Origin of the sequence: Arthrobacter rhizophilus (assembly GCF_026241105.1) — a bacterium.
In the GTDB taxonomy this organism is placed as follows: domain Bacteria; phylum Actinomycetota; class Actinomycetes; order Actinomycetales; family Micrococcaceae; genus Arthrobacter.
Map to the genome: position 1 here is coordinate 1 of NZ_JAPFFT010000005.1, position 56,931 is coordinate 56,931.

Here is a 56,931-nt window from a genome sequence, read left to right on the forward strand (position 1 = left end):
AAAACAACCAATTCAATAAAAAATAAACCGGTATCAACAAACTTGGCACACTATTGAGTTCTCAAACAACAGACACAATCCGAATACTTCTCGGAACAAATTCAACTGAATTTCGATGTTCCGCATTTCTTCGCTGCGATGTTTCTACTGTATTTCATTCATTTTCACTTTGCAAATCCAGGATTTCTCCCGAAATTCATCCAAAGTGAATCGAATATCCCCAAAGGGTCGATAAATTATCCGATTTACAGACTTTCGTCCAAACCGGATCATTCACAATTCAATGGGATTTTGTCGCAATTTGTCCGCATCAGCGGCAGCAACTCAGAAAACGATACACGCTCCCCCGGAGCCGCGCAAGTCGGCTGCGGAGGAGCGTGCAATAGTCAGCGTCGGCGCGCCTGCACCACGGCACAGAGCGGAACAAACCCGCCCCCACTGTGGAGTCTAGGGAACCGTCAGACCGTCACTTCGACGGTGGCCAGATTCTTCTTCCCGCGGCGCAACAACAGGTACCGGCCGTGAAGAAGTTCCGCCTGGTCGATCACGGCGTCGGGGTCGGTCACCTTGCTGTTGTTCACGTAGGCGCCGCCCTCCCCCACTGTGCGACGAGCAGCGGACTTGCTCTCGGACAGTCCCGAAGCGACCAAGAGGTCAACGATACCCAGGCCATCCGCGCCGATCGAGGCTGACGGCAGCTCGGCCGTGGCGGACGCCAAGGTAGCTTCATCCAGAACCGAGAGATCGCCATTGCCGAAAAGCGCGGCGGAAGCAGCGATCACTTTCTCCGTTGCGTCGACTCCGTGCACCAGCGACGTAACTTCATAGGCGAGCCTGCGCTGGCCCTCGCGCGCGAACGGGCGCTCGGCAACAGCGGCTCCAAGTTCCTCAATCTCGGAACGGCTAAGGAAAGTGAAGATCTTAAGGCGATCAACGACGTCGGCGTCTGCGGTGTTGAGCCAGAACTGGTAGAAGGCATACGGGCTGCACATGTGGGCGTCCAACCAAATGGCGTTGCCCTCGCTCTTGCCGAATTTGGTGCCGTCCGAATTGGTAATGAGGGGCGTGCCCAGGGCGTGGACAACCTTGCCGTCAACCTTACGGATCAGCTCCGTGCCACTCGTGAGGTTGCCCCACTGGTCCGAGCCGCCGGTTTGCAATACGCAGCCGTAATCGCGGTTGAGCTGGAGGTAGTCCATGCCCTGCAGGATCTGGTAGCTGAACTCGGTGTAGCTGATGCCTTCGTCGGAACTGAGACGGGAGGCGACGGCATCCTTGCGAAGCATGGTGCCCACCCGGAAATGCTTCCCGATTTCACGTAGGAAATCGATGGCACTCAGGGGCGCGGTCCAGTCAAGGTTGTTCACCATGCGTGCGGCGTTGTCGCCCTCGAAGCTGAGGAAGCGGCGGACCTGGACCTGAAGGTAGCCAACCCACTCCGAAACTGTGTCCTTCGTGTTCAAGGTGCGTTCCGCCGTCGGGCGCGGGTCGCCGATCAGTCCGGTGGAGCCGCCCACGAGGCCGAGCGGCTTGTGACCGGCCAGCTGGAGGCGACGCATGAGCAAAAGCTGGACCAAGTTGCCGAGGTGCAGGGACGGTGCCGTGGGGTCGAAGCCACAGTAATACGTGATCGGGTCCCCGGCGAGCAGCTTTTCCAATTCCGTTTCATCAGTGGAAACGTGGATAAGGCCGCGCCATTTGAGCTCTTGCCAGATATTGGCAAAGCCCGGGTCGTTGTGCTGGGACTCGAGATTGTTTACGTGTGACACGAGTTCTAAGTTAGCAGGATTGCCATTCAGCTTGCTTGTTTCCCTCAGCGCTCGATACCCGCGGGCAGCGGCGCGGCGGTAATGAGCCGGAGTCGCTGCGTCGGACGGGTCATGGCGACGTAGAGATCGCCCACCTTGCCGTGCTCGTGATTGAGCATGGCAGCGGGTTCCAGAACCACGACGCCGTCGAACTCGAGGCCCTTGGCTTCCTTCGGGCTGATGACCACGATGTCCTGGGAGTAGCTCCCCGCTCCGGTGCCCACGCGGTGGCCGTAGACGCCACGTAGGGCAGCTGCAGCGCGCGGCAGGAGGGCGCCGTCGGCGATCACGGCGAGGAGTCCGCCGTCGATCGCTTCCAGTTCCCCAGGAAGGATCGCGACGAGGCGGTCCACCATGTCCGCCTTGTCCACGCGGTCCACGATGGGCGACCATTTGCCTTCGCGGACGGCCTTGGGAGCCGAAACAACCAGGCCTGCACGGTTCGCCATGCGGACCGCCGCTTCGGCGATCTGCGAGGGGGTGCGGTAGTTGACGGTGAGTTCTTCGAGTTGCCAGCGGTCCCCGAACGACGGCGCGAGGGCACTCTGCCAGGAATTCGCACCGGCAGAGGAACTCGTCTGGGCGATATCGCCGACGATCGTGAAGGACTTCAACGGGCAGCGGCGGACCAAAAGCCGCCACTGCATGGGCGAGAGCTCCTGGGCTTCGTCCACCACGATGTGTCCGAACGCCCACGAACGATCGGTCGTGGCACGTTCTGCCGCCGTCAGGCGCGTCTCGCGCTCCTGGTTCTGATCGGCGAGTTCCTCGGCCGTCATCAGTACGTCGACGCCCATGGCCTCCATGTTGACCAAGGTCTGCTTGGCGTTGGCGATGTCGCGGGCACGATCGTGCTCTTGCTGCGCCAGTCCCCTGCCGGCGGCAGGATCCAGCTCTCCCAGAAGCTCAGCAGCCTCGTCGAGCAACGGAACATCGGCTTCCGTCCACGGGGCATCCGCAGGCCGCAGCAGCAACGCGCGCTGCGCCGGTGTGAGGTGCGGTGTGCAGGCTTCCAGGATGGAGGGCTTGCTGAAGAGCTCGGACACAAGTTTCTCGGGCGTCATGGGCATCCAGCACAGGTTCAAGACGATCCTGACGTCGCGTGCCGAGCGGACGTCTTCGGCGAGGTAGGAACGATCGGCGTTGTTGCCGATGTTCGACTCCTCGACGATCTCGGTCAGCTGCTCCGTGAGCTCGCGCAGCAGGATCTTAACAAACGTCACGCGTGCTTCGTTGTGGGGCTTGCCCGTGGCGCGCGCCCTGTCGCGGGCGCGGCGTACCTGCCGGACAGACAGCGTGAGCTTGCGGGAATCTACCTCGAGGATGCGGTCCTCCGCGGGAGTCCGCTGCCGGTTGGCCACGGCATTGGCGATGACACCCGCCATGTCCAGCTTGCCCTTGAGTGCTGCGACATCGGGATCCTGTTCAGGCACGGCATGGATCCCGGGCATGAGGCGTCCAAGGCTGGCCATGACGACGCCGGTCTCGCCGAGGGAAGGCAGGACCCGCTCGATGTAGTGCATGAACGACGACGACGGGCCAACGAGCAGCACTCCCGCGGACTTCAGGCGGTCACGGTGGGTGTACAGCAGGTAGGCGGCGCGGTGGAGCGCGACGGCCGTCTTGCCAGTACCGGGACCACCCTGGACAACCAAGGCACCCGAGATGGACGAACGGATAATGCGGTCCTGCTCGGACTGGATGGTGCCCACAATGTCCGACATACGCCCGGTGCGCTTGGAGTTCAGGGCCGCAAGCAGCGCGCCCTCGCCCTGAAGGGAGGCGTTGTCCGCCAGCATGCTGGCATCCAGGACATCGTCTTCGATTGCCTTGACCTCGCGGCCTTGCAGTATCAGGTGACGACGACGGCGGACGCCTTGCCGGTCGAAGGCCGTCGCCTGGTAGAAATGGCCGGCTTCCGGGGCGCGCCAGTCGACCATAAGCCGCTGGAGATCCGCCGTGGAGAGGCCGATGCGGCCAATGTACTGCGCCTCTCCGGTGTCCAGGTCAAGGCGCCCGAACACGAGACGGTCGTCAACGGCGTCGAGTTGGGCGAGGCGGTCCTCGTAAAGCGCCGCGAAGGCGTCGCGTTCGGAAACGTTTTGCATGGTGCCTACCGCACCGGCGCGCCGGACTTGCGCTAGCTGCTGGCGCTTTTCCTCCCGCAACTCATCCAGTCGCGAGTAAAGACCGGCCACGTACTCCCGTTCGTGGAGCAAATCAGCGTCGTGCATCGAAACGTTCCCCTATCGAAAAAGACGGACCGTCCATTCTACAGCGGTTTTGCTTGACGTGTGTGAAACAGCCCGCACGCCGGTACGTCACGCAATGTTCACTCAGAGCTAACCTGCAGAGCTTTTCTGTCCCTACCCGGTGGTGCTTAAATGCTGCAATGCAGCACGACGTTGCCCTGACCCGACACGGCATCAGCCTGGTTCCGCTCTCCCCCGCCCATGCCGGCCCACTGTTTGACTTCGTGGACTCCGGGATGTGGTCCGGCATGGCCGCCGAACAGCCTTTGAGCGCCGCGGAACTGGCCGAACTCTTCTCGGCCCGGCTCGAAGATCCCGCAACCATTCCGTTCGCCGTCGTCGAGCAGCGGACAGGAGCCCTGCTTGGAACCACCTCCCTGTGCGATTACAGTCCCCGACAGCAGCGCCTGGAGATCGGCGGGACCTTTTACGGGCGCCCCTTTTGGGGCAGCCACGTCAATCCGGCGGCGAAACAGCTGCTTCTGGCCTACTCCTTCGAAGTGCTGGACGTCCACCGGGTCGGGTTCCGCTGCGACGCGCGCAATACGCGCAGCGCCTCGGCCATTCAGCGGCTCGGCGCCAGCTACGAGGGCACGCTGCGCGGGCACCGCTTCGCTCCAGACGGCAGCCGCTGCGACACGGCCGTGTTCTCGATCCTGCAGGAGGAATGGCCCCAGGTGCGCGAGTCATTGCTTGGTCGCCTGGCGCCCTTCGAACTGCCAGACAACCACTGCGCGTATGTGGCCGAACCAACCCGGACCGAACACGCCGCTTGAGGGATACCTCCGGAGCTTCTAGACGGCGCGGCTGCGGCCCGGCTTGTAGCGGGACACCGTGGGGTCCCCGGAGAGCCAAAACCGCCAGGGGTAGTCGGCGGAACCGCCGTCGCCTGATACTCCCACCCGGAGACCGCTCGCAACTGCTGATCGCGCGGCCGGGGTAACCGGAAGTTCGAGGCCGAACGGCTCAGCCAAGGCATCGCGGCCGCTATCTGCTGTGGTCAGCCCCAAAGCGGAGGCAAGTCGGGCGGGTCCGCTGGCGAGGTCGGTCAGGGATCTCGACGCTGGACGGCGGGACTGTGCCAGGGCGTGCCCGGCCACCACCTCCCCTGCGCGCAACAGCAGCGCGGACGCAACGCCGTCGGGACCGCAGACAATGTTGGCGCAATAGTGCATGCCATACGTGAAGTACACGTAGAGATGGCCGGCCGGACCAAACATGGGCGCGTTCCGGACCGTGGGGCCGCCAAAGGTGTGGGATCCAGGATCGGGTTGGGCCGAGTCCCGCGGACCCAGATAGGCCTCGACCTCACTGATCCGGACGGATACCGTGCCCTCAGGAGTCTGGTGGCTCAGCACAGCGCCAAGGAGCAAAGGCGCTACATCCCGCGGATCTCCGGAAAGGATGGTCCTGATGGCTTCCGGAGCTGCACCCTGCGTTGTCATGCCCAGACCCTAGCAAGAATCCGCGAACTGCATCCGCCGCCGGCAATGTCCGATTTCCGCTAGAACGGGCCTTCCGATGCTGCGAGGATGGAGCAATGGACTTTTGGCAACGCTACCGTGCCATCGATGCGCGGGATCCCCGGTTCGATGGCCAGTTCTTCACCGCCGTCCGGTCGACGGGCATCTACTGCCGGCCGTCGTGCCCGGCCCGGACGCCGAAGGCCGAGAACGTGACGTTCTACGAAACCTCTGCCGCGGCGCACGAGGCCGGGTACAGGGCGTGCAAACGCTGCCTTCCGGAGGCCGTTCCGGGCACGCCCGCGTGGAACCTGCGCTCGGACGTCGCCGGCCGGGCAATGCGGCTCATCAACGATGGCGCGATCTCCCGGATGGGCGTCGAAGGACTCGCCACCAGGCTGGGCTACTCTTCCCGTCAGCTCAGCAGGATCCTCAGCCATGAGCTCGGTGCCGGTCCGCTGTCCCTGGCACGGGCCAGCCGGGCGCAGACGGCCAGGACACTCCTCGTGTCCACCTCGATGAAGCTCGCAGACGTGGCGTTCGCCGCCGGATTCAACAGCGTCCGCCAATTCAACGACACCATCAATGAAGTCTTTGCCCTGACCCCGACAGCGCTGCGGGCCACCGCGAAGCCTCTTGGCCAACAGGGCAGGCAGGCCGGGACTACTTCGCTGGCTCTCAACCTCCCGTTCCGGGAGCCTTTCGACACCGGGATTTTCGATTTCCTCGCCGCCCGCGCGGTTCCCGGCATCGAGCTGGCGAGTCCAACTACCTACGCGCGAGCCGTCCGCCTGCCGCGCGGCAATGCCTCGTTTACTGTGGAGTACGACGCCGGGGCGCGCGGCGGTGCGCTGACCCTCGCCGTCAGTGCCTTGGACCTTCACGATCTTCCAGTCCTTCTGAGCCGCGTGCGACGGTTGTTCGATCTCGACGCCGATCCCCTAGCCGTGGACGAGGCGCTGGCGGCCGATGCCCGGCTCTGCCCATCAGTGCGTGAGATCCCCGGGATCAGGGTCCCGGGCGCCGTGGACCCCCAGGAGCTGCTCATCCGGGCGATGATCGGCCAGCAAATCACGGTGGCGGCCGCGCGCACGGCTCTGACCCAGCTGTCCGACGCCGGAACCCGCCTGCCGGAAGGGCATGCCGGACATGCACTTGGCCTGGTTCGTTTGTTCCCCACGGCGGAGGAAATCGCCCGCTCAGGCCGGGAACTGCTGAGGGGCCCACAGCGCCGCATTGCTTCGGTGCTGTCCGCGGCGGAGGCGATGGCCAGCGGGGAACTCGACTTCGACTATGGCGACGGCCCCCAAACCCTCGCCGACAAGCTGCTGCCGCTGCCCGGCGTCGGACCCTGGACCGTCGGCTATGTGGCGATGCGGGTGATCGGCGATCCGGACGTTTTCCTGGCCAACGACGCCGCGGTCCGAAACGGACTCAAGAACCTGGCGGCCGCGGAGGGACTGCCGGCTGACTTCCGCAATGTGAGCCCGTGGCGTTCCTACGCCACGATGCACCTCTGGAGGGCAGCCGCCAGGAAACGCGGGAGCGCTAGTGCACCGCTGGAACGCTCGATGGCCACGGCAGCAACTCCGGCAAATCAACACCGTCCGCGTCGGCAGAAGCCCGCAGGCTCCCCAGGGTAGGCGTGCGGCCGGCGAGCCACGCCGCGATATCCGTGATCATGCCGTTGATAGCGACCGCCTGGCGCCCCGAGCCGATGACGAGTTGCGGAAGCCCCAAGGGTTGAAGCACGAATTTCTGGTCTGTCGGGACGCGGGCCGAGAGGAAATCGAAGAGGTGCTCACAAAACTGCGCGCTCCAGGTCTCCGGTCCGCGACCCATTCCCAGATCCGTGGCGTGGATGACCAGTTCGCGCCAAAGCGCCAAACCGCCGTCGAGCACTGTTCCGTTCCGGAAGCTGATCCGGGTGTTCCAGCCGGACTCCACGAGTCCGTCGAAGGCCCTCAGTGCCCGGGCGAGTGCGGTCTCCGTGGCGGTACGGTGTTCGGCGAGGCTGTGGCTGGCTGCGAGCTCAATGGCCTTCGTACGGCCCTCGTAACCGCCGTCGTAGATGTCGATGGTCTCGCCGCGGGCGGCGTATTCCAGCTGCCGGGCCATGGCGTTGGAGATGCCGGCAATATGCGCCAGCACGTGGCCGCGGGTCCATCCGGGCAGTTGGGAGGGAGCTTTGACATCGGCGTCGTTGAGCTTGGAGACGACTTCGGTGACAGTGCCGGCTGCTTTGTGGAGCTCGGCAAGAAGCGCTGAGGTAGTGATCTCGGTCATAGCGCCATAGTATCCGACAGAGTTAACCGCGCTGTTAACGAGGATTAACTGACAACGCCCCCTCAGCTTGGCATGAAAATCACCGGCGCTCCTGCACTTGCTGAAGGAGCGTTGGCCGAAACCATGCCAAAGCTGAGGGAGCGTCCGGGACGCTAGCCTGCGTACTCGCGCACGCGGTCGAGTTCAGCCTTGAGCGCCGTCATTTGGCGTTCGACGGCGGCCGGTGCCGTGCCGCCCTGCGAGTTGCGGCTGTTGAGCGAACCTTCGGTGCTGAGCACGGAGCGGACCGCCGGGGTCAGGTGCTCCGAAATGCTCGCGTACTCCTCGTCGGTCAGGTCCCAGAGCTCAACGCTGCGTCCCTCAGCCAGCTTCACCGCGGAACCGGAGAGCTCGTGGGCCTCCCGGAACGGCACGCCCTGGCGGACAAGCCACTCGGCGATGTCCGTGGCAAGTGCGAAGCCCTGCGGTGCCAGGGAAGCCATGCGCTCAGTGTTGAATGTGAGCGTCGCGATCATGCCGGAGACCGCAGGGAGCAGCACCTCCAAGGTGTCCGCGGCGTCGAAGACCGGTTCCTTGTCTTCCTGCAGATCGCGGTTGTAGGCGAGCGGCAGGCCCTTGAGCGTCGCCAACAGGCCGGCCAGGTTGCCGATGAGGCGCCCTGCCTTGCCGCGGGCGAGTTCGGCGACGTCCGGGTTCTTCTTCTGCGGCATGATCGAAGACCCCGTGGAGTACGAATCGTGAAGCGTCACGAAGGAGAACTCCTTGGTGGCCCACAGAATGACTTCCTCGGAGACCCGCGACAAGTCGATGCCGATCATCGAGCAGATCCACGCGAACTCGGCGAAGACATCGCGGGAGGCGGTGCCGTCGATCGAGTTGTGCACCGCCGAGAAGAAGCCGAGGTCCGCAGCGACGGCCTCGGGATCCAGGCCCAGCGAGGAACCCGCCAAGGCACCGGAACCGTACGGTGAAATGCCGGCCCTCTTGTCCCAATCCTGGAACCGCTGCACATCGCGCAGCAGGGCCCAGGCGTGGGCCAGCAGGTGGTGACTCAGCAGGACGGGCTGGGCGTGCTGCAGGTGGGTCCGGCCAGGCATGGCAACGCCCTGGTGGGCCTTGGCCTGCTCCACGAGGGCATCAATCGTGGCGAGCACGCCGCGGGCAATGATGCGGGCGTGGTCGCGCAGGAACATGCGGCCCAACGTGGCCACCTGGTCGTTGCGCGAACGCCCTGCCCGGAGCTTGCCGCCCAAGTGGGTTCCAGCCCGCTCGATGAGTCCGCGTTCCAGGGAACCATGGACGTCCTCATCGCTCTCGGCAGGCTGGTAGGCGCCGCTCGCGACGTCGTCATCCAGCTGGGTGAGCGCTGCGAGCATGCCTTCGAGTTCGCCGTCGTCCAGCAGCCCCGCTTTGTGCAGCACGCGCGCATGTGCCTTGGAACCGGCGATGTCGTAGCGGGCCAGCCGCCAGTCAAAATGCGTGGACTTGCTCAGCGCAGCAAGGGCATCTGCGGGGCCGCCCGCGAACCGGCCACCCCACAGAGCGCCTTCATTTGTTGCCGACGTCATTATTGGCCTGACACGCGCAGGTCGCGGCCTGCGGCAACCTTGGAGGACATGCCCCACAGCTCGATGAAGCCCTTGGCCTGCGACTGGTCGAAAGTGTCGCCGGTGTCGTAGGTGGCGAGGTCGAAGTCGTAGAGCGAGGTTTCCGAGCGGCGGCCGTTGACGATGGCCTGTCCACCGTGCAGGACCATGCGGATGTCCCCGGAAACGTATCGCTGGGTGTCTTCGATGAAGGCGTCCAGGGAACGCTTGAGCGGGGAGAACCACTGGCCGTCGTAGACCAGTTCGGACCAACGCTGGCCGACAGTGGCCTTGAAGCGGGCCTGCTCGCGCTCGATGGTGACGTCTTCGAGGTGCTTGTGCGCGGTGATAAGGGCCATTGCACCCGGAGCTTCGTAGATTTCGCGGGACTTGATGCCAACAAGGCGATCCTCGACGACGTCGATGCGGCCGACGCCCTGGGCACCGGCGCGGCGGTTCAGTTCCTGGATGACCTGGAGCGGAGTGCGCTTGACGCCGTCGACAGCAACGGGCACGCCCGCTTCGAAGGTGATGGTGACCTCGTCCGGTGCCGGCGGGAACTCCGGGGTGGCCGTGTAGTCGTAGATGTCCTTGGTGGGAGCGTTCCAGATGTCCTCGAGGTAGCCGGTCTCGACGGCGCGTCCCCAGACGTTCTGGTCGATCGAGTAAGGGTTCTTCTTGGTGGTCTCGATCGGCAGTCCCTTTTCCTCGGCGAAGGCAATGGCCTTGTCGCGGGTAAGGGCGAGGTCGCGGACGGGGGCGATGCACTTCAAGTCCGGGCCGAGGGTCTGGATGCCCACTTCGAAGCGGACCTGGTCGTTGCCCTTGCCGGTGCAGCCGTGCGCCACCGTGGTGGCACCGAATTCACGGGCGGCCTTGACCAGGTGCTTGACGATCACCGGGCGGGAGATGGCCGAGACCAGCGGGTAGTGGCCCTGGTAGAGGGCGTTGGCCTTCAGCGTGGGCATGGCGTATTCGTTCGCGAACTCGTCGCGGGCGTCGGCCACGTAGGCCTCGACTGCGCCGCAGCCGAGGGCACGCTGGCGGATGGTCTCCAGCGACTCGCCACCCTGTCCGACGTCGACCGCCACGGCGATGACCTCGGCACCGGTGGCTTCACCGATCCAGCCGATGGCTACGGAAGTATCAAGGCCACCGGAGTAGGCCAGAACAATGCGCTCAGTCACGAGAGTGCTCCTTTGTTGTTGCTTGGTTCTTTTGAGTCAAGTGCTTGGGACCGGCCCGAAGGCCGGAATGGTTCAGTTACCGGACCGGGCTAGTTTCCCGGTCCGGCTTCCTGGGCCAGTTGGAGGAATCGGGCTGCCAATTCGGCCCCGCCGCCGGGATCCCTGGCAACCAAAAGCAAGGTGTCGTCGCCTGCGATCGTACCCAATACAGACGGCATCACCGAGTGGTCGATGGCCAGGGCCAGGAAGTTGGCGGCACCCGGCGGCGTCCGCAGCACCACGATATTGCCCGAAGCCTCCGCGGTGACCAGCAGCTCCCCGCAAAGCCGGGACAAGCGCGCGTCCAGGATTTCCTGGGTGACACCGCTCTTGGCATTGCGGTCACCACCCTCGCCGGGCACCGCGTAGACCAGTGCACCGTCCTTGCCGCGCACGCGCACCGCCCCCAGTTCCACCAGGTCCCTGGAGAGGGTCGCCTGGGTGACCTGGACGCCGTCGTCCGCCAGAAGGGCTGCGAGCTCTGCCTGCGAGCGCACGGACTCACCCGTCAGGATCGCGGTGATCCGCGCCTGCCGGGCAGTCTTGGTGGCGGGGCTGGCGCCATGCGACGCCGGATGGGTGGACACTAGAACGTGCTCTCCGCAGCGCCTCTTCCAGGAGAAACAGCGCCTTCAACGGGGGAAAGCCCGTCGACGAATGCGAGTCCCGATCTGTGCATGAGCCAGGCCATGAGCGCCTTCTGGGCGTGCAAGCGGTTCTCGGCTTCGTCCCAGACGATGGACTGTGGTCCATCGATAACGCCTGCGGAGATTTCGTAGCCGCGGTAGGCGGGCAGGCAATGAAGCACGACGGCGTCCGGTGAGGCTAGCTCCATGGCGGCCTCGTTCACGGAGTACTCGCGGAAGAGCTGCATCCGGGCTTCCTTTTCGGCTTCCTGCCCCATGGACACCCACGTGTCTGTGGCGACGACGTCGGCCCCCCGAAGGGCTTCTGCGGCGTCAGTAGTGATGAGCACGGAACCACCGGTCTCTGCGGCCCGTTCCTCGGCTGCAGCCACGATGTCAGCGGCCGGCAGATAGCCCTCCGGCCCTGAGATCCTGACGTGCATCCCCGCCGTGACGCCCGCCAGGAGGTACGAGTTCGCCATGTTGTTCGCGGCGTCGCCGAGGTAGGCCATGGTGAGTCCGGCAAGTTCGCCCTTGTGCTCCTTGACCGCCAGGAGGTCTGCCAGGAGCTGGCACGGGTGGTAATCGTCGCAGAGAGCGTTGATGACGGGAACCTTGGAGTTCTCGGCCATCGCCACGAGGCCGGAGTGGGCGCCGGTGCGCCAGACGATGGTCGAAACCATGCGTTCGAGTACCTTCGCGGTGTCCTCAACGGACTCCTTGTGGCCGATCTGAGCCTCGCCCGGATTGATGATGAGCGCGTTGCCGCCCATGTCCGCGATGCCGGTGGCAAAGGAGACCCGGGTTCGGGTGGAGGTCTTGTCGAAGATGACAGCGACGGTCTTGCGTCCGTTGCCGTCCGCTGCGAACGGTTGGACGCTGTACGGTGCGGCCTTCATCCGGACGGCGAGTTCCAGCACTTCGGCTTGCTCGGCCGGTGTGAGGTCCGTGTCTTTGAGGAAGTGGCGGGTGGTGTTCACTGGGCGTCCTTCGCGGTCAGGGGTGCAGCGGTCTGGGGTGCAGTGGTCTGGGGTGCAGTGGTCTGGGCGGCTGCCGCCCGGATGATGCCCGGCAGCGCCTCGAGGAAACGGTCGGCTTGTTCCGTCGTCAGGATGAGTGGCGGAGCCAGCCGGATGGTGCGCGGGCCGGGGCTGTTGATGATGAAACCAGCGTCGAGCGCGGCGATCACCATGGCAGGCGCGATCTCGGCGTCGAGATCGAAACCGATCAGGAGGCCTTCCCCGCGGACTTCCGTGACGCCGTCGACGTCGGACAGGCCGGCGCGCAGCAGCGCGCCGACGGTGAGCACGTTTTCCAGTACGCCCTGGCTTTCGATGGCATGCAAGGTGGCGAGGGCGGCGGCCGTGGCCACCGGGTTCCCGCCGAACGTGGTGCCGTGCTGGCCCGCTGTCAGGAGCGACGACGTCGGCTCTCCGAAGGTGATGAGCGCGCCAACCGGGAAGCCTCCGCCCAGGCCCTTGGCGAGGGTCACGGCGTCGGGGACGATTCCGGCATCTTCGCTGGCCAGCCACTTGCCGGTGCGCCCGATGCCGGTCTGGACCTCGTCCAGGATCAGCAGCGCGCCGGCAGCGGTGGTGGCTTCGCGTGCCGCGAGAAGGTATTCGACGCTGAGCGGGCGGACGCCCGCCTCGCCCTGGATGGGCTCGAGGAACACGGCCGCGGTCGTTTCGTCGACGGCGGCGCGGAGGGCTTCGATGTCGCCGAAGGGGATGTGGACCACGCCGCCGGGCAACGGTTCGAAGGGCGCCCGGTAGGCTTCCTTGGCGGTCAGGGCCAAGGCGCCCATCGTGCGGCCGTGGAAGGCGCCTTCTAGGGCGATGATCTTGGTGCGCTTGGCTGATTTTGCACCGGCCGGCGCTTCACTGTTGCGCCTGGCCAGCTTGAACGCGGCCTCATTGGCTTCGGTCCCGGAGTTGGCGAAAAATACCTTGGAACCCGCGGGCGCGTTGGTGATGGACAGGAGCTTCTCAGCCAGCGCGATCTGCGTGGGGCTCGTGAAGAAGTTGGAGACGTGCCCCAGCGTGGCGAGCTGGCTGGAGATGACCGACGTGACGAAGGGGTGGGCGTGGCCCAGCGCGTTGACGGCAATGCCGCCCAGGAGGTCGAGGTATTCCTTGCCGTCGGCGTCCCACACAAGGGCCCCTGCACCGCGGACCAAAACACGCTGTGGGGTGCCGAACACGCCCATAAGTGACGAAGAGTAGCGGGCCAGCCAGTCGCTTCCCGTGCTGTGCCCGGCTATAGCGTCTGCGGGCGTTTCGACCAGTTCTGCTTCGTTGGCGTTCATGAGTTCACTTCCTCGTCGGGGACAACCTGGGTTCCGATGCCCGCGGCCGTAAAGGTTTCCAGGAGCATGGAGTGCGGCAAGCGGCCATCCACGATGTGCGCACGCTCCACGCCTTCATCAATGGCTTTCAGGCAGGCCGCCATTTTGGGGATCATGCCGGACTCCAGCTGCGGCAACATCTCCCGCAATTCCGTGGCCGTCAGCGAAGAGATGAGCGAGGACTTGTCCGGCCAGTTGGCATAGAGTCCCTCGACGTCGGTCAGGATGACGAGCTTTGACGCGCCCAGCGCAGCGGCGACCGCAGCTGCAGCCGTGTCCGCGTTGACGTTGAGGACCTGGCCGGTGGTGGAGCCTGTGCCGTCCCCTTCGTCAATGATCTCGGGGGCAACCGTGGAAATCACCGGGATGCGGCCGGCGCCGAGGATGTCCTCAATACCCGTGGGATCAACGCCCACTACCTCGCCCACCAGGCCGAGGTCTATTTCCTCGCCATCCACGACGGTGCCTGTGCGCACGGCGCGCAGCAGGCCGCCGTCTTCACCGGACATGCCGACTGCATAGGGTCCGTGGGAGTTGATAAGACCAACGAGTTCGCGTCCCACTTGTCCGGTGAGCACCATGCGGACCACGTCCATGGCCTCGGGGGTAGTGACGCGCAGGCCGCCCTTGAATTCGGATTCAATGCCGAGCCTGCCGAGCATCGAATTGATTTGCGGGCCGCCACCGTGCACCACGACGGGGTGGATACCCACGTGGTGCAGGAAGACGATGTCCTCGGCGAAGGCGCGGCGGAGTTCCTCGTTGACCATGGCGTTTCCGCCGTACTTGATCACCATGGTGGTGCCAGCGAAGCGCTGGATCCAGGGCAACGCCTCAATCAGGGTCGCCGCCTTGTCCTGGGCATCACGCATGGACGTGTTTTCGCGGGTGTGCGCAGTCATGGTCATCCCCGTCTAGCTCGAGTAGGCGCTGTTCTCGTGCACGTAGTCGTGCGTGAGGTCGTTGGTCCAGATAGTGGCCTCCGCGTCGCCTGCCTGCAGGTCGATTTCCACAAGTACCTCGCGGGGCTCAAGATCCACGAGGTTGCGGTCCTCGCCGATGCCGCCGTTACGGCAGATCTGGATGCCGTTCATGGAGACGTTGAGCTGGTCCGGTTCGAAGACGGCGTCCGTGGTGCCCACCGAGGACAGGACCCGGCCCCAGTTCGGGTCCTTGCCGAAGATGGCGGTCTTGAAGAGGTTGGAGCGGGCCACGGAACGGCTGACGATTTCGGCGTCACGTTCGCTGGCCGCGTTGAACGTACGGATGGCAATGTCGTGGCTGGCGCCTTCGGCGTCGCCGATCAGCTTGCGGGCAAGTTCGGCGCACACCTGGGTGATGCCGGAACCAAGCTGTTCCGCGGACGGGATGGCCTCGGAGGCCCCGGAGGCCAGCAAGACGACGGTGTCGTTGGTGGACATGCAGCCGTCCGAGTCCGTCCGGTCGAAGGTGACGCGCGTGGCGTCGCGGAGCACGACGTCGAGCTCTTCCGCCGGGACCTGTGCATCCGTGGTGAGCACCACCAGCATTGTTGCAAGGCCCGGCGCGAGCATGCCGGCACCCTTCGCGATGCCCCCGACAGTGAAGGTCTTGCCTTCGGCGTCGGTGCCGGTGAAGACAGCTTCCTTGGCAACGCTGTCCGTGGTCATGATCGCCGTAGCGGCGGCCAGGCCGCCGTCGTCGGAAAGCTCCGCAAAAGCTGCGTCAATGCCGGGGATGATCTTGTCCATGGGGAGCTGCTCACCGATGAGGCCGGTGGAGCAGACCACGACGTCGGAGGCGGAGATCCCGAGGACAGCCGCCACTTTTTCTGCGGTTGAGTGCGTATTTTGGAATCCCAGTGGCCCCGTGCAGGCGTTTGCCCCGCCGGAATTCAGCACCACTGCATCCACGCGCCCGTCGGAGACCACTTGGCGGGACCAATGCACGGGGGCCGCGGCCACGCGGTTGGAGGTGAAAACGGCTGCTGCCGCTTTGAGGGGGCCGTCGTTGACGACCAAGGCGAGGTCAGGATTGCCCGACGCCTTGATGCCTGCTTTGACGCCGGCGGCCCGGAATCCCTGGGGGGCGGTGATGGTCACGGTGCAACTCCTTGGACGTTGAGGCCGGCGGATTCGTCCAGGCCGAGGGCGATATTCATGGACTGCACAGCGCCGCCGGCGGTCCCCTTGGTCAGATTGTCGATGGCGCACGTGACAATCACGCGGCCGGAGTGTTCGTCGAAAGCCAACTGCATGACTGCATGGTTGGAGCCCTGCACCGACTTGGTGGTGGGCCACTGGCCTTCAGGAAGCAGGTGGACGAAGGGTTCGTCGTCGTAGGCTTCGGCCCAGGCACTGCGGAGTTCGGCTGCGGTGACGCCTTCCTTGACCTTGGCCGTTGCCGTGCTCAGGATGCCGCGGCTCATGGGAGCAAGGGTGGGAGTGAAGGACACGGTGACTTGTTCACCGGCGGCATTGGAAAGCCCTTGCTCGATCTCGGGGGTGTGGCGGTGGCCGCCGCCCACACCGTAGGGGCTCATGGAGCCCATGACTTCGGAGCCGATGAGGTTGACCTTGGCTGCCTTGCCGGCACCCGAGGTGCCGGAGGCCGAAACAATCACGACGTCGTCCGGTTGGAGGAGCTTGTTGGCGAAGCCGGGCGTGAGGGCGAGAAGGGCCGACGTCGGGTAGCACCCGGGTACCGCAATGCGCTTGGCGCCTTTGAGGGCTTCACGCTGGCCTGGGAGTTCCGGCAGCCCATAGGGCCAGGTGCCCGCGTGGGCCGAGCCGTAGAACTTTTCCCACGCCAGGGGGTCTTCGAGCCGGTGGTCCGCGCCGGCGTCGATCACCAGCGTGCCTTCCGGCAGCTGCGCGGCGATCTCGGCGGAGGCTCCGTGCGGGAGCGCCAGGAACACGACGTCGTGGCCGGCGAGGTTCTCCACGCTGGTGTCTTCGAGAATCCGGCTGGCCAAACCATGGAGATGCGGCTGCAACTCCCCTAGTCTGGAACCGGCATTGCTGTGCGCGGTGATGGCACCGATGGTGACATCCGGATGGCCTGCCAGGAGGCGCAACACCTCACCACCGGCGTAGCCGCTGGCACCGGAGACGGCAACAGAAATAGTCATGGCAAAACTATACAGCAAAAATATTCATGGTTGCCGATATTTATGCATGACATTTTGAAGCCCTCGTCGAGGGCAGGTCCCGACGCAGCTCACTTGGAGGCGTATGCTGAATAGAGGGTGATCTAGACCGTGCAGCCGATCGTCGGTTGCATCGTTGCCCGCTATCGTTACGGGGCAAACTGCATATGTCACCGACCTCCACCACGGAACGTCCTACTAGGAGCGTCCGGCAGCCAAACGCCGTCGTGCTCAGCTATTCCGAACTCCTCAAGACCGTCCGCGCGGAAGGGCTTTTGAAGCGCCGCGTTGGCTTCTACGTCAGCACTTTTGCGGCCCTGGTCCTCTTGCTGACCGGCACCTGGTTTGGCTTCGCGCTGATCGGCCCCAGCTGGTACCAACTCCTCATCGCCGCAGCCCTGGGCATCCTCTGCACCCAGTTGAGCTTCCTGGCCCATGAGGCCGGTCACCGCCAGATTTTTGCCTCCCGCAGGGCCAATGACTGGTCCGCCCGCATCCTGGCCACTTCGGTTGCCGGCATCAGTTACTCCTGGTGGGAGCAGAAGCACGGCGCACACCACAACAACCCCAACGTGATTTCCAAAGACCCGGACATCAAGACCGGAGCCTTGGCTTTCCACGTTGAAGCCGCTGCCGGCAGGCAAGGACGCTTCGCGTTCCTCACCCGCAGGCAAGGCTGGTTCTTCTTCCCGCTCCTCATGTTGCTGGGCATCAGCCTGCAGTGGGAGTCCTTGATGTACATCCTCCGGCCCGGAGCCATCAAGCACCGCTGGGTGGAGACCCCCATCCTTCTGGCACGGCTCCTCGCACTCCCGGCCCTCGCCTTCACCTTCCTCCCAATGGGCATAGCCTTCGCCTTCCTGGCCGTCCAGATCATGGTGTACGGCTTCTACATGGGCGCTTCCTTCGCTCCCAACCACAAGGGCATGCCGGTCCTGCCTGCCGACTCCCGCGTCGATTTCCTGCGTCGCCAGATCCTGACTGCCAGGAACATCTCCGGCGGACCATTCATGAACATCCTGCTGGGCGGCCTCAACCACCAAGCAGAACACCATCTGTTCCCGGACATGGCACGCCCCCACCTGCGCCGCGCCGCGGAGATCGTTCGAAGCTACTGCGAAGAGCACTCCATTCCCTATACCGAAACCACGCTGATGCAGTCATACGGAATCATCGTGCGCTACCTCAATGAGGTGGGACTCGCCGCTGGCCGCGGCTTTGAGTGCCCGATGGCTTCCGCACACGGCAGAGGCTGACACTCCGAGGACCACAGGGGCACATTACGGCGAAACACGGGCCTGTGCCCCTGGGTGGACACTCGACGGACTCCGCTCCCTAGGATGGTTGTGTGAATACGGGCGCGAAAGTGCCTCGACGGAGAAGGAGACCCATGACGCATGCGATCATCGCCCGGCAAGCCGGAGGACCCGAAGTCCTCGAACTCACCGAAGCAGAGGTTCCGGCCCCGGGCCCACGTCAGTTGCTCGTCAAGGTCGCAGCCGCCGGCGTGAACTTCATTGACACCTATCAGCGTGGCGGCATCTACAAAGTTGAATACCCGTTCACTCCCGGCTCTGAGTCGGCGGGCACCGTTGAGGCCATCGGCTCGGACGTCGCGGACTTCGCCGTTGGGGACAGGGTCGCCACCGCTGAAGGATCGTGCAGCTACGCCGGGTACACCCTCGTAGACGCCGACAAGGCGCTTCCGGTGCCGGACGGCGTCGACGACCACACAGCGGCCGCCCTTCCGCTGCAGGGAATGACCGCGCACTACCTGATCAACTCTTCCTTCCGCGTGGAACCGGGCCACACCGTCCTGACCCATGCAGGTGCCGGCGGCGTGGGGCTCATCCTGACGCAACTGCTCAAGGCCCGCGGCGCCCGTGTCATCACCACAGTCTCCTCGGACGAGAAGGAAGTCCTTGCCCGGGAAGCCGGCGCAGACGAGGTCCTGCGTTACGCCGGATTTGCGGACAAGGTCCGTGAGCTCACGGACGGCGAAGGGGTCAACGTGGTGTACGACGGCGTCGGCAAGGATACTTTTGACGGTTCCCTTGCGAGCCTGCGAATCCGCGGCTCGCTTGTCCTGTTCGGGGCAGCTTCCGGGCCGGTGCCTCCCTTTGATCCCCAGCGGCTGAACGCGGGCGGATCGTTGTCCCTGACACGCCCGACACTTGGCCACTTCCTCCAGAACCCGCAGGAACGGCGATGGCGCTCGGCCGAGGTCTTCGGCGCAGCCGCCAGCGGCGAGCTCAAAGTCCGGATCGGCGGGACGTACCCTCTCGCCGAAGCGGCCCAGGCGCACCGCGACTTGGAAGCCCGCAAGACCACGGGCAAGCTACTTTTGATCCCATAATCAAAGGAACGGCACACCGTCTTTTTAATTAACCTTGTCTGTTCAATTAAGATTGGGCTAAGCCAAAGCGACCGCTGACACTTTTTGTTCACCTCAATCCGAGAAGCTTCGAACGTGACCCAGGAACATGAAATCCCGGCAGATCGCCTGGAACTCCATGCCGTGCACCTGCCCCAGTTGCAAGGCGCAGGAGCCGCGCCGCCTACGCGCACGCTCATCGAAATCATCGATGACACGGCCCGAACGTTTCCGGAAGCGTCGGCCCTCGATGACGGGCGCAAGTCGCTAAGCTACTCCGAACTCATGGCGCAAGTGCGCGGTTTTGCCGCCGCGCTCAGTGCAGCTGGACTAGGCCCCGGAGACAAGATCGGCGTCCGGATCCCGTCCGGCACGAATGATCTCTACATTGCCATCCTGGCGATCCTCTCGATTGCGGCTGCCTATGTGCCGGTGGATGCCGACGATCCCGAGGAACGCGCGCGGCTGGTTTTCGGAGAAGCCAAAGTGTCCGCCGTTGTCACAAAGAGCCGAAGGATCGACGTCTCCGGGGAGCGGCCAACACCGCACCCGGCTCCGCGCGCACCGGGCCTGGATGACGATTCCTGGGTCATCTTCACCTCAGGCTCCACCGGCACCCCCAAGGGCGTGGCGGTGCGGCACCGTTCGTCCGCGGCCTTTGTTGACGCCGAAGCCCGGCTTTTCCTCCAGCAAGATCCCATCGGGCCGCAGGACCGGGTCCTCGCGGGTCTTTCCGTGGCGTTTGACGCTTCGTGCGAAGAGATGTGGCTGGCGTGGCGGCACGGTGCCTGCCTGGTCCCGGCTCCGCGTGCCCTCGTGCGTTCCGGTATGGATCTTGGCCCGTGGCTCATCAACCATGGAATCACGGTGGTGTCCACCGTTCCCACGCTCGCAGCGCTATGGCCCGCGGAAGCCCTCGAGAACGTGCGCCTGCTCATTTTCGGCGGCGAAGCGTGCCCACCCGAACTCGCCGAACGGCTTGCAGTGGACGGCCGCGAAGTGTGGAACACCTACGGCCCCACGGAAGCAACCGTCGTGGCCTGCGCAGCTCCACTCGGTGGCACCGGTCCCGTCCGGATCGGATTGCCGCTGGACGGTTGGGACCTCGCCGTCGTCGACGCCGCAGGGATTCCCGTCGAGGAGGGCGAGACGGGTGAGCTGATCATTGGCGGCGTAGGCCTGGCGCGCTACCTCGATCCCGCGAAGGACGCAGAGAAGTATGCGCCGATGCCGTCCCTGGGGTGGGAACGCGCGTACCGATCCGGCGACCTCGTCCGCTATGAAGAAGCCGGCCTCATTTTCCAAGGCCGCGCGGACGAACAAGTCAAACTTGGTGGCCGGCGGATCGAACTCGGCGAGATCGACGCCGCACTTCAGGCCCTGCCCGGCGTTGCCGGAGCAGCCGCTGCCGTTCGTACGACGGCGGCCGGCAACCAGATACTTGTCGGCTACCTGGCTCCCGCGGGACCCGAGGACATCGACCTCGCAGCTTCCCGGGAGTTGCTCACCGAAAGCCTTCCGGCTGCGCTGATCCCACTGCTGACGGTGGTGGATTCCCTTCCGACGAAGACCAGTGGCAAAGTGGACAGGCATTCACTCCCCTGGCCGCTGGCGGGCGCGGGAGCTGCCGATGCGGACAAGGCACCACTCAACCTTCCCGAGGATGCCCAATGGGTGGCCGAGCAGTGGGAAAGCGTCCTGGGCTCCCGGGTCACATCGCTCGACGCCGATTTCTTCGCCTACGGTGGCGGTTCCCTCGCCGCGGCCCAACTCGTCTCGGCCCTGCGGGTGCGTTACCCCACCATTACGGTGGCTGAGATCTATGCGACCCCCCGAGTGGGTGCCCTGATCGACGCCGCGCGGCAGTCACTTCCGGAAGGCGGCATCCAGGGGCCGGCAGCCGAACGCACGGTTCGCCCGACCTCCCGGAAATCGCAGATCTTCCAGACCTTGATGGGCATTTTCCTCAACATCCTGGTGGGCATGCGCTGGCTCACGTACCTCATGGCCGCCAACCATTTGCTGGCCGACTTCGCCGGTTTCTCAGCCGCCCCTGTGGTGTCATGGTGGTGGATCCTGGCGTCCTGGCTGGTGTTCGTCAGTCCGCCTGGACGCATGGCCATTTCGATTCTGGCTGCGAGGACCCTCCTCCGTGGCCTCCAGCCCGGAACCTACCCGCGCTCGGGCAAAGTTCACTTGAAGTTGTGGCTTGCGGAGCAGATCCAGGACCTCTCGGGCGCCATCAGCCTCGCCAGCGCGCCGTGGGTTCCTTACTACGCCAGGGCGCTGGGGGCGAAGATCGGCAACAACGTCCATTTGCATTCATTGCCTCCGGTCACCGGATTGCTTTCCCTGGGCAGCGGCTGCAACATCGAACCCGAGGTGGATCTCTCAGCCTGGTGGATCGACGGTGACTATGTCCACATCGGCGCCATCCATGTAGGTGCCGGCGCAACCGTGGGCTCCCGCAGCACGCTCATGCCGGGAACCAGCATTGGCGCCGGCGCGCGCGTGGAACCCGGCTCCGCAGTCTTGGGCAAGGTCAAGGCCGGACACCTCGTTGCCGGCTCCCCTGCGGAACGCCGTGGCAAAGCCAAGAATGGATGGCCGGAGACTCCGTCGTCGCACCATCTGATCGGCCGGCTTTGGTTCGCGGCGTTCGCCGCAGCTTCCGCGCTGCTCGCCCTGATCCCCTACATCTCGGCGTTCGCCGGTGCCTGCGTGGTTCTGGGCTTCATCCAAGGCAGGAGTTCCCTCCAGGATGCCTTCCCGGAGCTCTTGCTTGCCATCCCCTTGGCCGCACTGGCCTGGTTCCTCTGCAATCTCCTGCTGATCCTGGCGACCACCCGGATGCTCGGTATCGGTCTCGCCGAGGGGTACTACCGCGTTCGCAGCCGGGTTGGCTGGCAGGTTTGGGCCACTGAACGCGTGCTGGACATGGCGCGGGATCTGCTTTTCCCGATCTACGCCAGCCTCTTCACCCCCGTGTGGCTGCGCCTGCTGGGCGCCAAAGTAGGCCGGAATGTGGAGGCCTCCACGGTGCTTCTGCTGCCGCGCATGACGACCATCGGTGAAGGTGCATTCCTCGCGGACGACACCATGGTGGCCTCCTACGAGCTTGGCGGCGGCTGGATGAAGATTGGACCGGCCAAAATCGGCAAACGCTCGTTCCTCGGCAATTCCGGCATGACCGCCGCGGGCCGCAGCGTGCCCAAGAATTCCTTGGTCGCAGTGCTGTCGGCTACGCCGGCCAAGGCAAAATCGGGCACCTCCTGGCTGGGCAGCCCGCCGGTCAGGCTGCGCCGGACCGCCGTCAATGCCGATCAGAGCCTCACCTTCAATCCCCCTCTTGCACTCAAGACCAAACGGGCCCTATGGGAACTGTGCCGCCTGGTGCCGGTCATCCTGACAGTGGCAATCGCCGTCGGCATCATGCTGGTCCTCGACTGGATCGCTTCGGAGTCCTCTTACTGGCTGGCGGCCCTATTGTGCGGCGTCGTGGTCCTCGCCGCAGGTGCCGTGGCCGCAGCAAGTTCGGTTGCGGCGAAATGGATTCTGGTGGGCCGGATCAAGGAGGGTGAGCATCCCCTCTGGAGCTCGTTCATCTGGCGGAACGAAGTGGTTGACGCCTTTATCGAGATGGTCAGTGCTCCATGGTTCGCGCGTTCGGCATCCGGCACGCCGGCGCTGGTGTGGTGGCTCAGGGCCCTCGGTGCGAAAATCGGCCGGGGCACCTGGTGCGAAAGCTACTGGTTGCCCGAGGCCGACCTTGTCACGCTCGGCGAAAGTTCCACGGTCAATCGCGGCTGCGTGGTCCAGACACATCTCTTCCACGACCGCATCATGAGCATCGATACGGTGGTTCTCGGAGACGGCGCCACGATGGGCCCGCACGGGGTCATCCTGCCGCGCGCCAGCATCGGGGCGGGCGGAACGGTTGGACCGGCGTCGCTCGTCATGCGCGGCGAAACTGTTCCTGCGGGCACCTACTGGATGGGCAACCCCGTCAGCCCATGGTCCGGTCCGTAGCGTAGATTGGCAAGACGACCCGTGAGAACCACCAGCCCATGACAACAGCAGCACAGCAAGCTACACGGAGGCAGCCAGCGCACATGAGCCGCAGCGAACCAGGAACAACCAGAACTGCTGCCGATCCCTATACCCTGCACCACGGGAGTACGGCATTCCGGGTGTTGCGGTATGAGTTGGATCTGGACTACAGCTTGGGCAGCAACAGGCTCAACGGCCGCGCGACGCTTCGTTGCATGGCGCTCGAAGACACAGACTCCGTAGTCCTGGATCTGGTGGGGTTGAAAGCTTCCAAGATCATCGTGGACGGCAAGAAGGTGCCGAAGTTCAGCCCTCGCGGCGAGCACCTTGTTGTCACCGTAAAGGACCGGTTGCGTGCTGGCCAGGCCTTCACTGTCGAGCTCCGCTACGACGGCAATCCGAAGCCGCGCCGGGGCTTGTGGGGCGAAGTCGGTTGGGAGGAGCTCGACGACGGCGTCTTGGTTGCGGGCCAGCCGAACGGTGCCGCTTCGTGGTTCCCGTGCAACGACCATCCACGGCACAAGTCCAGCTACTTGATCAGCATCACAACCGACGACAACTACCGCGCCATCTGCAACGGCCGCCTCGTCTCGCACAGCCGGAAGTCAAGCCGTGAGACCTGGGTTTATGAACAGAGCGAACCGATGGCCAGCTATCTCGCCACGGTTCAGATCGGCCGCTACCGGCTCCACCAGCTGAGCCCCTCACTCAACAGGGCCGACGCCGGAACGGCCCACCATACCGAGGGCGCGCGGCACACTCCAGTGCCCCAGTTTGTTGCCGTCTCCTCCGGCTTGTTGTCCGAGGCCAAGGCAGGCCTGGCAAGGCAAACCGACATGATGCGCACGTTTGTGGAGTGTTTCGGTCCATATCCCTTTGCGGAATACACGGCCGTGGTCACCGACGATGAACTCGAAATCCCCCTTGAGGCACAGACGCTCTCCATCTTCGGCCGCAACCACATGGAGCAATCGTGGGAGGCGCAGCGCCTGATCGCCCACGAGCTGTCCCACCAATGGTTCGGCAACTCGCTCACCGCGAGCAGTTGGAGGGATATCTGGCTGCACGAGGGCTTCGCCTGCTACGCCGAATGGATCTGGTCCGAAGAAGCCGGCGTCATGTCCCTCGCCAACCGAACAAGGGCTGCGTGGCGAAAGCTCGACGCCGGCGCCCAGGATCTGGTGATCGGCGACCCCGGGCCGGAGCGAATGTTCGATGACCGCGTCTACAAGCGCGGAGCCCTGGCTCTCCATGCCATTCGTCGTGCATGCGGCGACACGGCGTTCTTCGGTTTGTTGCGGCATTGGACTGAGACCAAGCGCCATGGCTCGGTCTCCACGGCGGAATTCATCGTCACAGCCAACGCCTACGTTCCGGGGCTCGACGCCGCCAGCGTGCTGGAGCCCTGGCTGTACCAGGCAAGACTTCCCGCTTTCAGCTGATGCACCGGTCCGGCTAAGGGACTGTCAGGGCGACGGCAGCAGCCAGCCCGGCCGGAAGATCCTGGCTGTCAGCGCTGGCCGGGAGCTCGACGTCCCATAGCCCTGGCCTTTCCAGTACGTCGAGGGAATTCGGTTCCACCCTGAGCCCAACACTCGTCATCTTCAACCAGGCTTCCTTGCGAGCCCATAGTCGCGCCCGTTCCAGCGCACGGTGGCTGGCGTCCAGGGCATCGAGGTGGTGACGCTCGTGCGCAGTCAGCGCGACGTGGTCGAAGCCGGCGAACTCCGTGCCTGCCGCGCTTTCCAGATCGGCTCCCAGCCGGAGCCCGGGTTCGGGATGTACGACGGCGGCAAACAGCACCCAGCCGGACGCCCGCGAGGCGCTCAGCACCAGGGGTGCGGGGCCGCCGTCGAGCAGGTATCCGGGCCGGCCATGCGCAATGTCCGGACCGGCCCCGCATTCCGGGCAGTCATAGGCCGCCTGGAGTTTCGAGGCCGGGACACCCAGGAGCGCGGCAGCAAAGTTCTGCTGAGCCACCCTGGACGCCAGGAATTCCAGTCGCACTTCCAGGGCCATGGCGTTTCCGCGAAGGATCTCGGCCGGAGACAGCAAATCCGCCGCTATCTGCGAGATGGCGGCGGACTGCGCGGGTCCGAGGGGCTGGATGTGAACAGCCAGCCCCTCGATACCGGCGTTGATGCGGGTCAGCGCTGGACTGCTCCGAACCGCTCTGCGGCGACGGCGACGGCGGCCTCACGGGCCTCCGATGCCTCATCGGCCGTCAGCGTGCGGTCGGTGGCGCGGAACCGCAACCCGAAGGCGAGCGACTTCTTGCCGTCCTCGATGCCCTGGCCAGCGTAGACATCGAACAAGGCGACGTCTTCGAGGAGTTCTCCGGCGCCTTCGCGGAGGGCAGCCAAGACGGCGTCCGCAGGAACGTCCCGCGGTACCACGAGGGCAACATCCTGCGTGGCCACCGGGAACCCGGAAATGTACTTGGCAACAATCACGTCCGGAGCGGCGTCGAAGATCGCGTCCGCGTTGAGCTCGAGCGCCACGGAGCGGGCCGGCATGTCATGGGCAGCGAGCAGCTTCGGGTGTAGTTCGCCCGCGTAGCCCACGACGTCGCCGGAGCGGAGCGCCAACTGGGCGGCACGTCCCGGATGGAACGCCTGATGGCTGCCTTGGCTGACCACGAGCTCCACGCCGAGGACGTCGCCGATGAGCCGGGCGACATCGAGGGCGTCTGCCCAGTCCCATGCACGCGGCGCGTGGGCCGCGGCAGCGGGGGAATCATGGCCGGTCAAAACAGCGGCGATGTGCAGCGGCTGGTCCGGGACGCCGTCGTACAGTCCGTCAAGTACTTCCTCGGACGGCTTGACGCCCAGCGGAGGGATGGACGCCGTGCCCAGCTGCCCGTCGGGAAGGAACACCGAGCCGGCCTCGAAGAGCGCCAGGTCGCGGAACCCACGGGAGTGGTTGCGGCGGGCAACCTCGATCAGGCCCGGAAGAACGGAGGTACGCAGGTAGCCGTGTTCCTCGCTGATCGGGTTGGCCAGTTTGAGGGCGGTGCGTGCCGCGCCTTCCTCAGCGACACCAAAGGTGTCATTGGACGACTTGGAGACGAACGGGTACGAGAGGACCTCTGTCAGGCCGGAATCTGCGAGGGCCTGGACCATCCGGCGCTTTTGCTGCTGGGACCGGGTCAAGCCGCGGCCCGGAGGGGCCACGGGCAGGGTGGCCGGGATGTTGTCATAGCCCACCAGCCTTGCGATTTCCTCGGAGAGGTCTTCCTTGGTTTCCAGGTCATTGCGCCAGCTCGGTGCCGTGACCACATAGGAGCCGCTCACCTCGCCGTTCAGGACGATGGCGCCCAGGTCCCTGAGGGAACCAGTGATCTGTTCTTCCGTGAAGTCAATGCCAATCCGGGAGGCCGCGTAGCCAGCCGGCAACTCGATGGTCACCGCGTCGGGAGCGGTCCCGACGTCGGTCCCGACCTCGTCAGCGGTGCCGCCTGCCAGTTCCACGAGGAGGTCAACGACGCGTTGGGCGGCAATGTTGGCAACCTGCCAGTCCACGCCGCGCTCGAAGCGCTTGGACGCCTCTGACGGCAGCTTGTGCCCACGGCGCGACCGCCCGATCGAGACCTCGTCGAAGTGCGCAGCTTCGACCAGGATGTTGGTGGTTGAATCGGAAACCTCGGTGTTGGCTCCGCCCATGACGCCAGCGATCCCGATTGCCCCGGAGCGGTCGGTGATCAGGAGGTCCTCGACGTCGAGCGCGCGCACTTTGCCGTCAAGGGTGGTGATCTTCTCCCCTGCCACGGCGCGGCGCACCACGATGTCACCGGAGAGCTTGTCGAGGTCGTAGCAGTGGTTCGGCTGGCCGAGCTCGAGCATCACGTAGTTGGAAATGTCCACGGGCAGCGAAATGGAGCGGATGCCGGCCAAACGCAGCCGGGAAACCATCCACGGCGGGGTGGGGCGGGTGGCGTCGACTCCTCGAACCGTGCGGGCCACGAAGCGGTCGCAACCGGGCTTGCCGTAAATCGGAGCGTCGTCGTTGAGCTTGACGCCGTAGCCGCCGGAGAGTGCCGCAGGGGCATTGACCTTGGCGGCCGGATCCGTGAAGACAGTTCCGGTGGCGTGGGCATATTCGCGGGCGACCCCACGAATCGAGAACGCATAGCCGCGGTCCGGGGTGACGTTGATTTCGGCGGCTTCGTCGTAGAGGCCCAGCAACGTCATAGCGTCAGTGCCGACCTCGGGGTCCAGGCCGATGCGGGAGAGCACCAAGATGCCGTCGTGGTCCTCGCCGATGCCGAGTTCGCGTACCGAGGCGATCATGCCCGCGGACAGGTGCCCGTAGGTCTTGCGTGCGGAAATGTGGAAGTCCCCCGGCAGTACGGCGCCCGGAAGGGTGACAACTACCTTGTCTCCCTCGACGAAGTTGTGGGCACCGCAAATGATGCCCTGCACGCCGGAGGGGTCGATGCCCTCACCGGTGAGGGTCTGCTCCTGCCCCTCGGGGACCACGCGGACCTGGCACCAATTGATGGTCTTGCCGTTGCTCTGCGGTTCCTTGACCAGGCTCAGGACCCGACCCACCACGATGGGACCTTTGAGTTCATCCGTGGGACGGTGGACGGCTTCTTCTTCAAAACCAACCTTGACGAGTTCCGCCATGACGTCTTCGGCCGTGGCGTCGGCCGGAACCTGCGCGAATTCACGCAGCCAGGAAAGTGGGATACGCACTGTTAGATCTCCATCCCGAAGTGCTCGCTGAAACGTACGTCGCCTTCGATCATGTCGCGCATGTCGCCGACCTCGTTGCGGAACATGAGCGTGCGCTCGATGCCCATGCCGAAGGCAAAACCTGAATACTCGTCCGGGTCGATGCCCGCAGCGCGCAGGACGTTGGGATTGACCATGCCGCAGCCGCCCCATTCGATCCAACGGGGGCCGCCCTTGGCGCCGGGGTGCCAAATGTCCAGCTCCGCCGACGGCTCCGTGAACGGGAAATAGTTGGGACGCAGGCGAATTTGCGCCTCGTCACCGAACATCTGCCGTGCGAAGTGCTCCAAAGTGCCGCGGAGGTCCGCCATGCTCAGTTTCTTGTCGATGGCCAGGCCCTCGAACTGATGGAACACGGGCGTGTGGGTGGCATCGAGTTCGTCGGTGCGGAATACCTTGCCGGGGCACAGCACGTAGATGGGCACGTCGCGCTCCAGCATGGAACGGACTTGCACCGGGGAGGTGTGCGTGCGCATGAGCAGGTGCGCCTCGGGAGGTTCCACGAAGAACGTGTCCTGCATTTCACGGGCGGGGTGGTCCGGCTTGAAGTTGAGGGCGTCGAAGTTGAACCACTCGGATTCGACTTCCGGGCCCTCTGCGATTTCCCAGCCCATGCCAACGAAGATGTCCGCCACGCGATCCTGCAGCGTGGATAGCGGGTGGCGGGCACCGGCGCGGCGTCGCCGCGGTGCTGCCGTGACGTCGACGGTTTCCTCCACGAGGATACGGGCGTCGTTTTCGGCTTCGAGCACAGCGGTCCGTGCTGCGAGCGCCTGGTTGACGCGGCCCCGCGAGGAGCCCATGAGCTTGCCGGCAGCGGCCTTCTGCTCCTTGGCCAGGCCACCGATTTCACGGTTGGCAAGGCTCAAGGGCGACTTCTCGCCGGTGTGTGCCAAGCGGACGGCCTTGAGTTCTTCGAGGGAGGATGCAGCGGCAATCGCGGCGACTGCTTCCTCAACGGCAGCGGTGATGGCGGCTTCATCCAGAGGGTTCGGGATGGCAGCGCCCGGCAAAGTGTCAGTCATCTACTGTTCTTAGCTACGAGTCGGAAATGGTCTTCACCAGGCGGGGCCGTGGCAAAGGCAGGAGCAGTGCTCGCCAGACGCGGCCGGCGGGCACTAACCCCCAGTCTAGTTGAAGGCTTCGGCCCGGATTTAACCCGTGACGCCGGGGCATCGTTCGCTGGCGGCGCAGCTAGCATGGCCTCATGACACCGGTCCGCACCATTACTATCACCGGGGAGGGAACAGCCGAAGCCGTTCCCGACCTTCTCACGCTGACACTCGCCGTCGAGGTCAGGCGTGATGCCGCCGGAGCGGCCTACGACGACGCCGGACAGGTGGCCTCGGCGGTCACTGATGCCTTGCGCGGGCACGGGGTGGCTGAGCGTGACCTGCGGACCAGCGGCCTCAATCTGCGGGCGGAGCTCGTCTGGGCCGAAAACCAGGGGCAAAAGGTCACTGGATATGTCGCGTCAACCACCTTGGTTGCCCGGGTCAGCCCGCCGTCTGCGGCCCCCGTCGCCATATCTGCGGCCGTCGCTGCAGGTGGCGACAGCCTGCGCATCAATGGGATCGAACAAGGATTCACGGATTCTTCGGCCGTTGCATCCCAGGCGCAGGAGGCCGCGTGGCGGGAAGCCGAGGCGAAAGCCGCCCGGTTTGCGGCACTCGCCGGCGCCCGGCTAGGCCAGGTCTTGTCCATCGATCAGGGGCCGGAGCGTGGGTTGCCCGTGCCAATGATGGGTGACATGAAGCGCGCCGTTGCCGCCCAGGGCGTGGCCATCGAAACAGGATCCGTGGCAGTTTCGGCGAGCGTGGTGGTGCAGTGGGAGCTGGAGTCTCCGGGGCGCAGCGCCGGCTGATCCGGCTCTCCTAGTGGGCGGCGCCAGCCTAGTGAACAGCCCCCGCGGACAGCTTCGCGTCCACGGGAGTCTCGAGAGCGGTACGCACGACGACGGCGATCCCCTCGCCCATGTCCCGCGCCGCCATGGACGGTGCGGCACTCCCCCGAGGCAGTTGGGTTTCGTCGTAGGGAACGTGGATGAAGCCGCCGCGGGCATGTGCCGCGATTCCAGCACCTGAGAGTTCGTGCATCAGGGCATAGAACACGTGGTTGCACACATAGGTTCCAGCCGTTTGTGAGACCTCCGCGCGGATTCCCGCGATCTGCAACGCTCGGAGCGCGGACTTCACCGGCAGGGTGCTGAAGTACGCCGCAGGACCTGCCGGAATGACAGGTTCGTCGATGGGCTGGTTTCCCGCATTGTCCGGGATTCTGGCGTCATCGCAGTTGATGGCCACCCTCTCCAAAGAGAGTCGATCCCGGCCGCCGGCAAGCCCGGCGCAGATGACCAGCTCCGGCCGCAACCGCGCGTTGGCCTCCCGCAGAACGGCAGCGGATTCACCGAAAACGCAGGGTAGCTCGAGCGCCTCCACCTCATGCCCCTCAGCGCGCAAAATTTCCCGCGCCACGAGGACGGCGGTCCACGAAGGATTGCTGGAGTCGCCGCCGAAAGGTTCGAATCCTGTCAGCAGAATCATGAACCCACCCTAGCAACAGCTGACCCGGCGTCCAGGTCTCAGCCCCAATCATTCGGCAGGCCTTGACAATCGTTCGAACATATATTCGAATTGAGGCTATGAGATGGGACGCACAGGCACTTTCACCACAACGTGGTCCGGCACCCGGAGACAACAGCAACAGCGTCCTGTCCGGAGCCGCCCCAGCTCCGGACGCCCTGCTGCCGCTGGCCGGGCTTGTGCGTTCCGTCTCAACCCCAGAATTCTCCGGAGTCACCTTTCATGAGGTCACCGCCAAATCGGTGCTCAACAAGGTGGCGTTCGGCTCCCAAATGCCCTTCGAATGGACCGTCAACCCTTACCGCGGATGCAGCCATGCCTGCGTCTACTGCTTCGCCCGCAAGAGCCACACCTATCTGGAGTTCGACGCCGGACACGATTTCGATTCCCAGGTGATAGTGAAGATCAACGCGGCAGAAGTCTTGCGCAAGGAACTCTCCAAGCCGTCTTGGGGACGCCATCATGTCGCCCTGGGCACCAACACGGATCCATACCAGCGAGCCGAGGGCCGTTACCAACTGATGCCTGGAATCATCCGCGCCTTGGCTGATTCCGGCACGCCGTTCTCCATCCTCACCAAGGGAACCCTGCTGGGCCGCGACATCCCCCTGCTCAAGCACGCCTCCAGCCAGGTACCCGTGGATTTGGGCATCTCCTTGGCCATGACAGACGAAACACTCGCCTCGGCTGTTGAACCGGGTACCCCGGCGCCCCGCGCCCGGCTCAAACTCATCCGCCGGCTGCGCAGGGCAGGCCTGCCCTGCGGAGTCATGGCCATGCCCATCCTGCCTTGGCTGACGGACAGCGATGACGCCTTGGAGTCGCTCTTCGCGGCCCTGTCCGGCGCTGGTGCCACAGGAGTCACCGCCGGGGCGTTGTACCTGAAGCCGGGCACCCGCGAATGGTTCATGCAGTGGCTGGCGGCCAACCACGCCGGCCTCGTCGGGAAGTACCGGCGTCTCTACGGCCAAGGCTCGTATGCCCCGAAGGAATACAGGACCTGGCTAAGCGGCCGCATCAACTACTTCAAGGCCCGCCACGGCTTTTCAGGGAGCAACGGTTTCAGCCACAGGAACGCGGCCGCAGGCAAGGAAGCGGCTGCTTCCCTCCCACCGGCTGGCCAGTCAACGCTCTTCTAGCCAAGCAGCCCTGAATCCGCCCGCTCCAGCAGGGCCCGGACAATCGGCAGGTCAGCGGGAATCCAGGGCAACGCGAACGCCTCGTCGCCGCTACCAAGCGGGACCCAGCGAAGTTCATCGTGGTCCTGGAGCGGACGCGGTTCGCCGTCGAGCAGTTCGGCGGACCACACCCTCATGACGGCACGCTCGTTCAAAGGCCAACCGGCCTCGTCGTCCGCCACCACTTCGGCCCCGAGCCGGACTCTGATCCCGAGTTCTTCGATCAATTCCCGGTGCAGCGCGTCCTCGAAGGACTCTCCGGCTTCGAGTTTGCCGCCCGGGAACTCCCACATTCCGGCGAATTGCGGTGGAGCGCTGCGCCTGGCGACCAGCAACCGGCTCGGGTTTTCAAGGGAATCGACGACGGCGGCGCCCGCCACACTTATCAGTCCAGTCACCGCAACAGTCTATTGGCCGCGAGTCGAGGGATCCTGCCTATGGTGGTTGTCACATGCAGGGACATTCGCCGGAGTCGCCCACTAAGCTTGAAAGTCGGATTTAATCCCGTTCATGCGGCCTCCCGCTCACCCCAGAAACAGGACAATGACCACCACTGCAGTCAGCAAGACCTCCAAAAAGACCGGAAGCCGCCACGTGGCCCTGGCCATCTTTGCCCTCGCCATGGGTGGATTCGCCATAGGGACCACGGAATTCACCATGATGGGCTTGCTGAAGGAGATCGAGCAGGGACTCAACATCAGCACTCCGGAGGCCGGGAACCTGATTTCCGCCTACGCCCTGGGTGTAGTGGTGGGTGCACCGATCTTCGCGGCGCTGGGCGCCCGGCTCCCCCGCAAGCAACTTGCCTTGGGACTCATGCTGTTCCTGTCCATAGCGAACCTGACGTCCTTCGTTGCACCGGACTATGGAACCATGGTGATCACGAGGTTTGCCTCCGGACTGCCCCATGGTGCCTTCTTCGGGATCGCTGCCGTCATCGCAGCGAGCCTGGTTGCCCCCACCAAGCGTGGCTGGGCAATTTCGATGGTCATGGGCGGGCTCACTGTCGCCAACGTTATCGGCGTTCCCGCTGCTACCTGGCTTGGTCAGACCTTCGGTTGGCGCTTGCTCTTCGTGGTGGTGGGCATCATCGGCCTAGCCACCAGTGTGCTGCTGTGGAAGTTCGTCCCCTTTGAGCCCGCACACCCCGAGGCGAGCATTCGCCGGGAACTTGGCGCCCTCAAACGCATCCAGGTGTGGTTGGCACTGCTGATCGGAATCATCGGGTTTGGCGGCTTCTTCGCCACCTATACGTACATCGCCCACACGATGACTTCCGTGGCCGGCATCCCCCAGTCGCTGATACCCCTGGTGGTGGCCCTCTACGGACTCGGTATGGTGGCGGGAAACATCCTGGGCGGCCGGATCGCCGACAAATCCGTCATGGGAACCATCTACCGGGTCCTTCCGGCAATCGCATTGGCCTTGGTGGTCTACGCCATCGCGGCCCACTGGGCGTGGTCGGCATTCATCATGGTGTTCATCGTGGGCGGCATCGGCTCCATGCTCATTCCGCCTTTGCAGACCCGGCTCCTCGACGCTTCGCCCGACGCGCCGTCTCTGGCTTCTTCGCTCAACCATTCCGCTCTCAACATCGCGAACGCCCTTGGCGCGTTCCTCGGCGGCGTGGTCATCGCATGGGGTTGGGGCTACGTGGCCCCGGCCCTCGTTGGCGCTGTCCTGGCAGTCCTGGGCCTCGGCGTCGCCGGCATCAGCGGTTGGTTGGAACGCAAGAAGCCGCTAGCTGGGTAGGCCGTGGAACTGCTTAGACCTGGACCCGCTCCACGTCCGGTTCAAGGTAGATGACCCGGGCAATCGGCACCGCGGTGCGGATCCTGAGTTCGGCGTCGTCAATCGCCTTGGCAATAGCCTGGCCGGTATCCGCTGCGCCCACACTGATCTTCGCCGCAACCAACAACTCTTCCGGGCCCAGGTGCATGGTCTTGAGGTGGATGATGCGGGTGCCATCGGACTCAATGGCTTCCGTGATGAGTGCGTTGTCCTCTTTGGTGGCGGATTCACCGAGCAGCAAGGACTTGGTTTCCACTGCGAGCACCACGGCGATTGCCACAAGAAGCAGGCCGATCATCCCCGTGCCCGCAGCATCCCACAAGCCGTTGCCCGTGATGAGGGTCAGGCTGACTCCGAACAGCGCGAAGACGAGGCCCAGGAGAGCTCCGAAATCCTCCAGGAGGATTACGGGCAATTCCGGTTGCTTGGCATTGCGGATGAACTTGATCCAGCTCTGGTTGCCACGCAAAGGATTGGACTCGTGGATTGCGGTGCGGAAAGAGAACGACTCCGCCACGATCGCACCGAGCAGCACAGCCAGCGGCACCCACCAGAAATCGCCTTCAATGGCATGCGGGTGCTGGAACTTCTCCCAGGATTCGTAGAGCGCAAAAAGGCCGCCAACGCTGAACAGCACGATCGAAACGATGAAGGCGTATATGTAACGCTCACGTCCATAGCCAAACGGGTGTTCGGGACTCGCCGCCCGTTGTGCCCGCTTCCCGCCAAGCAGCAGGAGCAACTGGTTGCCGGAGTCGGCCACGGAGTGGATCGCCTCGGCCAACATGGACGATGACATGGTCAGGACGAACGCGACGAACTTGAGCACAGCGATCGCCAGGTTGGCACCCAATGCCGCCACTATTGCCTTGCTACCGCCATTTGCAGCCACGAAAGCTCCACCTCTTCTTCAGTTCTGGGGATGTGAGTGAAATCCAGGAACGGACCGCGGCGCCATCTTCCTGCAAGCAATACCGTACCTTGCCGAAATTGTCAGGAAGCCTGCTGGGAGCGCGCGCTGGCGTAGAGGCAGACAGTAGCGGCTGTGCCGAGGTTCAAGCTTTCAGCCGAGCCGTAGACGGGCACCGCAACACGATGGTCTGCGAGTGCCAGTTCGGAGTCTGAAAGCCCTTGTGCTTCGTTGCCGAACAGCCAGGCCGTCGGGGCCTCGAGCGGGTAGTCCGAGGGAGCTACCGACGCACCCAGCCGGCGTGCGGCGTTCTCATCCTGAAGCTTGTCCAGATTGAGGGTGCCGTAACCGTCCGCCGCCAGGATCCCGATGCCACGCTCCTTGCAGAGGGCCACGAACTCCTCGACGTCCGCGCCCAGGACAACCGGCAAATGGAAGAGGGAGCCCGCGGTGGACCGCACAGCCTTGGGGTTGTAGATATCCACGCTGGAGGCCGTCAGGACCACAGCGTCCGCTCCGGCAGCATCGGCGGCCCTCAGCACGGTTCCCGCGTTGCCAGGGTCCCGTACCTGGCACATGACGGCTATCAGCCGCGGCCCGGCGTCGAGCACCGATTCAAGGCTCACGTCCACAAAGCTGCAGACAGCCACAATGCCCTGGGGATTGACTGTGTCCGCCATGGCGGCCAGGACATCGTCATTCGCCAGCCGCAAGGAAACGCCATCGGCGAGCTCTGCCAGTTCAGGGAGTCGGTCCAGGCAGCTTTCGCTTGCGTAAAGTTCGTGCACGACGCCGGGTGCCCCCGCCGTCGTCCGCTCCCGGTGCAGGACCAGTGCCTCCCGAACCGCTTGGGGGCCTTCCGCAAGGAACCTGCCCCGCTTTAAACGGGCCGGGCGCCCTGCAAGCTTTGCGACATCCTTGACCCGATCAGCTCGGGGGTTGGACATCGGAAGTTCTTGCGGGCGCCCGGTTTCGTTCATATAGAGAACTTTAGTGGCTATCGCCACTGTCCCTTGAACTGCGGCTACGCGTACTACTCAGCAGCCTCAGCGGCCGGCTTCTTTGCAGCCTTGGCCTTGGGAGCCTTGGCAGCGGATTCGTCCTCGGAAACGGAAGCCTTGACGGCCGGAGCAGCCTTCGGAGCAGCTTCAGCCTTGGCGGCCGGAGCGGAGGTGTCGGCAGGCAGGGAGTCCTTGGCAACCTTGACCAGCGCGGCGAAAGCGTTGGCGTCAGAAACGGCCAGCTCTGCCAGCATGCGACGGTCAACCTCGACCTCAGCGGCCTTCAGGCCCTGAATGAGGCGGTTGTAGGTCAAGCCGTTGGCGCGGGATGCAGCGTTGATGCGCTGGATCCAGAGGCGACGGAAGTCGCCCTTCTTCTTGCGGCGGTCGCCGTAGCTGTACACAAACGAGTGCAGCAGCTGCTCTTTTGCCTTGCGGTACAGGCGAGACCGCTGACCGCGGTAACCCTTGGCCCGTTCAAGGACAACCCGACGCTTCTTGTGGGCGTTTACCGCCCGCTTCACACGTGCCACGTGCGTACTCCTTCAAAATTCTTATCCCAAGCTGCTACTGCCGGAAACCCGGCCGGCCTGAGAAGGCTTTGGTGTAGTCGGTGGCTACCGGATGGCAGCAACCAGAAAACTTGGAACTTAGATGCCGAGCATCTTCCTGATGACCTTGGCATCGCCCTTGAAGACGATCTTGTCGCCGGCAAGGCGACGGGTCAGGGTGGAGGACTTGTGCTCCAGGTAGTGGCGGCGGTTGGCCTGCTGACGCTTCAGCTTGCCGGTACCGGTCAGCTTGAAGCGCTTCTTAGCACCACTGTGGGTCTTCATCTTCGGCATGGGAACCGATCTCCTTACGTATCCGCAGACTGGGTCTGCAGTTCTTTCGTGCAACCACCCCATAGGGGGTGACCGCTGCTTTCGTGCCGGGCGGAGGGGATGCCTCCTGCGGCGTGACTAGTTGGTCTTGCGTGCCGCGGGCTTGGGAGCAGCCTTGGGGGCTACCGGTCGAGCTGCGGGCTTCGGAATCGCAGGCTTGGCCATCGGCTTCGGCACCGGTGTAGCGACAGGCTTGGGGGCAGCCGGTACAACAGGCTTCGAAGCTGCCTGCTCAGGAGCCTTTACTGGCGCCGGCGCCTTTACTGGTGCCGGTGCCTTTACTGGCGCCAGTGCGGCAACCGGAGCTGCTTCAACTGCCTCGACAACCGGAGCCTCTACGACTGCGGGAGCCTCTTCCACGACGGGAGCCTCTACGACTGCGGGAGCCTCTTCCACGACGGGAGCCTCTACGACAACAGGTGTCTCTTCAACAGCAACCGCTTCCTCAACAACAGGAGCAGCCTCTTCAGCTTCGGCAACCTCGGCCTCAACGGATTCCGGCGCGGTTTCCATTGCCACCGTGTCCTCAGCCTGGTTTTCCTCTACCTGGGTCAGGAGTTCCGCCGGAACCAGGTCCGCGAGGGACTGCGTCAAGGGAACATCCTCGCCTGAAAGGTCGATCCGGCCAGCAGCCTTGGCTTCATTCTGGGCCTTGGCTTCTGCGCGCTGCGCCGCACGGCGGGCCTCGGCCTTTGCCTCGGCCTTGTTCTTCAGCGGGCCGATCACCATGACCATGTTGCGGCCATCGATGCGCGGGCTGGACTCAATCACGCCAACTTCGGCAACGTCCTCAGCGAAGCGCTGCAACAGGCGGATGCCCATTTCGGGGCGCTGCTGCTCACGTCCGCGGAACTGGATCATGGCCTTCACCTTGTCCCCTGCGCCCAGGAAGCGAAGCGCGTGTCCGCGCTTGGTCTCATAGTCGTGGGTATCGATCTTCAGGCGGAAGCGGATTTCCTTCAGAACCGTGTTGGTCTGGTTCTTACGGGCCTCACGGGCTTTGACAGCGGCTTCGTACTTGTACTTGCCGAAGTCCATCAGCTTGCACACCGGAGGCTTGGCCTGCGGTGCAACTTCAACGAGATCCAGATCAGCCTCGGCAGCAAGACGCAGAGCGTCCTCGATACGGACGATTCCAACCTGTTCGCCGGCAGGGCCGACCAAACGCACCTCGGGGACGCGGATACGCTCATTGATTCTTGGCTCGCTAATGTCAAAGCTCCTGTTGTTGTGATGAGTATTCCACCGGCAAATAGAGAAGGCCCCCAATTGCTGGCGCAATCGAAGGCCTCGAAAGATCGGATACAGCCCCTCGATGGAGGCGTTCGCACCATCCAAGGCATACCTTGAACGGTGTCCGACCAGGTACCCGGCAACTTACATCCCCGAAGGGAAACGGCTGACGCGGGTGGGAGAGAACTCCGCTTGCAAACTGAAAACCAATTCTACAGAAATCGTCCACCAACCGCACATTAACGATGGGTGGCCGAATACTGCGTTAGCCATAGACAAATGGCGACTTCCAGTCGGTCTGTGACAAGCTTACCAGCATGAGCACTTCAGACAGCAATTCCCTCCACCACGAGCCCGCCGGTACTGACGCCGGAGTAAGCCAGCAGATCCGCGACATTTCGGAAGTTCCGGCTGTTGAGGTCATCACCACTGGCGCCGTTCACCTCATGAGCGCAGCGGCTGTCAAGGTGGGCTTGGCCGACGACCCCGAGGCTGAGGGACTCAAGGACCTGGACGAAGCCCGCAAACTGATCACCGCCTTGGCCGGGCTGGTTACGGCCGCTGCACCGGAAATCGGTTCACAGCATGCCGGCCCCTTGCGCGATGGCCTGCGTTCCCTCCAGCTCGCATTCCGCGAAGCTTCGCTGATCCCGGACGAGCCAGGCAAGGGCCCGGGCGAAAAGTTCACCGGCCCGGTCAACTGACCCGGACTCACCTGTTAGACCGCGACGGCGGGCTGGCCTTCCTGGCCAGCCCGCCGTCGTCGTATCCTGGCGGTTTATGCGCCACAGCCGCGTTCGCGGCGCAACTCAGTTGGCGGGATCCCCCGCGCCGGCCTGGGCGATAGTCATGATCCGGCGCCGACGCAGCTGGAGGAACAGCCCGGCAAGGCACAGCACCACTCCCGCTGTCCCAATTGCCACGAATCCTGCCCACGGTCCCACCCCGTCGATAAAAAGCCCGGCGACCGGCGAACCGAAGGCCACGCCCGCGGTCAACGCCGAGCCATACCAGCCCATTGCCTCGCCGCGCCGGTCCTCATCCACGATGTCCGCGACTTTTTCAGAGGCTGCGGACAGCACCGGCGCGCAAAGCAGACCCGGCAGAAGGGACAACAAGGCAAGGGTCCACGTGTCCCCGGCGAAGCCCATCGGAATGGTCAGGGCCGCCATGCCCAGCAGGAGCAGGATCGGCGAGACGGGCCGGTGCATCGCTCCGTAAATGAGTCCGCCGACTACCGATGAGGCGCACCAGAAGAAGAAAACAATCCCGATCTCGCTCTCGTGCCCGCCGCGCTGCAATACCGCCACGATTCCGACGTCGGTTCCGCTCAGGACCATGCCCGATCCTGCGGCAACGGCGAACACCGCGGCCACTGCCGCGGTGAACCAAGTGAAGTTCCTCGCCATCTTTCCCCGCAATCCGGAAGGCTGGGAAGCCGCCTGGGCCATCTCCGAAGCAGCCTCCTGGAGATGGGCCGGAGCCGATGCCACAACGGCAGCTTCGGCGGCGTGGAGCTCGTCGGCGTCGCGGTCAGCCGCTTGGCTGGCATCCAGGACATCATCGCTGCGGGTGGGCGGGTTGAACCACAGAAGGAAAAGCCCGGCGGCCGACGTGCAGACGCCCACGATGGTCAGGCCCAGGACGGTGAACCCGCTCGTGGCCACAACCGCGCCCACTGCGGGGCCGATCATGAAGACCACTTCGGTGGCGATCGAATCCAAGGCGTACGCGGAACGCCGTTGCTCACCATCTACCAGCACGCCGAGCGACTGGCGGATGACACTGAAGATCGGCAGCGTCAGCAGGCCACCGATGAAGACGAGGGGCAGGATCCATTCGTAGCTCACGTGCGGGACAACGGACCAAATGACCAGTTCCGAGACCACGGAAGGGATGAGCGCCTTGCGCAGGCCAACAGTGTCCACGCGGCGCCCGCGCCACGGAGCGCCAATCGCAATGCCGATGGTGAATACCGCGGCGGCAGCACCGGCGGCAGCGTATCCCTTGCCCAAGGTCAGCACGATGTGCAGGGTGAGCAGAACCCCTGCTGCCGAGTGCGGTATTCGGGCAACCATGCCCACCAGCAGGAGACGCCGCACGGACGTGATGGACAGCATCTCCCGGTAGAGAGAGAAATTCACGAGCTATATCCTCTGTTCTGCCGACGGCAGGACAAGGACGTTCCCCCCGCGCCTTCGGCTACTGTGCCGCCCGCTGCAAGCTGACTTCGATCGAGTCAACCCGCTCGGCGAACAATTCGTTCTGCGCCCAACGCCCGTTCAGCCCGGAGACCAGATCCTGGATCGCAGCGGCATCCAGGCCGTCTTCGAGATACAGCACCACGCGCAGTTCGGGTCCCGGTCCCCCACCGGCCATGGTCGAACCATCGGCCGTGAGCGAAGCTACCCCGGCACCTGGCCGGATCTCGAGGCGCCGCACTGCCGGGTACGTCCCCGCCAAGGAATTGAGAGCAGACTCCAGTTCATCATCAAGGTACGACGGCGTCCAGTCGCGCTGTTGTGCCAGTGACCACATGGCAGGCCGGCGCACCACGAAAGTGACATCCGAGCCGGGATCCAACACGAGTAGCTGGGCTCCCTCCGAGACGGCAGACAGTGCTGCCCGGGCTGCATAAACGGCCACCGGACGGGCCTGCGGGTGCCAGGCTTCCAAGGCGGAGGCCGAGGTGAACACGGGCATGGCCGTGCGGCCATCCGGCGCTTTCAGTGTCACGAGCGCCATGTCGGCCTGCTTGTCGGCATGGTGACCATCCACGCCCTCGGCTTCCTCAGCGAGCTGGGCCACCACCGGGACAAAGACCCTCGCTGTTGCCAACGAAGCCACCACACCGGCTTCGCTTCCTGTGCCGGCAAGGAGGGCCGAGACAGCGGCGAGGTACCCGGCGTCGGCAGTTCCGTCGTCGTCCTCGAAATTGTGGATCTTGGCGGCATCACCGCTCAGGTTCCGGCCCGCCCAGGGCTGGCCAGCAGAGTCGCCTGCTCCCCCGGCGCCCGCGAGGGCCGCCGCGATGTGCCCGGGCAGTTGCCGGGAGGCCGGGGTTGAAGCCTTGCCGGCAACTGGGGACTGTGGATCCTGGGACATCAGCGGCGGCCGGCGACGTCCAGGGCTTCCGGGAGCGTGAAAGCACCGGCGTATAGCGCCTTGCCAACGATCGCTCCTTCAACGCCGAGCGGCACGAGCTCCCGCAGGACCCTCAGGTCTTCCAAGCTCGAGATGCCGCCGGACGCAACCACCGGCTTGCCCGTCTTTTCCACCATCTGGCGCAAGAGTTCGACGTTGGGGCCCTGAAGCGTTCCGTCTTTCGTGACGTCGGTGACCACGTAGCGGGCGCAGCCGGCGTCCTCAAGGCGTGCCAGCACCTCCCAGAGATCTCCGCCTTCTTTGGTCCAGCCGCGACCCGCGAGCGTTGTGCCGCGGACGTCGAGCCCGACGGCGATCTTGTCACCGAAGCGGTCTATCGCCCGGCGGGTCCATTCCGGGTTCTCCAAGGCGGCAGTACCGAGGTTCACGCGGGCGACGCCGAGCTCCAGCGCACGTTCGAGGGATTCGTCGTCGCGAAGTCCGCCAGACAGCTCCACTTTGACGTTCAGCTGCGACACGACCTCGCTGATGAGGTCGGCGTTGTTGCCGCGGCCAAAAGCGGCGTCCAGGTCCACCATGTGCACCCACTCGGCACCGGCGTTCTGCCAGTTCAGGGCTGCTTCCAGCGGGGTGCCGTAACTGGTCTCCGAGCCGGCTTCTCCCTGAAGGAGGCGGACGGCCTGGCCGTCCACGATGTCGACGGCGGGCAGGAGTTCCAGAACGGGCAGTTCGGAGGCGGTGGTCATTGAAGTCCTCGGTGTTGTGGGGACGGGCGTCAGTTGCCCGGCCGTGTCATTTAGGGGGCAAGGTGAAGAGGTAGGCCGCCAGCAGTGCCAGACCGGCCAGTACGTAGAACGAAACGGAGACCCAGGCGGGGCGTTTCTGCTGGTGGAAGGAGATTCCTCCGCCCACCAGCAAACCGGCCAAGCCCATGAAAATGATTGACCACATGTCAGGCAGTTGTGCCCGTCTCTGGTGCCGGAGAGTCCGGACGCAGGCTCTCGACCCAGTTGCGCAGGAGCCGAGCTCCGGCGTCGCCAGACTTTTCCGGGTGGAATTGGGTGGCGCACAGAGGACCGTTCTCCACGGCGGCGATGAACGGGGCCCCGTGCTCGGACCAAGTCACCTTCGGCGGCGCCATGCGGGGCTGGACGACGTCGAATTCCCACTTCTGCACACCATAGGAGTGCACAAAGTAGAACCGTTCGTGCTCGACGCCGGCGAACAGCTTTGAGCCTTCCGGCACGTCCACGGTGTTCCAGCCCATGTGCGGGACAACGGGTGCTGGGAGGAGCTCCACCTTGCCGGGCCACTCGCCCATGCCTTCTGCCTCTGTTCCATGCTCTACGCCCGCCTCGAACAGAACCTGGAGCCCAACGCAGATGCCCAGGACAGGCCGGCCGCCGGCAACGCGACGACCGATCATCCGGATGGCATCGACTGCTTTGAGTTCACGCATCACCGTTTCGAAGGCGCCCACGCCCGGGACCAACAGACCGTCGGCGTTCAGGACGTCTTCAGGCTTGGCGCTCAGCGTGACATCTGCACCGGCACGTTCAAGCGCCCGAACGGCAGAGCGGACATTTCCCGACCCGTAGTCCAGGACAGTTACTGTCGGCTTTCCCTCAGGCGAGACAATGCGGCTTGCAGCCTTCGGGTTCACGATGGCGCCATCCTTGAGGATCTGCCCACTCACAAGGCGCCCTTCGTGGACGGGATGCCTTCGACCCTGGGATCGGACTCAACGGCGGAACGGAGTGCACGTGCGAAGGCCTTGAACTGAGCCTCCACAATGTGGTGCGGGTCCCGGCCGGCCAGGACGTTCATGTGGAGGCAGATGCCGGCGTGCAGGGTGATCGCTTCAAAGACGTGGCGCGTCAGCGAACCGGTGAAGTGTCCACCGATCAGGTGGTATTCCTGGCCAGCGGGCTCCCCGCCGTGGACCAGGTAAGGACGTCCGGAAACGTCGACGACGGCGTGGGCCAGAGCTTCATCCAACGGAACGGTCGCCTCACCGAAGCGGCGGATGCCGGCCTTGTTGCCCAGCGCGGTGCGCAGCACCTCACCGAGGGTGATGGCAACGTCTTCCACCGTGTGGTGGGCGTCGATGTGGGTGTCCCCAGTGGCCTTGACTGTCATGTCGATGAGCGAATGCTTGCAGAGCGCCGTCAGCATGTGGTCGTAGAACGGCACCGTGGTGCTGATGTCCGAGACCCCAGTGCCGTCGAGATTGATTTCGACCAGGACGGAGGACTCACTGGTGGTGCGTTCCATGCGTGCTGTCCGGGCGGCCGCCGTGCCGGCGCCGTTTTCGCTCATTGAGATGTCCTTAGGAGGAAGGAGTGGTGGGACTGGTTCAAGTCTAGGCCGGTGCGGCGACTTGGCCGTCCAGCAAGGCTTCGAGCGCCTCGAGGAAGGCAGTGGTCTCCGGCTCGGTACCGGCCGTGACCCGGAGGTGGCCCGGTATGCCGACATCACGGATGAGGACCCCACGCTCCAGCAGGCCTTGCCACAAGGCGTGCGGGTTCTTGAGCCCACCGAAGAACACGTAGTTGGAATCCGAAGCGGCGGGCTTGAGCCCCATCCGGGTCAACTCGTTCACAATCCGGTCCCGCTGGATCTTGATGTCTTCGACGTCCGCCATGAGGGCCTCGCGGTGCCGCAGTGCGGCCAGCGCGGTTGCTTGGGTGATCGCCGAGAGGTGATACGGGAGGCGGACCAAGCGGATCGCGTCGGCAACCTCGGGGGCCGCTGCCATGTAGCCGATGCGAGCACCAGCGAGGGCGAAGGCTTTGCTCATGGTCCGGGAAACGATGAGACGCTCACGGCCCGGGAGAAGCGTCAACGCGCTCGGAGTGTTGTCGTGGGCGAACTCGTGGTACGCCTCGTCCACGATCACAATCGCCTGGCTTGCTTCTCCGGCCTCGTAGACGGCCTCGACGACGTCAATGCCAAGCCCTGTGCCGGTGGGGTTGTTCGGAGAACACAGGAACACGACGTTTGGCTGGATCTCGCGAACCTGTGCGGCGGCGGAGGCTGCATCAAGGCCGTAGTCTTCAGCCCGAACCCCGGCAATGTATGCGGTGTCCGTCCCACTGGCGAGCAGGGGGTACATGGAGTACGTGGGCGGGAAGCCAAGAGCAGTGCGTCCCGGGCCGCCGAAGGCCTGGAGGATCTGCTGCAGAACCTCGTTGGAGCCGTTCGCCGCCCAGATGTTCTCGCCAGCCATTCCGTGGCCCAGGTACTCTGCGAGGGCCTCGCGCAATTCGGTGAACTCGCGGTCCGGGTAGCGGTTCAGTCCCGTGGCGGCCGCCGCCACGGCTTCGGTGATCGCCGCTTGGACATCCGCGGGCACGCCATGGGTGTTTTCATTGACGTTGAGCAAGATCGGCACATCAAGCTGCGGCGCGCCATAGGGGCTCAGGCCACGCAGGTTGGTCCGGAGGGGAAGTCGGTCAAGTCGCTCAAGCTGGTCACTCACCATGACAGTTTAAGGTGCGCCGACTGCTGCCCTGAAACTGTGACGGCCAAGCGGCCGCTCAGAGGACCTGTTATCGCGGTCAGAGCTGCGATTAAGTGGCAGGGATGAACAGCTGCTGGCCCGGCACGATGTGGCCGTCCTGCAGGTTGTTCAGTTGGATAATTTCGGCAACGACGTCGCGTGGATCCCGGGAAGGTGCGGCAGTTCCGGCAATCCCCCACAACGACTGGCCCATTTGCACCGTGACGCTCGTACTGGAGGTGGGCTGAAGCTCGGTGGCTGAATCAGCGGCCTTGGCCGGCGAATTCAGAAATCCCGCCAGACTCAGCAGCGCTGCAACCAGGAGCATTGCTGGAACACCGAAGAAGACCATGCGGCCCCGGCGGGTCAAGCGAAGCCGGACCGGTGCCGTACGGCGGCCGGATGTGTGGTTGATGGTGATAGCGGACATGAGCTGAGCCCTTCTGAACAATGCCGCGTTCCGGAATCTCTGGAATGCGGCTGCTAATTCTTGCCTTCAGTCAGTGCTTACAGGGCGGTTGTTCGCTGATGTCTTCGAACGATTCGAAGGAACACCCGGACCTGCAGCACTTTTATAGAACACATATTCGAACCTTGCTATGACATTTTTAGCACTTATCAACGAACGATGTCGAGACTCGCTAGAACAAATGTTTGATAAACGCCTGTGCCTGCCCTACGTTTGAGTGAAGAAACAAGCACTGAATCAGTGCAACAGGAGGGTCTGACATTTCAGGCCAACAGTCCCGGCAAGCGCCTCAGCGCAGATCGGGCGGAACGGAAGGGCGTTGGCGAACATGGCAGCGAAAGCCACTGGCAGCGGATCGGCCTCACCGCGGAGCCCGCAGCCGCAGAAGGCTCCCAAGAGCCTGACCGTCCGCCAAAAGAAGATCCTGGAGACCATCCAGCGTTCAGTGAACGATCACGGCTACCCGCCGTCAATGCGCGAAATCGGGGACACTGTTGGCCTGGCTAGCTTGTCCAGCGTCACGCACCAGTTGTCGCAGCTCGAAAAGCTCGGCTATCTTCGTCGCGATCCCAAGCGTCCGCGGGCGATGGAAGTCCTCATGCCATTGACCTTGGATGGCGGCTCTGTCATACCGGGCGTTGAAGCGCCGTCGAAACTCCGCAGCGCCGGTGGCTTGGCCGTCACCGAGCTTGCCAGTGCCAGCGATACGGCCATGGTGCCCCTCGTTGGCCGCATCGCCGCTGGCGGACCCATCTTGGCGGATCAGACAGTTGAGGACGTCCTGCCGCTGCCCCGCCAGTTGGTAGGCCATGGCGAGCTCTTCATGCTGAAGGTCGCCGGTGATTCCATGATCGACGCCGCCATCTGCGACGGAGACTGGGTAGTAGTACGGCGCCAGAATGATGCCATCAACGGCGACATCGTGGCAGCTCTCCTGGACGACGAAGCCACCGTCAAGACCTTCCGTCAGCGTGACGGCCACACGTGGCTGCTCCCCCAGAACACTCAGTACGAACCCATTCTGGGCGACCATGCCACGATCATGGGCAAGGTCGTCTCTGTGCTGCGCTCACTTTAAGACGCGCTCACTTAGGACGCGCTCACTTAGGACGCGCCCGCTTCTAGGACATCCGCTTCAGGCCTTGGCTGACTCGGCGTAAAGCCGTTCGAGCGCGCCGCGGACCACTGTGCGGTCGGTGGTGGCCCAGAAGGGCGGCAAGGCTGCCCGGAGGAAGTTGCCGTAACGCTCGGTCGAAAGCCGTGAATCGAGTACTGCCACCACGCCTTTGTCACCGTTTGAACGGATGAGACGGCCGGCGCCCTGCGCCAGCCGGATGGCCGCGTGCGTGGCAGACACCGCCATGAAACCATTGCCGCCGGCCTGCGCTACGGCGCGGGACCGTGCTGTCATCAGGGGATCGTCCGGACGCGGGAACGGGATCCGGTCAATGACCACCAACCGGCATGAACCGCCCGGGACGTCGACGCCTTGCCAAAGGGACATGGTGCCGAACAGGCAGGTGTCATCCTCCTCGGCAAACTGCCTCACCAGCGCGGCCATGGTCGACTCACCCTGGCACAGGATCTCGACTTCCAAGCGTGACCGCATCGCGTCCGCGGCTTCCTCCGCTGCCCGTCGGGAAGAAAAGAGGCACAAGGCTCCGCCGTGGGAGGCCTTGATGAGCTCTTCAAGTTCGTCAAGCGCCTCGGGCGAGGTGCCGCGTCCGGGCTTGGGCAGGTGCCTGGCAACGTACAGCATGCCCTGCTTGGGGTAATCGAACGGCGAGCCGACGTCCACGCCAGTCCAGCTCGGAGCGCCTTGACCTGTCAGTCCCAGTCCTCCGGCGGTGGCCTCGAAAGCGGAACCAATAGCCAAGGTGGCGGAGGTCAACACCACGGTATGCCCCGCGAAGAGCCCTTCCCGGAGCCGTGCCGCCACGCTGAGCGGGGCGATATTGATGAGCGCAGGCGATTCCTCATCCGGCGCCGTGTAGCCCTGCTGCGGATCAAAAGCGCTGTTCCGCGAGAGCCACACGACTTCCTTGTTTTCCCTGGCGGAGAGCAGCCTCTCGCACAGTTCCAGGATCAGCATCAGCCGGGAGCGCGCGAGCTGGCGTCCGCCGTCCACCGCGTTGGACGAATCCCCTTTCGAATCGGACAGGGCGGCGCGGCAGGCTTCCCTGAGCTGGTCCACGCAATCAAGTTGTTCGTCGTTGAGCCCGTTGGGCAGGAGGCCGGAAGGCGCCCCGGCAACTGCAAGCTCCAGGCGGTCCGCTGCGGCGTTCAGCGCGTCCACCGTGACGGCGGTGTGTTTGCGGGCGCTGGAGGCGGCAGCATGGATCATTGCCACGGACAGCTGCCCTGACACTGCACCAGTGACGCGGTCCTGGAGCTCGTGGGCCTCGTCGACCACCACGACGTCGTACTCGGGCAGCACGGCCAGGCCTTCGAAGGCGCTGACGGCGAGCATCGCGTGGTTGGTGACTACGACGTCGGATTCCGCGGCGCGGTGGCGGGCCAGCTCGCTGAAGCATTCCTCCGCCATTGGACACTTTTGCGCCCCAAGGCACTCCATGGACGTGACGGACACCTGGCGCCAGGCCCGGTCCGTCACGCCCGGCATGAGTTCGTCGCGATCCCCGGTCATGGTCTTCCCGGCCCACTCCCGCAGCCTCAGCACTTCCTTGCCGAGCTGGGACGAGGGCCCGCCGATCGCGGCCGCAAGGTGGGGAACGCTGGTGTCCTCGCCGAGGGAGAACAATTGCCCTTCGGCGGGTTCCTCGCTGGGAAATCCGCCCTCCAACTTGTGCCTGCACACATAGTTGGCCCGGCCCTTGACCAACGCGATGCTGACCGGCCGCTCCAGCTCTGGATTGATGGTTTCCAGAAGCCGCGGCAGGTCCCGGCCCACAATCTGCGTCTGGAGGGCGAGGGTGGCCGTGGACACTAGCGCGGGCTTCTTGCTCTCCATCGCGTGCGCAATCAACGGAATCAAGTACGCGAGGGACTTGCCCGTGCCCGTTCCAGCCTGCACCAGTAGGTGCTCACCGGTCTCGATCGCCCGCGCTACGTGTTTGGCCATCTGGTGCTGGCCTGCGCGGTTTTGGCCACCCATACCGGCGACGGCTTTGTCCAGGAGTTCAAGGGCGGTCCGTTCACGCACGGTTTCGCCGCGTTCCCCCGCTTCCGGATCAACCATTGCTGACGAACGACTCCAACTCGGCGGCCAGGTTCTCATGGACCATGGCTACCACTCGGGTGCCTTCTTCCTCGTGCTCAAGGCTCAGGATTTCGGCGTCGGTGTTGTGCAGCTTGTTGATGAGCTCCCCACGGTTGTACGGAATCAGAACCTCAAGGCGCACACCGGGACGCGGAATGGCCGTGCTGATGGCCCCAAGAAGCTCGGCGATGCCCTGGCCTGTCCGGGTAGACACCACCACATGGCGTGGCTCTTTCTGCTTGAGCCTCTCGACAACGAACGGATCGGCGACGTCTGCCTTGTTCAAGACGATGATTTCCGGGATTTTCCGGGCATCCACTTCGCTGAAGACCGTACGGACGGCCGCGATCTGGCCCTCCGGATCCGGGTGCGAGGCGTCCACAACATGGAGGATCAGATCGGCGTCGGCTACCTCTTCCAGCGTGGAGCGGAACGCCTCCACGAGCTGGGTGGGCATCGAACGCACGAAGCCCACCGTGTCCGATAGCGTGTAGCCGATCCCGTCCGGAGTCTGGGCTTTGCGGACCGTTGGATCCAGCGTGGCGAACAGGGCGTTCTCCACGAGGACGCCCGCGTCCGTCAGACGGTTGAGGAGGGAGGACTTTCCCGCGTTGGTGTAGCCGGCGATGGCGACCGAAGGAACGGCATTACGACGGCGGTTGGCCCGCTTGGTCTCACGGGCCGGCTTCATCGCGGCGATTTCACGCCGCAGCTTGGCCATCCGCGTGCGGATTCGACGGCGGTCCAGTTCGATCTTGGTTTCACCGGGACCTCGCGAACCCATGCCTGCTCCGGCACCGCCCACCTGGCCACCGGCCTGGCGGGACATGGAATCGCCCCAGCCCCGCAGGCGCGGCAACAGGTATTCCAGCTGCGCCAGTTCGACTTGGGCCTTGCCCTCGCGGCTCTTCGCATGCTGCGCGAAAATATCGAGGATCAACGTGGTGCGGTCCACCACCTTGACCTTGACGATGTCCTCCAGACCGCGCCGCTGGGACGGCGCCAATTCAGCGTCGACCACCACGGTGTCCGCGCCCGTGGACGAGACGATGTCCTTGAGCTCCAGGGCCTTGCCTGAGCCAAGGAAGGTGCCGGGGTCCGGCTTCATGCGTCGCTGGACGATCCCATCCAGGACTTCCGAACCAGCAGTCTCGGCCAGCGCTGCGAGTTCCCTCAAGGAGTTCTCAGCGTCGGCCAGGGTTCCTTCGGTCCAGAGGCCTGCAAGCACCACGCGTTCAAGGCGCAGCTGCCGGTATTCGACTTCGGTGACATCTTCAAGTTCCGTGGACAGACCCGCGGTGCGGCCCAAGGCCCGGCGCTCGGCCAGATCCTCTTGATCGCCGTCGTAGATGCTGTGTTCTTCGTCCAGGCGCGAAATCGCCTGGGCCTTGCCAAACACGCCCCTGGGTTCTTCGCGTTCCTGCTCTATGGCCGGTGCGTCCTTGGAGAGAATCCGGTCGATGACAGCCTGGATTTCTTCAGGACTCATGTCCTGGGCGTCGGAATCGGGTCCGGTGTTCTTCTGCGTGGTCATGGTCTCCTTTAGGGGTTCGGCATTTCCAGAATAGTGCCGATTCGGGTCTTGTGGCGCGGAATTCGCGCAGGGCTGATGCCTGGCGAGGCTCTGCCGATGGTCGGAGCTCTCCATCCGGGACGGCGTACGCGGATTGCGCGCACTGAACCCACGGCGGGAAGGGGACGGCCTGCTGAGTGTCCAGACGTCGATAAGAAAGGTCTGGAACGGACTTGCCAAGGCGGAATGGCGCTGCAAATGAAGCAGGCCTGCATCGCGGGCGGTGCCGACTACTCAAAGATCAAGAACATGCGCACCAGACTATCAGGCCAGGTCAAGCTCGGCTTGGGCGACCCGCGGTTTCCCTTGCCCGCTGCTGGCCACTAATCTGGCAAGCTATGGAGTCTGCTCACTATTTCAGCGCACAGCCCGCGGGGCCGTTCACCCGCAAGCCCCTCACGGTGGAACTGGCCGGCGCGACCCGCCGGCTCCAGACATCGGGCGGCATCTTCAGCCCCGACGGGATCGACAAGGGAACAGCGATCCTGCTCTCCGAAGTTCCACCCCCGGCCCCGCAGGGAAACCTGCTGGACATCGGCTGCGGCTGGGGACCCATCGCGTTGACCATGGGACTGATGGCTCCGCATGCTCGCGTCCACGCGGTTGATGTCAACGAACGCTGCATCACTCTGACAAACGAGAACGCCGCCCTGCTGGACCTCCGGAATGTTACCGCCAGCCTGCCGGACGACATCGACCCCGCGGTGACGTTTGACACCATCTGGTCCAACCCGCCCATCCGTATCGGCAAGGATGAACTTCACAATCTGCTGCTTACGTGGCTGCCGCGGCTTGCGCCGGGTGGAAACGCCTGGCTCGTGGTCCAGAAAAACCTCGGCGCGGATTCACTTCAGCGTTGGCTTGCCGACACTCTCAACGATTCTTTCTCGGTCTCCCGGGAAAGTACGTCGAAATCGTTTCGCATCCTGCGAATCAGGAAAGCGTCCCGCTAGCAACAATCACGGCGGGGCCACTGAGCTCCACGTGTTCCCGTCCGCTCGCGCCCGGGAAGAACCGCACCCCGACGACGCCGCCCGGCACGTTGACGCGCCACGTATCGGGAGCGCCCTCCCCGGCCCAGTGGCGGATAGCGACGGCGGCCGCGCAGGCACCCGTGCCGCACGACTGGGTTTCGCCGACGCCCCTCTCGTGGACGCGCATGGTGATGTTGCCTATCCCTTCGTGCACGAGGGGCTCTGCGGGAACCACGAATTCGACATTCGTACCGTTGGCCGGCTTGGGATCCACAACCGGTGCCTTGAAGAGCTGCGTAGCCTTAAGCTCCGAAAGCTCGGCGAGTGCCACCACCGTGTGCGGGTTGCCCATGCTGACCGACAGGGCGGGCCGGGCAACTTCCAATCCGTCGGCACTGACGAGGGAGTCCATGGCCTTGCTGGTGGCATCCTGCGGGAAAATGAACTCCCAAGGGCCCATGTCAACCGCGTAACCGTCAGCTGTGCGGACGATCTTTTTGATGCCGCCGCGGGTTCCGATCGTCAAGGACTCACCAGCGTTAAGGGCGACAAAACCCTGCTCGACGAGGAAATGGACGAATACGCGGACGCCGTTGCCGCACATTTCGGACAGCGAGCCGTCGCCGTTGCGGTAGTCCATGAACCATTCGGCATCAGGGTCTGCGTCGAGGAGCTGGCGGCCTTCAGCGAGGAAACGCGACGGGACTGCTCGGATGAGCCCATCCCCACCCACTCCCAAGTGGCGGTCGCAAAGCGCCGCGACCTGCTCCGGAGAGATCTGGTGCGCGTCTTCGGGGTCCGCGATCAGGACGAAATCGTTGCCCGTACCGTGCCCCTTGGAGAAGGCCAGCCCGTGAAGACCGGAGGCGGGTACGGCACCGCCGGCAGCGGCGGGCTGCGGGGCGGAAAATGCAAGGGTTTCGTCCATGGATCAAGGCTACCCGTACGGCGGGTTGCGCCTAAATCGCCGACGCCTGGCTTGCGCAGATATCTGCGGCCTTGGCCACCAAATCGGGATCCTGCCAGTCAAGCCAGTGGATCCGGGAGTCGGCACGGAACCAAGTGAGCTGGCGGCGGGCGAACTGGCGAGTGGCCACGATGGTCTCTTCGGCCGCCGTGGCCGTGTCCGACTCGCCGTCGAGAACCTTGAGGAACTGGGCGTAGCCGAGCGCACGCGAGGCCGTCTTGCCTCGCCGCAGCCCGGCGGCGTCCAGCCGCGCAACCTCCTCCAGAAGTCCAGTGTCGACCATCCGGTGGACCCGCTCGGCGAGCCGATCGCGCAGTACGTCCCGATCGACGTCGAGCCCTATCTGCACCGCCGGCTGAAAGTACTCGCGCTGCGGCATGAATGAGCTGAACGGGCGTCCGGTGAGCTCGAAGACTTCCAAGGCCCGGATGACGCGGCGCGCGTCGCCGAGCCTGCCCGCGGAAACGGGATCGACACGTTCCAAGCGCTCCTGGAGGACAGGGAGACCTGATGTTTGGTGCTCCTGCTCCAGCCGTTGCCTGACGTCGGGATCCGTGCCCGGGAATTCCAGCACGTCGAGCGCTGCCCGAACGTAAAGTCCTGAACCGCCAACCAGGATGGCCCGCTTGCCTCGGCTATGAATGTCGCGAATAACGGACCGGCACTCAGCCTGGAAATCGGAAACGCTGGCTTCCTGGGTCACGCCCATGGTGTCCAGGAGGTGGTGGGGCACTCCCCTGCGTTCCGCGACACTGATCTTGGCCGTGCCGATGTCCATGCCCCGGTAAAACTGCATGGCGTCGGCGTTGATGACCTCGCCGTCAAGCTCTAGGGCGAGGGCGACGCCAAGATCGGACTTGCCGGACCCTGTAGGCCCGACGACGGCGATCACGGGCGGCTTCGGATCAGCTGATCCGGCCGATGCTTCTGTCATGTCCAGCTAGCCGCGCCGCACGGGCAGCGACGGCATACCGAGGGAGACGCCCCGTGCACCGGAGGTCCCGGCACCTGGTGCCGGAGCGCCGCACGAATCGGCCTGCGAGCGGTCCCAGGCGTCCCCGGCACGGGAGCGCCTCAGGCTGTAATCCGCCGTCGTGGCCGGGTCTGAAACGAGGTGGAACGCTGCTGCATCGGTGATAGTCACCGTGACAAAATCGCCTGGCCGTGGCACCTCTGCGTCCTCCGGGACGGAGAAGTGCACCAGCCGTTGGTCCTGGGAGCGGCCGGACAAGCGATGCGTTTCCTCGGCCTTGCGACCTGATTGGGCCGTGACGAGGAGCTCAACCCGCCGCCCAAGCTGTTTCGCGTTCTCCTCGGCTGCGATGCGGTCCTGGAGGTCCGTCAGGCGCTCGTAGCGTTCTTGAACAACCGCCTTGGGCAGCTGGTCCGGAAGGTCCGCGGCCGGGGTGCCCGGGCGCTTGGAGTACTGGAAGGTGAACGCCGAGGCGAAGCGTGACTTCTCGACGACGTCAAGCGTCGCTTGGAAATCCTCTTCCGTCTCGCCGGGGAAGCCCACAATGATATCGGTGGTGATCGCGGCATTCGGGATCTTGTCCCGGACCTTGTCAAGGATGCCCAGGAACTTCGTGGAGCGGTAGGAACGGCGCATGTCCTTGAGCACCTTGTCCGATCCGGACTGGAGCGGCATGTGCAACTGCGGCATGACATTGGGGGTCTCGGCCATCGCGTCGATGACGTCGTCGGTGAAGGCAGCCGGGTGCGGGCTCGTAAAGCGCACGCGCTCAAGGCCTTCGATGTCTCCACAAGCGCGGAGCAATTTGGAAAAGGCCAGGCGGTCACCGAATTCCACGCCGTAGGAGTTCACATTCTGGCCAAGCAGGGTGACCTCGACGGCGCCGTCGTCCACCAGCGCCTGGATTTCAGCAAGGATCTCGCCCGGACGACGGTCCTTCTCCTTGCCACGCAGCGATGGGACGATGCAGAACGTGCAGGTGTTGTTGCAGCCTACGGAGATGGAAACCCAACCCGAGTACACGGAATCGCGCTTGGTGGGAAGGGTGGACGGGAAGACGTCCAACGATTCCAGGATCTCCAACTGGGCCTCGTTGTTGTGCCGGGCCCGGTCCAACAACGCCGGGAGCGCACCCACGTTGTGGGTGCCGAACACGGCATCCACCCAGGGAGCCTTGCGCACGATGGTTTCGCGGTCCTTCTGTGCCAGGCATCCGCCCACCGCGATCTGCATCCCGGGGTTCGCCGCCTTGACCTGCTTGAGCTCTCCGAGGTTGCCGTAGAGCTTGTTGTCGGCGTTCTCGCGGACTGCGCACGTGTTGAAGACCACGACGTCGGCGACCCCGCCGTCGACGGGCACGTAACCTGCATCTTCGAGAAGTCCGGCCATGCGCTCAGAGTCATGGACATTCATCTGGCAACCGAACGTGCGGACCTGGTAAGTGCGCTGCGCCTCGGGGGCGGGCGCGGCATCGCTCACAGGGGACGGGCTGGGCTGCTCAAGGGAGGCTGGTGCTGGTGCTACGGAAGGAGAACTCACCAATCTAGGGTAGCCCCTCGGACTAGTACCAGTTGAAGCCCATCTCGTGCTGCCACGCGTTGCAGGGAGAACCGTAGCGGTCGCGGATGTAGCCAAGCCCCCAATCGATCTGGGTCCGGTAGTTGCTGAGCCAGTCGCTGCCCGCGGAATAGTATTTGTCCGGCGGCAGGGCCTGCGCAACGCCATAGGCACCACTGCTTGGATTAGTGGCATCCGTCATCCAGCTTGATTCCTGGGTCCATAGCTGGGACAGGCACTGCATCTGTTCCTGGCCCCAGCCATAGGCGCCGAGCCGCGAGGAAGCATACAGACGCGCCCCCGCCGGATCGTTGACGACGCTTCCCCCGGCACCGCCTCGGGACCCGGAACCGGTTCCGCCGCCTCCGGATCCTCCTCCGCCGCCGAGTCCGCTGCTGATGGGCGGTAGGGCTTGCTGAGCCTGCTGGGCTTGCCTGTTGGCTTCCGCTGCGGCGGCTTCCGCTTGACGCTGTGCTGCCTGCCTCTTGGCCTCCTGCGCTGCCTGATAGGCGGCCAGCGCCACTTGGCCATCTTGGTACTTTTGCGCAACGGCGGCGGAAGTGGAGGTCAAGGACGCGAGCTGGGCAACGAGGGTCTTACGCTGACCTTCCGTGGCGGCGACACTGTCTTCGGCAGCGCGCCTGGCAGACTCTGCAGCCTGGGCCTTTGCCGCGGCGTCGCTGTCCAACTGTGCCAGGACGTCCCGGGCAGCTTGCTCCTGGGCCGTTGCGGCCGCGGATGCCTGGGCCGCGCTGAGGGCATCCGCGTGGAGTTTCGCCGTACGATCCAAAACCCGGTTCAGCAGAGCGTAACTTTGGAGGTTGTCAGGTTCGACGGCGGCATTCGCGAGGGACCACGGGCCGGGATCAAATCCACCAGACTCGTACGCCTTCACCACAAGGGATGAGGTGGCCTTCTTCAAGGAATCCGATTTGGCCTTGGCCTGCTGGGACGCCTCAACCAGCTTCTGGGTCACTTCCTGCTGATGCACCAGTGCGTCATGGGCCTTGGCGTACTCGGTTCCCGCTTTGATGGCGGCTGCACCAAGTTCGCCGGACTTCTGCTGCAGGCCCACCAGCAATTGGTTGATGCGCGCCACTTCGGCACTCGCGGCCGCCTCATTTCCCTGGGCTTGTTGCACCTCCGCCCAACTGGGATAGCCGGAGGGCGGAGCGTCGTCGGCCGAGGCCGGGGCTGCTTGGAGCAACGACGCAACAAGCAAAGGCACAACGACTGCCGAAAGCCGCCAAGGCAACGGTTTCATTGGATCTGACCTGCTTCCGAATCGGAACACTAGTCCAGAACCTTAGCCGACGGTCACCAAAGCACATACCCAACGTCGCCTCCGGGCAGGATACTCACAGGTAGCTCTCAGTGTGCCGGGGCTCCCCGTCTAAGTGGTCTGGTCCCTCTCCGGCGCGCTGGTTTCCCAGCCGTTACGGAGCTCCGATTCGCCTGCCAAGGCTTCGTCCAGGATCTCGCCAACGATCCGGAAAGCCGCTGATGGTTGGTAGCCCTTTCGGGCGAGCATCGAGGCAAGGCGACGGGTCTGCTTATCGCGTTCGGCCCTGTCCGAAAGGTCGACGCCGGCCCTCAGCCGTCGAGCGACCAGCTCCCTGGCCGCGTTCCGCTCGTCGTTATCGCTCAGTTGCGCCAAGGCAACCTCAGCCGTCTCGGCGTCGATTCCCTTGTCCGCCAATTCACGCCGTAAGGCACCCCGGGCGAGCTTCCTCGACTGGGCGCGGCTACGGACCCACATCTGAGCGAAGTCGGCGTCATCGATGAGCCGGACTTCCTGGAAACGGTCCAATACGGCTTCGGCCACATCTTCCGGCACATTCCGCTCAGCTAGTTTGCGCTCAAGCTGGAGCCGGCTCTTGGGCGAGTTGGTCAGTTGGCGCAACACAATAGTCCGGGCAACCGCTTCCGGATTGGCCTCAGGGTCCGCTGCCACGGGCGAATCCGCGGACGGACCCCACGGCCGGGCAGACCGGGCGGACTCCGAAGACGCTGAAGACCCGAATGACCGAGCAGAACGCGAGGACTGAGAGTGGCCTTGGCGCTTAGCCGCCAACGGCCTTCAGCTTCGGCGACGCCTCGGTCTCGGCAGGCTTGACTCCGACACCGAGCTTTTCCTTGATGAGCCGCTCGAGGTCCGCGGCCAACTCCGGGTTGTCTCGCAGGAAGCGGCGGGAGTTCTCCATACCCTGCCCCAGCTGGTCACCGTCATAGGTGAACCATGAACCGGATTTCTTGATGATGCCGTGCTCGACGCCCATATCGATGATGCCGCCCTCACGGGAAATGCCCTGGCCATAGATGATGTCGAACTCAGCGATCTTGAAGGGCGGAGCCATCTTGTTTTTGACGATCTTGGCCTTGGTGCGGTTACCTACCGAATCCGCGCCTTCCTTCAGCGTCTGGATGCGGCGGACGTCGATGCGGATGGAGGCATAGAACTTCAGGGCTTTACCACCTGTAGTGGTCTCCGGGGAGCCGAAGAAGACGCCGATCTTCTCACGGAGCTGGTTGATGAAAATAGCGGTCGTCTTGGTCTGGCTCAGCCGACCAGTGATCTTACGCAGGGCCTGGCTCATAAGACGGGCTTGAAGGCCGACGTGGGAGTCGCCCATTTCACCTTCGATTTCCGCGCGGGGAACCAATGCGGCGACGGAGTCGATCACGATGACGTCCAAGGAGCCGGAGCCGATCAGCATGTCCATGATCTCGAGCGCCTGCTCACCGGTATCCGGCTGCGAAACCAAGAGCGCGTCGGTGTCGACGCCCAGCTTCGCCGCGTATTCGGGATCGAGGGCGTGCTCGGCGTCGATGAAGGCTGCGATGCCTCCCTGACGCTGCGCGTTGGCCACAGCGTGGAGCGCGACGGTGGTCTTACCCGAGGATTCCGGGCCGTAAATCTCAACGACACGGCCACGAGGCAGGCCACCAATGCCAAGAGCGACATCCAGGGCGATGGAGCCGGTAGGAATGACCTCGATGGGCGCCCGGACTTCGTCACCCAGGCGCATGACCGAGCCCTTGCCGAATTGCTTGTCAATCTGGGCAAGCGCTGCCTCGAGCGCCTTCTCACGATCCTGATTTGCCGCCATGGTTCACACCTCTGATGCTTT

The 56,931-nt window shown here is 64.3% G+C and carries 51 protein-coding genes; 13 read left to right on the forward strand and 38 right to left on the reverse strand.

Features of this window, described 5'->3' with window-relative positions; translation table 11 throughout:
• Positions 1–458: 458 nt before the first annotated feature.
• On the reverse strand, positions 459–1,769 hold the full coding sequence (tyrS, locus tag OOZ51_RS06060) for a tyrosine--tRNA ligase (protein ID WP_265978305.1): 1,311 nt from the start codon (positions 1,767–1,769) through the stop codon (positions 459–461).
• Between the two features lie 44 nt (positions 1,770–1,813).
• Complete coding sequence (locus OOZ51_RS06065; protein ID WP_265978306.1) at positions 1,814–4,042, reverse strand: helicase domain-containing protein; 2,229 nt, start codon at positions 4,040–4,042, stop codon at positions 1,814–1,816.
• Positions 4,043–4,200: 158 nt separating this feature from the next.
• Between OOZ51_RS06065 and OOZ51_RS06070 the strand changes: the two genes are divergently transcribed.
• Complete coding sequence (locus tag OOZ51_RS06070) at positions 4,201–4,836, forward strand: GNAT family N-acetyltransferase (protein WP_265978308.1); 636 nt, start codon at positions 4,201–4,203, stop codon at positions 4,834–4,836.
• A gap of 18 nt (positions 4,837–4,854) precedes the next feature.
• On the opposite strand, the gene OOZ51_RS06075 is transcribed toward OOZ51_RS06070, so the two are convergent.
• Positions 4,855–5,505 carry a DNA-3-methyladenine glycosylase gene (locus tag OOZ51_RS06075; protein WP_265978309.1) on the reverse strand — a complete coding sequence of 217 codons (651 nt, stop codon included), beginning with the start codon at positions 5,503–5,505 and terminating at the stop codon, positions 4,855–4,857.
• A gap of 95 nt (positions 5,506–5,600) precedes the next feature.
• On the opposite strand from OOZ51_RS06075, the gene OOZ51_RS06080 reads away from it, so the two are divergent.
• Positions 5,601–7,166: an AlkA N-terminal domain-containing protein gene (locus OOZ51_RS06080; protein WP_265978310.1), complete on the forward strand. Its 1,566-nt coding sequence runs from the start codon at positions 5,601–5,603 to the stop codon at positions 7,164–7,166.
• Here OOZ51_RS06080 and OOZ51_RS06085 read toward each other — a convergent pair.
• The 9 genes from OOZ51_RS06085 to argC all read right to left on the reverse strand — a co-directional run bounded on the left by OOZ51_RS06085 (position 7,072) and on the right by argC (position 16,703).
• Entirely contained in the window at positions 7,072–7,809 is a 738-nt protein-coding gene (locus OOZ51_RS06085) for a maleylpyruvate isomerase family mycothiol-dependent enzyme (protein ID WP_265978311.1), read from the reverse strand. The genes OOZ51_RS06080 and OOZ51_RS06085 overlap by 95 nt on opposite strands.
• A 152-nt stretch (positions 7,810–7,961) precedes the next feature.
• Entirely contained in the window at positions 7,962–9,377 is a 1,416-nt protein-coding gene (gene argH / locus OOZ51_RS06090) for an argininosuccinate lyase (protein WP_265978313.1), read from the reverse strand.
• Complete coding sequence (locus OOZ51_RS06095; protein ID WP_265978315.1) at positions 9,377–10,582, reverse strand: argininosuccinate synthase; 1,206 nt, start codon at positions 10,580–10,582, stop codon at positions 9,377–9,379. The genes argH and OOZ51_RS06095 overlap by 1 nt, the downstream gene beginning before the upstream one ends.
• 89 nt (positions 10,583–10,671) lie before the next feature.
• Positions 10,672–11,208 carry an arginine repressor gene (locus OOZ51_RS06100; RefSeq protein ID WP_265978317.1) on the reverse strand — a complete coding sequence of 179 codons (537 nt, stop codon included), beginning with the start codon at positions 11,206–11,208 and terminating at the stop codon, positions 10,672–10,674.
• Positions 11,208–12,227: an ornithine carbamoyltransferase gene (gene argF, locus OOZ51_RS06105; RefSeq protein ID WP_265978319.1), complete on the reverse strand. Its 1,020-nt coding sequence runs from the start codon at positions 12,225–12,227 to the stop codon at positions 11,208–11,210. The genes OOZ51_RS06100 and argF overlap by 1 nt, the downstream gene beginning before the upstream one ends.
• Complete coding sequence (locus OOZ51_RS06110; protein ID WP_265978320.1) at positions 12,224–13,555, reverse strand: acetylornithine transaminase; 1,332 nt, start codon at positions 13,553–13,555, stop codon at positions 12,224–12,226. Before OOZ51_RS06110 ends, argF begins: the two co-directional genes overlap by 4 nt.
• Positions 13,552–14,496: an acetylglutamate kinase gene (gene argB / locus OOZ51_RS06115; RefSeq protein ID WP_265978321.1), complete on the reverse strand. Its 945-nt coding sequence runs from the start codon at positions 14,494–14,496 to the stop codon at positions 13,552–13,554. The genes OOZ51_RS06110 and argB overlap by 4 nt, the downstream gene beginning before the upstream one ends.
• 12 nt (positions 14,497–14,508) lie before the next feature.
• Positions 14,509–15,675 (reverse strand): bifunctional glutamate N-acetyltransferase/amino-acid acetyltransferase ArgJ, encoded by a 1,167-nt coding sequence (gene argJ / locus OOZ51_RS06120; protein WP_265978323.1) that lies wholly within the window; start codon positions 15,673–15,675, stop codon positions 14,509–14,511.
• Entirely contained in the window at positions 15,672–16,703 is a 1,032-nt protein-coding gene (gene argC, locus OOZ51_RS06125; protein ID WP_265978324.1) for an N-acetyl-gamma-glutamyl-phosphate reductase, read from the reverse strand. Before argC ends, argJ begins: the two co-directional genes overlap by 4 nt.
• A 185-nt stretch (positions 16,704–16,888) precedes the next feature.
• Between argC and OOZ51_RS06130 the strand changes: the two genes are divergently transcribed.
• The 4 genes from OOZ51_RS06130 (at position 16,889) to OOZ51_RS06145 (ending at position 24,587) form a co-directional block, all read left to right on the forward strand.
• Complete coding sequence (locus tag OOZ51_RS06130; RefSeq protein WP_265978325.1) at positions 16,889–17,977, forward strand: fatty acid desaturase family protein; 1,089 nt, start codon at positions 16,889–16,891, stop codon at positions 17,975–17,977.
• Between the two features lie 134 nt (positions 17,978–18,111).
• Positions 18,112–19,077 (forward strand): quinone oxidoreductase family protein, encoded by a 966-nt coding sequence (locus tag OOZ51_RS06135; protein WP_265978326.1) that lies wholly within the window; start codon positions 18,112–18,114, stop codon positions 19,075–19,077.
• Between the two features lie 114 nt (positions 19,078–19,191).
• Entirely contained in the window at positions 19,192–23,124 is a 3,933-nt protein-coding gene (locus OOZ51_RS06140) for a Pls/PosA family non-ribosomal peptide synthetase (RefSeq protein WP_265978327.1), read from the forward strand.
• Positions 23,125–23,207: 83 nt separating this feature from the next.
• Positions 23,208–24,587, forward strand: coding sequence for a M1 family metallopeptidase (locus OOZ51_RS06145; protein ID WP_265978328.1), 1,380 nt, complete (start codon positions 23,208–23,210; stop codon positions 24,585–24,587).
• A 13-nt stretch (positions 24,588–24,600) separates the two neighbouring features.
• Here OOZ51_RS06145 and OOZ51_RS06150 read toward each other — a convergent pair whose 3' ends face one another.
• From OOZ51_RS06150 to pheS, 3 genes are all read right to left on the reverse strand, one after another.
• Positions 24,601–25,164, reverse strand: a complete 564-nt coding sequence (locus OOZ51_RS06150) for a 4'-phosphopantetheinyl transferase family protein (protein WP_265978329.1) — start codon at positions 25,162–25,164, stop codon at positions 24,601–24,603.
• 128 nt (positions 25,165–25,292) lie between these two features.
• A complete protein-coding gene (pheT, locus tag OOZ51_RS06155) occupies positions 25,293–27,842 on the reverse strand; it encodes a phenylalanine--tRNA ligase subunit beta (protein WP_265978330.1) in 2,550 nt (849 codons plus the stop codon).
• 2 nt (positions 27,843–27,844) lie between these two features.
• The gene (pheS, locus tag OOZ51_RS06160; RefSeq protein WP_265978332.1) at positions 27,845–28,906 is read right to left on the reverse strand and encodes a phenylalanine--tRNA ligase subunit alpha; all 1,062 of its coding nucleotides are present in this window, start codon (positions 28,904–28,906) and stop codon (positions 27,845–27,847) included.
• A gap of 182 nt (positions 28,907–29,088) precedes the next feature.
• Here pheS and OOZ51_RS06165 point away from each other — a divergent pair, with 182 nt between their 5' ends.
• Positions 29,089–29,745 carry an SIMPL domain-containing protein gene (locus OOZ51_RS06165; protein WP_265978333.1) on the forward strand — a complete coding sequence of 219 codons (657 nt, stop codon included), beginning with the start codon at positions 29,089–29,091 and terminating at the stop codon, positions 29,743–29,745.
• Positions 29,746–29,773: 28 nt separating this feature from the next.
• Here the strand turns inward: OOZ51_RS06165 and pcp are convergent, their stop codons facing one another.
• Positions 29,774–30,424, reverse strand: a complete 651-nt coding sequence (gene pcp / locus OOZ51_RS06170) for a pyroglutamyl-peptidase I (protein WP_265978334.1) — start codon at positions 30,422–30,424, stop codon at positions 29,774–29,776.
• Between the two features lie 98 nt (positions 30,425–30,522).
• On the opposite strand from pcp, the gene OOZ51_RS06175 reads away from it, so the two are divergent.
• The gene (locus tag OOZ51_RS06175; RefSeq protein ID WP_265978335.1) at positions 30,523–31,602 is read left to right on the forward strand and encodes an Rv2578c family radical SAM protein; all 1,080 of its coding nucleotides are present in this window, start codon (positions 30,523–30,525) and stop codon (positions 31,600–31,602) included.
• Here the strand turns inward: OOZ51_RS06175 and OOZ51_RS06180 are convergent.
• Positions 31,599–32,039, reverse strand: a complete 441-nt coding sequence (locus OOZ51_RS06180) for a (deoxy)nucleoside triphosphate pyrophosphohydrolase (protein WP_265978337.1) — start codon at positions 32,037–32,039, stop codon at positions 31,599–31,601. The genes OOZ51_RS06175 and OOZ51_RS06180 overlap by 4 nt on opposite strands.
• 145 nt (positions 32,040–32,184) lie before the next feature.
• Between OOZ51_RS06180 and OOZ51_RS06185 the strand changes: the two genes are divergently transcribed.
• A complete protein-coding gene (locus tag OOZ51_RS06185) occupies positions 32,185–33,393 on the forward strand; it encodes an MFS transporter (protein WP_265978339.1) in 1,209 nt (402 codons plus the stop codon).
• Between the two features lie 13 nt (positions 33,394–33,406).
• On the opposite strand, the gene OOZ51_RS06190 is transcribed toward OOZ51_RS06185, so the two are convergent.
• From OOZ51_RS06190 to infC, 5 genes are all read right to left on the reverse strand, one after another.
• Entirely contained in the window at positions 33,407–34,324 is a 918-nt protein-coding gene (locus tag OOZ51_RS06190) for a cation diffusion facilitator family transporter (protein ID WP_265978341.1), read from the reverse strand.
• A gap of 101 nt (positions 34,325–34,425) precedes the next feature.
• Positions 34,426–35,322, reverse strand: coding sequence for a TrmH family RNA methyltransferase (locus OOZ51_RS06195; RefSeq protein ID WP_265978342.1), 897 nt, complete (start codon positions 35,320–35,322; stop codon positions 34,426–34,428).
• Positions 35,323–35,375: 53 nt separating this feature from the next.
• Positions 35,376–35,876 (reverse strand): 50S ribosomal protein L20, encoded by a 501-nt coding sequence (gene rplT / locus OOZ51_RS06200; RefSeq protein WP_265978343.1) that lies wholly within the window; start codon positions 35,874–35,876, stop codon positions 35,376–35,378.
• A gap of 117 nt (positions 35,877–35,993) precedes the next feature.
• A complete protein-coding gene (rpmI, locus tag OOZ51_RS06205; RefSeq protein ID WP_265978344.1) occupies positions 35,994–36,188 on the reverse strand; it encodes a 50S ribosomal protein L35 in 195 nt (64 codons plus the stop codon).
• 117 nt (positions 36,189–36,305) lie between these two features.
• The gene (gene infC, locus OOZ51_RS06210) at positions 36,306–37,397 is read right to left on the reverse strand and encodes a translation initiation factor IF-3 (protein WP_416346351.1); all 1,092 of its coding nucleotides are present in this window, start codon (positions 37,395–37,397) and stop codon (positions 36,306–36,308) included.
• A gap of 380 nt (positions 37,398–37,777) precedes the next feature.
• On the opposite strand from infC, the gene OOZ51_RS06215 reads away from it, so the two are divergent.
• On the forward strand, positions 37,778–38,164 hold the full coding sequence (locus tag OOZ51_RS06215; protein WP_265978345.1) for a DUF1844 domain-containing protein: 387 nt from the start codon (positions 37,778–37,780) through the stop codon (positions 38,162–38,164).
• 105 nt (positions 38,165–38,269) lie between these two features.
• Here the strand turns inward: OOZ51_RS06215 and OOZ51_RS06220 are convergent, their stop codons facing one another.
• The 8 genes from OOZ51_RS06220 to OOZ51_RS06255 form a co-directional block, all read right to left on the reverse strand.
• The gene (locus OOZ51_RS06220; RefSeq protein WP_265978346.1) at positions 38,270–39,604 is read right to left on the reverse strand and encodes an MFS transporter; all 1,335 of its coding nucleotides are present in this window, start codon (positions 39,602–39,604) and stop codon (positions 38,270–38,272) included.
• A gap of 58 nt (positions 39,605–39,662) precedes the next feature.
• Positions 39,663–40,565, reverse strand: a complete 903-nt coding sequence (locus tag OOZ51_RS06225) for an SseB family protein (protein ID WP_265978348.1) — start codon at positions 40,563–40,565, stop codon at positions 39,663–39,665.
• Complete coding sequence (gene priA / locus OOZ51_RS06230) at positions 40,565–41,311, reverse strand: bifunctional 1-(5-phosphoribosyl)-5-((5-phosphoribosylamino)methylideneamino)imidazole-4-carboxamide isomerase/phosphoribosylanthranilate isomerase PriA (protein ID WP_184735761.1); 747 nt, start codon at positions 41,309–41,311, stop codon at positions 40,565–40,567. Before priA ends, OOZ51_RS06225 begins: the two co-directional genes overlap by 1 nt.
• A gap of 46 nt (positions 41,312–41,357) precedes the next feature.
• The gene (locus OOZ51_RS06235) at positions 41,358–41,516 is read right to left on the reverse strand and encodes a hypothetical protein (RefSeq protein WP_265978349.1); all 159 of its coding nucleotides are present in this window, start codon (positions 41,514–41,516) and stop codon (positions 41,358–41,360) included.
• Between the two features lies 1 nt (position 41,517).
• Positions 41,518–42,261 (reverse strand): imidazole glycerol phosphate synthase subunit HisH, encoded by a 744-nt coding sequence (hisH, locus tag OOZ51_RS06240; protein ID WP_265978350.1) that lies wholly within the window; start codon positions 42,259–42,261, stop codon positions 41,518–41,520.
• Positions 42,258–42,884, reverse strand: coding sequence for an imidazoleglycerol-phosphate dehydratase HisB (gene hisB, locus OOZ51_RS06245; protein WP_265978351.1), 627 nt, complete (start codon positions 42,882–42,884; stop codon positions 42,258–42,260). Before hisB ends, hisH begins: the two co-directional genes overlap by 4 nt.
• A 43-nt stretch (positions 42,885–42,927) precedes the next feature.
• On the reverse strand, positions 42,928–44,046 hold the full coding sequence (locus OOZ51_RS06250) for a histidinol-phosphate transaminase (RefSeq protein WP_265978353.1): 1,119 nt from the start codon (positions 44,044–44,046) through the stop codon (positions 42,928–42,930).
• A 91-nt stretch (positions 44,047–44,137) separates the two neighbouring features.
• The gene (locus tag OOZ51_RS06255) at positions 44,138–44,497 is read right to left on the reverse strand and encodes a LysM peptidoglycan-binding domain-containing protein (RefSeq protein WP_265978354.1); all 360 of its coding nucleotides are present in this window, start codon (positions 44,495–44,497) and stop codon (positions 44,138–44,140) included.
• 367 nt (positions 44,498–44,864) lie between these two features.
• Between OOZ51_RS06255 and lexA the strand changes: the two genes are divergently transcribed.
• The gene (gene lexA / locus OOZ51_RS06260) at positions 44,865–45,614 is read left to right on the forward strand and encodes a transcriptional repressor LexA (protein ID WP_265978355.1); all 750 of its coding nucleotides are present in this window, start codon (positions 44,865–44,867) and stop codon (positions 45,612–45,614) included.
• A gap of 57 nt (positions 45,615–45,671) precedes the next feature.
• Here lexA and OOZ51_RS06265 read toward each other — a convergent pair whose 3' ends face one another.
• Together OOZ51_RS06265 and hflX are read right to left on the reverse strand one after the other, a co-directional pair.
• On the reverse strand, positions 45,672–47,735 hold the full coding sequence (locus tag OOZ51_RS06265) for an ATP-dependent DNA helicase (protein WP_265978356.1): 2,064 nt from the start codon (positions 47,733–47,735) through the stop codon (positions 45,672–45,674).
• Positions 47,728–49,290 carry a GTPase HflX gene (gene hflX, locus OOZ51_RS06270; RefSeq protein WP_265978357.1) on the reverse strand — a complete coding sequence of 521 codons (1,563 nt, stop codon included), beginning with the start codon at positions 49,288–49,290 and terminating at the stop codon, positions 47,728–47,730. Before hflX ends, OOZ51_RS06265 begins: the two co-directional genes overlap by 8 nt.
• Positions 49,291–49,515: 225 nt before the next feature.
• Here hflX and OOZ51_RS06275 point away from each other — a divergent pair, with 225 nt between their 5' ends.
• Positions 49,516–49,656 (forward strand): hypothetical protein, encoded by a 141-nt coding sequence (locus OOZ51_RS06275; protein ID WP_265978358.1) that lies wholly within the window; start codon positions 49,516–49,518, stop codon positions 49,654–49,656.
• An 11-nt stretch (positions 49,657–49,667) separates the two neighbouring features.
• Positions 49,668–50,282 carry a class I SAM-dependent methyltransferase gene (locus tag OOZ51_RS06280; RefSeq protein WP_265978359.1) on the forward strand — a complete coding sequence of 205 codons (615 nt, stop codon included), beginning with the start codon at positions 49,668–49,670 and terminating at the stop codon, positions 50,280–50,282.
• Here OOZ51_RS06280 and dapF read toward each other — a convergent pair.
• The 6 genes from dapF to recA all read right to left on the reverse strand — a co-directional run bounded on the left by dapF (position 50,263) and on the right by recA (position 56,910).
• On the reverse strand, positions 50,263–51,231 hold the full coding sequence (dapF, locus tag OOZ51_RS06285) for a diaminopimelate epimerase (RefSeq protein WP_265978361.1): 969 nt from the start codon (positions 51,229–51,231) through the stop codon (positions 50,263–50,265). The two genes, OOZ51_RS06280 and dapF, sit on opposite strands and share 20 nt — an antisense overlap.
• A 31-nt stretch (positions 51,232–51,262) precedes the next feature.
• On the reverse strand, positions 51,263–52,204 hold the full coding sequence (gene miaA, locus OOZ51_RS06290) for a tRNA (adenosine(37)-N6)-dimethylallyltransferase MiaA (protein ID WP_265978362.1): 942 nt from the start codon (positions 52,202–52,204) through the stop codon (positions 51,263–51,265).
• 6 nt (positions 52,205–52,210) lie between these two features.
• On the reverse strand, positions 52,211–53,722 hold the full coding sequence (miaB, locus tag OOZ51_RS06295) for a tRNA (N6-isopentenyl adenosine(37)-C2)-methylthiotransferase MiaB (protein WP_265978530.1): 1,512 nt from the start codon (positions 53,720–53,722) through the stop codon (positions 52,211–52,213).
• A gap of 82 nt (positions 53,723–53,804) precedes the next feature.
• Positions 53,805–55,064 carry an aggregation-promoting factor C-terminal-like domain-containing protein gene (locus OOZ51_RS06300; RefSeq protein ID WP_265978364.1) on the reverse strand — a complete coding sequence of 420 codons (1,260 nt, stop codon included), beginning with the start codon at positions 55,062–55,064 and terminating at the stop codon, positions 53,805–53,807.
• 129 nt (positions 55,065–55,193) lie between these two features.
• Complete coding sequence (locus OOZ51_RS06305; RefSeq protein WP_265978366.1) at positions 55,194–55,754, reverse strand: regulatory protein RecX; 561 nt, start codon at positions 55,752–55,754, stop codon at positions 55,194–55,196.
• A 109-nt stretch (positions 55,755–55,863) separates the two neighbouring features.
• Positions 55,864–56,910: a recombinase RecA gene (gene recA / locus OOZ51_RS06310; RefSeq protein ID WP_265978368.1), complete on the reverse strand. Its 1,047-nt coding sequence runs from the start codon at positions 56,908–56,910 to the stop codon at positions 55,864–55,866.
• Positions 56,911–56,931: the final 21 nt, after the last annotated feature.

What these genes read in the sequence shown, in the direction of transcription:
- OOZ51_RS06225 (WP_265978348.1), bottom strand. Translation starts at nt 40,565, where the DNA reads ATGTCCCAGGATCCACAGTCCCCAGTTGCCGGCAAGGCTTCAACCCCG.
- OOZ51_RS06080 (WP_265978310.1), top strand. Translation starts at nt 5,601, where the DNA reads ATGGACTTTTGGCAACGCTACCGTGCCATCGATGCGCGGGATCCCCGG.
- miaA (WP_265978362.1), bottom strand. Translation starts at nt 52,204, where the DNA reads ATGACAGAAGCATCGGCCGGATCAGCTGATCCGAAGCCGCCCGTGATC.
- dapF (WP_265978361.1), bottom strand. Translation starts at nt 51,231, where the DNA reads ATGGACGAAACCCTTGCATTTTCCGCCCCGCAGCCCGCCGCTGCCGGC.
- OOZ51_RS06275 (WP_265978358.1), top strand. Translation starts at nt 49,516, where the DNA reads ATGGCGCTGCAAATGAAGCAGGCCTGCATCGCGGGCGGTGCCGACTAC.
- OOZ51_RS06075 (WP_265978309.1), bottom strand. Translation starts at nt 5,505, where the DNA reads ATGACAACGCAGGGTGCAGCTCCGGAAGCCATCAGGACCATCCTTTCC.
- argC (WP_265978324.1), bottom strand. Translation starts at nt 16,703, where the DNA reads ATGACTATTTCTGTTGCCGTCTCCGGTGCCAGCGGCTACGCCGGTGGT.
- argB (WP_265978321.1), bottom strand. Translation starts at nt 14,496, where the DNA reads ATGACTGCGCACACCCGCGAAAACACGTCCATGCGTGATGCCCAGGAC.
- OOZ51_RS06130 (WP_265978325.1), top strand. Translation starts at nt 16,889, where the DNA reads ATGTCACCGACCTCCACCACGGAACGTCCTACTAGGAGCGTCCGGCAG.
- OOZ51_RS06145 (WP_265978328.1), top strand. Translation starts at nt 23,208, where the DNA reads ATGAGCCGCAGCGAACCAGGAACAACCAGAACTGCTGCCGATCCCTAT.
- recA (WP_265978368.1), bottom strand. Translation starts at nt 56,910, where the DNA reads ATGGCGGCAAATCAGGATCGTGAGAAGGCGCTCGAGGCAGCGCTTGCC.
- OOZ51_RS06215 (WP_265978345.1), top strand. Translation starts at nt 37,778, where the DNA reads ATGAGCACTTCAGACAGCAATTCCCTCCACCACGAGCCCGCCGGTACT.
- OOZ51_RS06265 (WP_265978356.1), bottom strand. Translation starts at nt 47,735, where the DNA reads ATGGTTGATCCGGAAGCGGGGGAACGCGGCGAAACCGTGCGTGAACGG.
- OOZ51_RS06255 (WP_265978354.1), bottom strand. Translation starts at nt 44,497, where the DNA reads ATGTCCGCTATCACCATCAACCACACATCCGGCCGCCGTACGGCACCG.
- OOZ51_RS06150 (WP_265978329.1), bottom strand. Translation starts at nt 25,164, where the DNA reads ATGGCCCTGGAAGTGCGACTGGAATTCCTGGCGTCCAGGGTGGCTCAG.
- OOZ51_RS06185 (WP_265978339.1), top strand. Translation starts at nt 32,185, where the DNA reads ATGACCACCACTGCAGTCAGCAAGACCTCCAAAAAGACCGGAAGCCGC.
- hisB (WP_265978351.1), bottom strand. Translation starts at nt 42,884, where the DNA reads ATGAGCGAAAACGGCGCCGGCACGGCGGCCGCCCGGACAGCACGCATG.
- OOZ51_RS06165 (WP_265978333.1), top strand. Translation starts at nt 29,089, where the DNA reads ATGACACCGGTCCGCACCATTACTATCACCGGGGAGGGAACAGCCGAA.
- argH (WP_265978313.1), bottom strand. Translation starts at nt 9,377, where the DNA reads ATGACGTCGGCAACAAATGAAGGCGCTCTGTGGGGTGGCCGGTTCGCG.
- pheS (WP_265978332.1), bottom strand. Translation starts at nt 28,906, where the DNA reads ATGACTGACACTTTGCCGGGCGCTGCCATCCCGAACCCTCTGGATGAA.
- OOZ51_RS06070 (WP_265978308.1), top strand. Translation starts at nt 4,201, where the DNA reads ATGCAGCACGACGTTGCCCTGACCCGACACGGCATCAGCCTGGTTCCG.
- OOZ51_RS06065 (WP_265978306.1), bottom strand. Translation starts at nt 4,042, where the DNA reads ATGCACGACGCTGATTTGCTCCACGAACGGGAGTACGTGGCCGGTCTT.
- rpmI (WP_265978344.1), bottom strand. Translation starts at nt 36,188, where the DNA reads ATGCCGAAGATGAAGACCCACAGTGGTGCTAAGAAGCGCTTCAAGCTG.
- OOZ51_RS06085 (WP_265978311.1), bottom strand. Translation starts at nt 7,809, where the DNA reads ATGACCGAGATCACTACCTCAGCGCTTCTTGCCGAGCTCCACAAAGCA.
- OOZ51_RS06135 (WP_265978326.1), top strand. Translation starts at nt 18,112, where the DNA reads ATGACGCATGCGATCATCGCCCGGCAAGCCGGAGGACCCGAAGTCCTC.
- priA (WP_184735761.1), bottom strand. Translation starts at nt 41,311, where the DNA reads ATGACCACCGCCTCCGAACTGCCCGTTCTGGAACTCCTGCCCGCCGTC.
- lexA (WP_265978355.1), top strand. Translation starts at nt 44,865, where the DNA reads ATGGCAGCGAAAGCCACTGGCAGCGGATCGGCCTCACCGCGGAGCCCG.
- OOZ51_RS06175 (WP_265978335.1), top strand. Translation starts at nt 30,523, where the DNA reads ATGAGATGGGACGCACAGGCACTTTCACCACAACGTGGTCCGGCACCC.
- OOZ51_RS06280 (WP_265978359.1), top strand. Translation starts at nt 49,668, where the DNA reads ATGGAGTCTGCTCACTATTTCAGCGCACAGCCCGCGGGGCCGTTCACC.
- OOZ51_RS06235 (WP_265978349.1), bottom strand. Translation starts at nt 41,516, where the DNA reads ATGTGGTCAATCATTTTCATGGGCTTGGCCGGTTTGCTGGTGGGCGGA.
- OOZ51_RS06110 (WP_265978320.1), bottom strand. Translation starts at nt 13,555, where the DNA reads ATGAACGCCAACGAAGCAGAACTGGTCGAAACGCCCGCAGACGCTATA.
- hflX (WP_265978357.1), bottom strand. Translation starts at nt 49,290, where the DNA reads ATGACCACGCAGAAGAACACCGGACCCGATTCCGACGCCCAGGACATG.
- OOZ51_RS06300 (WP_265978364.1), bottom strand. Translation starts at nt 55,064, where the DNA reads ATGAAACCGTTGCCTTGGCGGCTTTCGGCAGTCGTTGTGCCTTTGCTT.
- pcp (WP_265978334.1), bottom strand. Translation starts at nt 30,424, where the DNA reads ATGATTCTGCTGACAGGATTCGAACCTTTCGGCGGCGACTCCAGCAAT.
- OOZ51_RS06195 (WP_265978342.1), bottom strand. Translation starts at nt 35,322, where the DNA reads ATGAACGAAACCGGGCGCCCGCAAGAACTTCCGATGTCCAACCCCCGA.